Annotated in this window: 41 protein-coding genes; 24 read left to right on the forward strand and 17 right to left on the reverse strand. The window is 69.5% G+C overall.

Going from position 1 to position 42,192, the window contains the following annotated elements; translation table 11 throughout:
• Positions 1-3: 3 nt before the first annotated feature.
• Positions 4-675 (reverse strand): hemolysin III family protein, encoded by a 672-nt coding sequence (locus tag KBI44_08065; GenBank protein ID MBP9144422.1) that lies wholly within the window; start codon positions 673-675, stop codon positions 4-6.
• Between the two features lie 76 nt (positions 676-751).
• Here KBI44_08065 and KBI44_08070 point away from each other — a divergent pair, with 76 nt between their 5' ends.
• Genes KBI44_08070 through KBI44_08080 form a run of 3 tightly spaced genes read left to right on the forward strand, consistent with a single transcriptional unit; the run spans position 752 to position 3,343 of the window.
• Complete coding sequence (locus KBI44_08070) at positions 752-1,456, forward strand: lysoplasmalogenase (GenBank protein MBP9144423.1); 705 nt, start codon at positions 752-754, stop codon at positions 1,454-1,456.
• Complete coding sequence (locus KBI44_08075) at positions 1,453-2,610, forward strand: bifunctional chorismate mutase/prephenate dehydratase (GenBank protein ID MBP9144424.1); 1,158 nt, start codon at positions 1,453-1,455, stop codon at positions 2,608-2,610. Before KBI44_08070 ends, KBI44_08075 begins: the two co-directional genes overlap by 4 nt.
• Positions 2,611-2,632: 22 nt before the next feature.
• A complete protein-coding gene (locus KBI44_08080) occupies positions 2,633-3,343 on the forward strand; it encodes a hypothetical protein (GenBank protein ID MBP9144425.1) in 711 nt (236 codons plus the stop codon).
• Here the strand turns inward: KBI44_08080 and smc are convergent.
• The 7 genes from smc to xrtH form a co-directional block, all read right to left on the reverse strand.
• Complete coding sequence (gene smc, locus KBI44_08085) at positions 3,340-6,903, reverse strand: chromosome segregation protein SMC (GenBank protein MBP9144426.1); 3,564 nt, start codon at positions 6,901-6,903, stop codon at positions 3,340-3,342. The genes KBI44_08080 and smc overlap by 4 nt on opposite strands.
• Before the next feature lie 84 nt (positions 6,904-6,987).
• Complete coding sequence (locus tag KBI44_08090) at positions 6,988-7,872, reverse strand: metal ABC transporter permease (protein ID MBP9144427.1); 885 nt, start codon at positions 7,870-7,872, stop codon at positions 6,988-6,990.
• Between the two features lie 10 nt (positions 7,873-7,882).
• Positions 7,883-8,815, reverse strand: a complete 933-nt coding sequence (locus KBI44_08095) for a zinc ABC transporter substrate-binding protein (protein MBP9144428.1) — start codon at positions 8,813-8,815, stop codon at positions 7,883-7,885.
• A gap of 14 nt (positions 8,816-8,829) precedes the next feature.
• Positions 8,830-10,338 carry a hypothetical protein gene (locus KBI44_08100; protein ID MBP9144429.1) on the reverse strand — a complete coding sequence of 503 codons (1,509 nt, stop codon included), beginning with the start codon at positions 10,336-10,338 and terminating at the stop codon, positions 8,830-8,832.
• A gap of 100 nt (positions 10,339-10,438) precedes the next feature.
• Positions 10,439-10,816 carry a hypothetical protein gene (locus KBI44_08105; GenBank protein ID MBP9144430.1) on the reverse strand — a complete coding sequence of 126 codons (378 nt, stop codon included), beginning with the start codon at positions 10,814-10,816 and terminating at the stop codon, positions 10,439-10,441.
• A 4-nt stretch (positions 10,817-10,820) separates the two neighbouring features.
• On the reverse strand, positions 10,821-11,414 hold the full coding sequence (locus KBI44_08110) for a hypothetical protein (protein MBP9144431.1): 594 nt from the start codon (positions 11,412-11,414) through the stop codon (positions 10,821-10,823).
• 48 nt (positions 11,415-11,462) lie between these two features.
• On the reverse strand, positions 11,463-12,035 hold the full coding sequence (gene xrtH / locus KBI44_08115; protein ID MBP9144432.1) for an exosortase H: 573 nt from the start codon (positions 12,033-12,035) through the stop codon (positions 11,463-11,465).
• A gap of 206 nt (positions 12,036-12,241) precedes the next feature.
• On the opposite strand from xrtH, the gene pyrR reads away from it, so the two are divergent.
• Genes pyrR through KBI44_08140 form a run of 5 tightly spaced genes read left to right on the forward strand, consistent with a single transcriptional unit; the run spans position 12,242 to position 16,974 of the window.
• Positions 12,242-12,754, forward strand: coding sequence for a bifunctional pyr operon transcriptional regulator/uracil phosphoribosyltransferase PyrR (pyrR, locus tag KBI44_08120; GenBank protein MBP9144433.1), 513 nt, complete (start codon positions 12,242-12,244; stop codon positions 12,752-12,754).
• Positions 12,751-13,770 carry an aspartate carbamoyltransferase catalytic subunit gene (locus KBI44_08125; protein MBP9144434.1) on the forward strand — a complete coding sequence of 340 codons (1,020 nt, stop codon included), beginning with the start codon at positions 12,751-12,753 and terminating at the stop codon, positions 13,768-13,770. Before pyrR ends, KBI44_08125 begins: the two co-directional genes overlap by 4 nt.
• 11 nt (positions 13,771-13,781) lie before the next feature.
• Complete coding sequence (locus tag KBI44_08130; protein MBP9144435.1) at positions 13,782-15,110, forward strand: dihydroorotase; 1,329 nt, start codon at positions 13,782-13,784, stop codon at positions 15,108-15,110.
• Positions 15,111-15,121: 11 nt separating this feature from the next.
• The gene (locus KBI44_08135; GenBank protein ID MBP9144436.1) at positions 15,122-15,943 is read left to right on the forward strand and encodes an inositol monophosphatase; all 822 of its coding nucleotides are present in this window, start codon (positions 15,122-15,124) and stop codon (positions 15,941-15,943) included.
• Complete coding sequence (locus KBI44_08140; GenBank protein MBP9144437.1) at positions 15,940-16,974, forward strand: M23 family metallopeptidase; 1,035 nt, start codon at positions 15,940-15,942, stop codon at positions 16,972-16,974. The genes KBI44_08135 and KBI44_08140 overlap by 4 nt, the downstream gene beginning before the upstream one ends.
• A gap of 46 nt (positions 16,975-17,020) precedes the next feature.
• On the opposite strand, the gene KBI44_08145 is transcribed toward KBI44_08140, so the two are convergent.
• Positions 17,021-17,368: a hypothetical protein gene (locus tag KBI44_08145; GenBank protein ID MBP9144438.1), complete on the reverse strand. Its 348-nt coding sequence runs from the start codon at positions 17,366-17,368 to the stop codon at positions 17,021-17,023.
• Positions 17,369-17,532: 164 nt separating this feature from the next.
• Here KBI44_08145 and KBI44_08150 point away from each other — a divergent pair, with 164 nt between their 5' ends.
• Positions 17,533-18,573 carry a hypothetical protein gene (locus KBI44_08150; GenBank protein ID MBP9144439.1) on the forward strand — a complete coding sequence of 347 codons (1,041 nt, stop codon included), beginning with the start codon at positions 17,533-17,535 and terminating at the stop codon, positions 18,571-18,573.
• Positions 18,492-19,520 carry a CPBP family intramembrane metalloprotease gene (locus KBI44_08155; GenBank protein ID MBP9144440.1) on the forward strand — a complete coding sequence of 343 codons (1,029 nt, stop codon included), beginning with the start codon at positions 18,492-18,494 and terminating at the stop codon, positions 19,518-19,520. Before KBI44_08150 ends, KBI44_08155 begins: the two co-directional genes overlap by 82 nt.
• A 30-nt stretch (positions 19,521-19,550) precedes the next feature.
• Here KBI44_08155 and KBI44_08160 read toward each other — a convergent pair whose 3' ends face one another.
• The 3 genes from KBI44_08160 to KBI44_08170 are packed head-to-tail and all read right to left on the reverse strand — an operon-like array spanning position 19,551 to position 22,732.
• Positions 19,551-20,486 carry a hypothetical protein gene (locus tag KBI44_08160; GenBank protein ID MBP9144441.1) on the reverse strand — a complete coding sequence of 312 codons (936 nt, stop codon included), beginning with the start codon at positions 20,484-20,486 and terminating at the stop codon, positions 19,551-19,553.
• 6 nt (positions 20,487-20,492) lie between these two features.
• Positions 20,493-21,662, reverse strand: a complete 1,170-nt coding sequence (locus KBI44_08165; protein ID MBP9144442.1) for an alcohol dehydrogenase catalytic domain-containing protein — start codon at positions 21,660-21,662, stop codon at positions 20,493-20,495.
• Entirely contained in the window at positions 21,659-22,732 is a 1,074-nt protein-coding gene (locus tag KBI44_08170) for a zinc-binding dehydrogenase (GenBank protein MBP9144443.1), read from the reverse strand. The genes KBI44_08165 and KBI44_08170 overlap by 4 nt, the downstream gene beginning before the upstream one ends.
• Positions 22,733-22,753: 21 nt before the next feature.
• Between KBI44_08170 and KBI44_08175 the strand changes: the two genes are divergently transcribed.
• The 6 genes from KBI44_08175 (at position 22,754) to KBI44_08200 (ending at position 29,092) form a co-directional block, all read left to right on the forward strand.
• A complete protein-coding gene (locus KBI44_08175; GenBank protein ID MBP9144444.1) occupies positions 22,754-23,539 on the forward strand; it encodes a PilZ domain-containing protein in 786 nt (261 codons plus the stop codon).
• 53 nt (positions 23,540-23,592) lie between these two features.
• Complete coding sequence (locus tag KBI44_08180) at positions 23,593-24,030, forward strand: BrxA/BrxB family bacilliredoxin (GenBank protein MBP9144445.1); 438 nt, start codon at positions 23,593-23,595, stop codon at positions 24,028-24,030.
• Positions 24,031-24,065: 35 nt separating this feature from the next.
• Positions 24,066-24,347 (forward strand): hypothetical protein, encoded by a 282-nt coding sequence (locus tag KBI44_08185; GenBank protein ID MBP9144446.1) that lies wholly within the window; start codon positions 24,066-24,068, stop codon positions 24,345-24,347.
• 26 nt (positions 24,348-24,373) lie between these two features.
• The gene (gene pruA, locus KBI44_08190; GenBank protein ID MBP9144447.1) at positions 24,374-26,002 is read left to right on the forward strand and encodes an L-glutamate gamma-semialdehyde dehydrogenase; all 1,629 of its coding nucleotides are present in this window, start codon (positions 24,374-24,376) and stop codon (positions 26,000-26,002) included.
• Between the two features lie 11 nt (positions 26,003-26,013).
• On the forward strand, positions 26,014-26,811 hold the full coding sequence (locus tag KBI44_08195) for a hypothetical protein (GenBank protein MBP9144448.1): 798 nt from the start codon (positions 26,014-26,016) through the stop codon (positions 26,809-26,811).
• A gap of 97 nt (positions 26,812-26,908) precedes the next feature.
• Complete coding sequence (locus KBI44_08200) at positions 26,909-29,092, forward strand: TonB-dependent receptor (protein MBP9144449.1); 2,184 nt, start codon at positions 26,909-26,911, stop codon at positions 29,090-29,092.
• On the opposite strand, the gene KBI44_08205 is transcribed toward KBI44_08200, so the two are convergent.
• Positions 29,089-30,534: an amino acid permease gene (locus tag KBI44_08205; protein MBP9144450.1), complete on the reverse strand. Its 1,446-nt coding sequence runs from the start codon at positions 30,532-30,534 to the stop codon at positions 29,089-29,091. The two genes, KBI44_08200 and KBI44_08205, sit on opposite strands and share 4 nt — an antisense overlap.
• 66 nt (positions 30,535-30,600) lie before the next feature.
• Between KBI44_08205 and KBI44_08210 the strand changes: the two genes are divergently transcribed.
• Genes KBI44_08210 through KBI44_08225 form a run of 4 tightly spaced genes read left to right on the forward strand, consistent with a single transcriptional unit; the run spans position 30,601 to position 36,086 of the window.
• A complete protein-coding gene (locus KBI44_08210) occupies positions 30,601-31,812 on the forward strand; it encodes a M20 family metallopeptidase (protein MBP9144451.1) in 1,212 nt (403 codons plus the stop codon).
• Positions 31,809-33,170, forward strand: a complete 1,362-nt coding sequence (locus tag KBI44_08215; GenBank protein ID MBP9144452.1) for a YfcC family protein — start codon at positions 31,809-31,811, stop codon at positions 33,168-33,170. Before KBI44_08210 ends, KBI44_08215 begins: the two co-directional genes overlap by 4 nt.
• A gap of 4 nt (positions 33,171-33,174) precedes the next feature.
• Positions 33,175-34,497 (forward strand): aminotransferase class III-fold pyridoxal phosphate-dependent enzyme, encoded by a 1,323-nt coding sequence (locus KBI44_08220; GenBank protein MBP9144453.1) that lies wholly within the window; start codon positions 33,175-33,177, stop codon positions 34,495-34,497.
• On the forward strand, positions 34,494-36,086 hold the full coding sequence (locus tag KBI44_08225; GenBank protein ID MBP9144454.1) for an aldehyde dehydrogenase family protein: 1,593 nt from the start codon (positions 34,494-34,496) through the stop codon (positions 36,084-36,086). The genes KBI44_08220 and KBI44_08225 overlap by 4 nt, the downstream gene beginning before the upstream one ends.
• A gap of 9 nt (positions 36,087-36,095) precedes the next feature.
• Here KBI44_08225 and KBI44_08230 read toward each other — a convergent pair whose 3' ends face one another.
• On the reverse strand, positions 36,096-36,362 hold the full coding sequence (locus KBI44_08230; protein MBP9144455.1) for a hypothetical protein: 267 nt from the start codon (positions 36,360-36,362) through the stop codon (positions 36,096-36,098).
• Positions 36,363-36,674: 312 nt separating this feature from the next.
• On the opposite strand from KBI44_08230, the gene KBI44_08235 reads away from it, so the two are divergent.
• On the forward strand, positions 36,675-37,397 hold the full coding sequence (locus KBI44_08235) for a YebC/PmpR family DNA-binding transcriptional regulator (protein MBP9144456.1): 723 nt from the start codon (positions 36,675-36,677) through the stop codon (positions 37,395-37,397).
• A 20-nt stretch (positions 37,398-37,417) separates the two neighbouring features.
• Here the strand turns inward: KBI44_08235 and KBI44_08240 are convergent, their stop codons facing one another.
• Together KBI44_08240 and KBI44_08245 are read right to left on the reverse strand one after the other, a co-directional pair.
• Positions 37,418-38,014 carry a hypothetical protein gene (locus tag KBI44_08240; GenBank protein ID MBP9144457.1) on the reverse strand — a complete coding sequence of 199 codons (597 nt, stop codon included), beginning with the start codon at positions 38,012-38,014 and terminating at the stop codon, positions 37,418-37,420.
• Complete coding sequence (locus KBI44_08245; GenBank protein ID MBP9144458.1) at positions 38,014-38,907, reverse strand: alpha/beta fold hydrolase; 894 nt, start codon at positions 38,905-38,907, stop codon at positions 38,014-38,016. The genes KBI44_08240 and KBI44_08245 overlap by 1 nt, the downstream gene beginning before the upstream one ends.
• Positions 38,908-38,968: 61 nt before the next feature.
• Here KBI44_08245 and KBI44_08250 point away from each other — a divergent pair, with 61 nt between their 5' ends.
• Genes KBI44_08250 through KBI44_08260 form a run of 3 tightly spaced genes read left to right on the forward strand, consistent with a single transcriptional unit; the run spans position 38,969 to position 41,816 of the window.
• The gene (locus KBI44_08250; protein ID MBP9144459.1) at positions 38,969-39,664 is read left to right on the forward strand and encodes a hypothetical protein; all 696 of its coding nucleotides are present in this window, start codon (positions 38,969-38,971) and stop codon (positions 39,662-39,664) included.
• An 8-nt stretch (positions 39,665-39,672) separates the two neighbouring features.
• Positions 39,673-40,410, forward strand: a complete 738-nt coding sequence (locus tag KBI44_08255; GenBank protein ID MBP9144460.1) for a glycosyltransferase family 2 protein — start codon at positions 39,673-39,675, stop codon at positions 40,408-40,410.
• Positions 40,407-41,816 (forward strand): hypothetical protein, encoded by a 1,410-nt coding sequence (locus KBI44_08260; GenBank protein ID MBP9144461.1) that lies wholly within the window; start codon positions 40,407-40,409, stop codon positions 41,814-41,816. The genes KBI44_08255 and KBI44_08260 overlap by 4 nt, the downstream gene beginning before the upstream one ends.
• A 16-nt stretch (positions 41,817-41,832) precedes the next feature.
• Here the strand turns inward: KBI44_08260 and KBI44_08265 are convergent.
• A partial coding sequence (locus KBI44_08265) for a hypothetical protein (GenBank protein ID MBP9144462.1) occupies positions 41,833-42,192 on the reverse strand: 360 nt, incomplete at its 5' end.

A 42,192-nucleotide genomic window follows, 5' to 3' on the forward strand; every position in this document is an offset into this window, starting at 1 on the left:
GGATCAGAGTGCCGCGGACGCCGGCGCGGGAATGACGTAGTGCAGGATGGCGAAGTAGTGGCAGACGCTGCCGGCCAGCACGAACAGGTGCCAGATGAAGTGGTGGTAGCGCAGGCTCTTCCAGGCGAAGAAGACCAGCCCGAGCGTGTAGCAGAGGCCGCCGGCCACGAGCAGGGTCACGCCGCCCATGGGCAGGCGCTCGACCAGCGGCTGGAAGGCGATGAGGCAGGACCAGCCCATTCCGACGTAGAGCAGCACCGAGACGATCGGCGCGCGTCCGAGGGCCACTGCCTTCCAGAGAATGCCGCCGATCGCGCCGCTCCAGACCCAGGCAAAGAGCGACCAGCCCCACGGTCCCAGCAGTGGCCCGAGGGTGAACGGCGTGTAGGTGCCGGCAATCAAGAGGTAGATCGAGGAGTGGTCGATGACGCGCAGCACCTTCTTGGCGCGCACGATCGGGATGGAATGGTAGAGCGTCGATGCCAGGTAGAGCAGGATCAGCGTGGCTCCGAAAACCCACGCTGCCGTGAGGTCCAGCGGGCTGCCGTGGAGGGCGGCGCGGGGAATCAGCACGGCGAGCCCGACGATCGCCAGCACGACGCCGATGCCGTGCGAGACGCTGTGCGCCACCTCTTCGGCAACGCTGTAGACCGGCAGCTTTGCGTCGTTCGCCATGGGTCATTCTACTCCCCCTGCCTTTCGACCCGTCTGTGTGCCCGTCTCCGGCGCCCTGGCGCGATACGATGCGCCGGTGAAGACGCCTCGAGTCCCGCCCGTGTGGGCTGCCGGCTGCATCCTCGCGTTGGTCGCGGGAGCGGGACACCTGCTCGCCGAGAGCGCCGGCGTGACCCTCTGGGCGCTCCTCGCCAAGCCGATCCCGGTGCTCCTCCTCCTCGCCTGGGTCGCGCTTGCCGGCGACTCGCCGCTCCGGTGGCCCTTGGCGGGCGGCCTCGCCCTGTCGGCAGTGGGGGATGTGCTGATCCAGCGGCCCGGCGGGTTCCTCGCCGGCCTCGCCTTCTTCCTCGCCGCCCACCTCGCTTACACGAGCGGATTCTGGCGCGCCAGCCCGAAGCTCCACACGGCGCGCGCGCTGCCGTTCCTGCTCTTCGGCAGCCTGATGGGCTACTGGATCACCCCGGGCACCGCCGGCATGGCGATTCCGGTCGGCGCCTACATTCTGACGATCAGCGCGATGATGTGGCGCGCTGCGGCGCTCAACGGCGCACCGCGGCTCGAGCCGCTCGTCGGCCGCCTGGCGACCGCCGGCGCGATTCTCTTCGCGGCGAGTGACAGCCTGATCGCGATCCATCGCTTTGTCGCGCCGATCGCGTGGTCCGACCCGCCGATCATGATCCTCTACTGGCTCGGCCAGACGGGGATCGCCGCGTCCGCGGTCGTCGCCGGCCGCGCCCCGACGGCGGGCGCCGCGCGCCCGGCGGTCGGAGGCGCGCGATGACCCGGGACGTCCCTCCGCAGAACCAGAACGAGCGCCCCGCCGACCTGCAGGCGCTGCGCGAGGCGCTCGAACGGATCGACCACCGCCTGCTGCGTCTGCTGCGCGAACGAATGGATCTGGTCGAAGGTGTCGCCGAGGCAAAGCTGGGCAGCGCCTGGCCGTTCCGGGATCCGGCCCGCGAAGACCGTCTGCTCCTGCGCTTGCGACAGAGTGCGGTGGAGGAGGGGCTCGACCCGCACGAGGTCGAGCGGCTCTATCGCGTCATTCTCGACATGTCGGTCGCCCACCAGCAGGCGTTCGTGCGCGCCCTCGAAACGACGCCGCTCCGGGTCACCTATCAGGGGGCGGAGGGCTCGTACAGCCATCTCGCGGCGCAGCGCCAGTACTCCGGGCGGCCCGGTGGCGTGCTGCTCACCGGCTGCGAGACCTTCCGGCGCGCCGCGGAGGCGGTGCTCTCGGGCGAGGCCGACCTGGCGCTCCTGCCGATCGAGAATACGACTGCCGGCAGCATCAACGAGACCTACGATCTCCTCGGCGAGGGCGGCCTCACGATTACCGGCGAGGTCATCGCCGCGATCGAGCACTGCCTGCTGGGGCTGCCCGGCTCGACGGTCGAGGAGCTCTCCGCGGCGCTCTCGCATCCGCAGGCGCTCTGGCAGTGCGAGGGGTTTTTTCGCGCCCATCCACATATCCGGGCACAGGCGGAGTTCGACACCGCGGGCGCGGCGCGCAAGGTGAAGGAGTCGGGGGACCGGGCGCTCGCGGCCATAGCGAGTTTCGCGGCGGCTTCGACCTATGGACTCGAAGTGCTCGTGCGCGGCATCCAGACCCAGGCCGGAAACGCCACCCGCTTCGTCGAGATGGGGCTGCACGCCGTGCCGGTGGCGGAGACGGCGCGGGTGAAGAGCTCGCTGCTGCTGGTTCTCTCCGATCGGCCCGGAGCCCTGGGCGAGGTCCTGCAGGAGCTCGCACGCCGGGGTCTCAATCTCACCAAGCTCGAATCCCGCCCGATTCCAGGCAACCCGTGGTCGTACCGTTTCTACCTCGACGTCGACGGCCACGCCTCAGCGACCGTCTTCCAGGAGGCACTGGCGGCGCTTGGCGCCCTGACGACCGATCTTCGCCTCCTCGGCACCTATCCGGCCGCCGGGTGAGCCAGAAAGCGGATTCCCAGTCATGAAACCGACCGAGCTCCTGGCCCGCGCCCCCACCGGCGACGGGGACGAGATGACCCTGACCCGGCGCGACGGCGCCTACTACCTGAATCTGAAATCGAGCGGCGAGCTGATGACCAGCCGGGCCCACGGCTCGGAGAAGGCGCTCGCCACGCTCGCCATTGCCGCGATGCCGAAGACCCCCCGTCCCCGCGTCCTGGTCGGTGGCCTGGGCTTCGGCTACACGCTGCGCGCAGCGCTCGACGCGCTGCCGCCTGACGCCGAGGTGGTGGTCGCGGAGCTCTTCGACCTGGTGCTCACCGCGAACCGCGGCGAGGTCGGCGAGCTCGCCGGCCGGCCGCTCGACGACCCGCGGGTCTCGGTGCGCATGGGCGACGTCCGCGACGCGCTCGGCGACGCGACCTTCGAGGCCATCCTGCTCGATGTCGACAACGGCCCCGAGGCGTTCACGCTGGCCGCCAATTCGCGGCTCTACTCCGGGAAAGGACTGGCCCGGCTGGCGCGAAGTCTCGTTCCGCGCGGCATTCTCGGCATCTGGTCGAATGCGGAAGGTCCCCCGAGCGAACCGGTCCTGCGCCGGTTCGAAACCTCCGGCTTCTTCACCCCGTGGGTAGAGCGGACGCGTTCCCGCGAGCGCGGTCGCGGCGCCCATCACACCATCGTCCTCGCACGGCGCCTGCCGCCGGAGCGGGCGGAGGCCTCTGCGGACTAAGCCGAAACGGCGGCTGCTTCGGGGTGGACCTCTTCGAGGGCCACTGTCACCAGCTTCGACACGCCGCGCTCTTCCATGGTTACGCCGTAGAGCGTGCTCGCGACCTCCATGGTGAGCTTGTTGTGGGTGATGACGATGCACTGCGTCTCCTTGGCGAGCTCGCGCAGCATGCCGACGAATCGCAGCGTGTTGATGTCGTCGAGCGGTGCGTCGACCTCGTCGAGGATGCAGAACGGCGAAGGCTTGGTGCGGAAGAGCGCGAAGAGCAGCGCAATCGCAGTCAGCGCTTTCTCGCCGCCGGAGAGCAGCATCAGGTTCTGCAAGCGCTTGCCGGGCGGTCGCGCCACGATCTCGATGCCGCTCTCCATGAGGTCTTCTTCGTCGAGCAGGCGCATCTCGGCTTCGCCGCCGCGGAACAGATCGACGAAGGTCTTCGAGAACTGGGCGTTCACCTGGGCGAACGCCTCCTTGAAGCGCTCGCTCGAGGTCTGGTTGATCTCCTTGATGGTGTGACGCAGCGACTCGACCGAGGCGGCGACGTCGGCGCGCTGCACCGAGAGGAACTTGTGGCGCTCCTCCTCGCCGCTGTACTCGTCGGCGGCAAGGACGTTCACCGGGCCGATGGCCTCGATCTGCTCCTTGATCCGCGCCAGATCGACCTCCATCTCGGCGAGGTTCGGCGGCAGCTCGCCCGGAATCTCGGGCAACGGCTCGCCGAAATGCTCGGCATGCTCGGCGCCAAGATGGGTGGCGTCGTGCTCGAGGCCGACCAGGGCGATGCGGAGATTCTCCACCTCGCCGCGGGCCTGGTCATGCTCGCGGCGAACGGCGGCGAGCGCTTCCTGGCGCGCCCGCGCGCCCTGGCGCTCGCCGTCGAGGCTCTCGCCATCGCGCCGCAGCAGCTCCTCGCCGCCAGCGCGCAGGTCGAGCGCTTCCTGGAGCTCGCGCTCCGCCTGCTGCATGGCGGCCTCGAGCTCGCTCTTCCTCGCCGCGAGCGTGGCGGACTCTTTCATCCACTCCTCGATCTGGCGCTCCGCGGCGGCGATCTCGCGCGCCAGCCGGGAGCTCTCGCGGTCCATCGACTGCAGCCGCTCGGTGAGCACGTCGAGCTGTCCGCGCCGGCCGGCACCGAGGGCGCGCTGGGTCTCGCGCTCCTTGCGAGCCGCTTCGACCTCCTTCTGGAGCTCGTCGAACTGGAGCTCCTGGGCGGCGTGTCGCGCCTCGAGACCCTCGAGGTCACCGCCGAGGCCGAGCTGAACCTCGCCGAGGCGGGCGAGCTCGGAGGCGAGGCGCGCCTGCTCGCGCTGCAGCCCCTCTTCGGCTTCGGTCAGGCGCTGATGCCGCCCGGCGAGGTCGTCGCGGCGGGAGCGCACGCCGGCCTGCTCCTGCTTGAGCGCACCGGCCGCCTCCTGCGCGCGGTGGATGGTCTCGGCGACGGCGGCTCGCGCCGCGACGAGCTCCTGAATCTCGCTCTGGGCGGCGAGGATGCGCTCCTCGAGCCCCGGCAGGAGGTCGGCGAGATCGGTCAGCTCGCTGGCGCGGGCAAGGAACCCGGGCTGCTGCTCGTCGCTCTGGAGGTGGATCAGGCCGCCCTGCATCCAGAGCCGGTCGCGGGTCAGGAACGAGACCCCCGGGTGACGGCGGGCGAGCCGCTCGGCGTCCTCCGGAGTGGCGACGAGGTAGGCCGGCGGGAGAGCCTGGGCGACCTCCGGTTCGAGGCCGAGGGCGTCGCCGAGCGACGCGACGATCGCCGGATCGTCCGGCCACGGCCAGGCCCCGCCACCGGCGATGGCCTCACCATCCTCGGCGGAGAGCGGGGTGAGGAGCGTCCCCGAGGCATGGGCGCTGTCGGCGAGCAGGGTCGCGACCTCGCGCGCCGGCAGCTCACCCGAGAGCACGACCGCGTCGATCAGGTCGCCGAGGTAGAGGTCGAGGCTGCGCTCCCAGCCGCGCATTACGTGAATGCGGGTGCCGAGCGTCGCGGGCTCGGAGATGCCGAGCGCCGCGAGATGTTCGGCGAGCGCCCGGCCTTTCTCCCGATCGCCTTCGGCGAGCTCGGCAAGGAAGCGCTGGCGCTCCGTTCGTCCGGTGCGTTCGTGTTCGAGCGTGCGCAGGACGTCGGCGGCGGTGGCCTCCCGGGCCAGGAGCTCGGCGAGAGTTTCGCGCGCCGCCGTGAGCTCGAGGTGGCGCTCTCCCAGCAGGGCCTCGATTTCGGCCAGACGGGCGTTGGCCGTGGCCAGGCCGCGGCTCGCCTCGGTGATCTCCTGCGAGCGCAGCGCGAGCTCGTCGAAGAGATGGCGCTGGCGGAAGCTGCTCTTTTCCGACTCGATCTGCTCGCGATGGATCCGGTTGCGCAGCGCCGTGAGCTCGCCCAGCGAGGCGAGGAGCTCCTGGCGCGCCGCCTCGAGGCGCGCTTCGGCGGCCGCCGCGACCGATTCGACCTCGCGCAGCCGGGCGCCGTCCGCCTGGACGAGGGCCGCCGCCTGATCGTGCTCGACGATCAACCGGGCGCGACTGGCGGTGAGCTCGCCGACCGTGCGGCCGTGGGCTTCGAGATCCTCCCGCCGCTTGCCGGAAACCGCCTGTCCGGCGGCGACCCGGGCGTCGATCTCGGCGATCGTCCGCCGGGTGCCGGAGAGGAACTGCTGGCGCCCTGCGATGGTCGCGCCGAGCTCGGCCTGGCGGCGCGACTTGTCGGAGAGCTCCGTGGCGAGCCGGTCGATCTTCTCGCGCAACTCGGCGAGCTCGGCCTCCTGGCGGTGGATGTTGGCGGCGAGGTCGGTCTCCCTCGTCTGTGACTCGCCGAGGGCGATGCGGCGCTCCGCGAGCTCGCTCGCGAGGCGCGACCAGCGCCCGCCGAGGACCGCACGGTGGAGCGTCTTCCACTCCGCCTGGCGCTCCTGGAATCGGCGCGCGGCCCCTGCCTGGCGCTTGAGCGAGCGCAGGTTGCGCTCGATCTCGCTCACGATGTCGTCGAGTCGCAGGAGGTTCGCCGTCGCCTCTTCGAGCTTCAGCTCGGCGATCTTCTTGCGCGCCTTGTAGCGGGTGATCCCGGCCGCCTCTTCGATCAGCTTGCGGCGCTCCTGGGGCTTCCCCGAGAGGATGAGGCCGATCTTCCCCTGCTCGATGACCGAGTAGGCTCGGATGCCCAGTCCGGTGTCCATCAGCAGGTCCTTGATCTCCTTGAGGCGGACCGTCTTGCCGTTCAGGCGATACTGCGACTCACCCGTGCGGAAGACGCGGCGGGAGATCGTCACCCTCCCGTCCTCCCCCAGGGCGCCGCCGGCGAAGCTCGCGTCGGCCAGGAAAGAGAGCGTGACTTCGCCCATGCCGAGAGGCTTCCTCTTCTCGGAGCCATTGAAAATGACGTCTTCCATGGTGTCGCCGCGCATCGATTTGGCGCTCTGCTCGCCGAGAACCCAGGTGATGGCGTCCGAGAGATTCGACTTCCCGCAGCCGTTCGGACCGACGATGCCGGTGATCCCGCCCGCGAACAGGACGTGCACGGGGTCGACGAAGGACTTGAAACCAGAGACATCGAGGCGTTCGAGCTTGAGCATTCCAGATTCCCCAGGGAAGGGAGCGAACCTAGCAGAGCCAGCGGCAGTTCCACAACCTGTGGGGGTATCCTATGGCAAGCGCAGCTAGATATGGGTGGAACCCGCCTCCCCGGGCCGGTCGGATCGGCTGGAGGCCGCCTCTCTGAGATGCCGGATCCAGGCGATCGCTCCGGAACCCGCCAGCAGGAGGCCGAAGATGCAGACGATGGTCGGTCCGGTGGGCAGGTCCATGCTTTCCCATTGCGTCGAGAGCAGGAGGCCGGAGAGGCCGGCGGCGAGCGCCACCCCCCAGCCGATCGCCAGGCGCGTCGCGATCCGCGAGGAGAGCAGCGCGCCGCAGACCGCCGGCACGATGAGATACGAGAACACAAGATAGACGCCGGCGAGACGGACGAAGCTGGTGACGACCAACCCGAAAGTGGCGTAGAAGAGGAAGTCCCAGAGTCGCACGCTCATTCCCTGGCGCTCCGCCTCGAGCTCGTCGAAGGACACCAGGTGGAATTTGCGGCGCAGAGCGAAGTGGAAAGCGCCGACTGCCGCGAAGAGAACGAGGGTGCTGAGCACCGCCTCGCGCGAGACCAGCAGGAGATTGCCGACCAGGAGGTTCTTGATCTCCTCGTCTCCTGCGGCCGTCCGCGAGAGCACCAGGGTCGAGGCCGCTGCCGCGACGATGTAGAGGACGCCGATGATCGCCTCCTGCGGCACCCGGGCATGGCGGAAGCGGGTGAGCGAGAAGAGCGCCGCGCCGGCCAGGGTGAAGGCCGTTGCCAACACATGGGGAAGATGCCCGTGGTCGGGATCGGCGCCGAAGAGGATCGCCGTCGCGATGCCGAGCGCCGCGATCTGCGCCAGCGCGAGATCGACGAAGATGATCCCCCGGCCGACGACGTGGAGTCCGAAATAGACGAGGAGCGCGGGCAGCAGGATCAGGGCGACGAGTGGCCAGAACCAGAGTGTCAGAAGGTCCATGGCTGGGTCCTCAAGGCTGCTTCGCCAGCGCCTGCGCGATGCGTTTCACGTTGGTGTCGATCAGTTCGACGTAGGTCTCCGTCCCCGGGATGCCGCCGGGAAACTGGCAGACCTCGACCACCTGCGCGCCGTTGTGTGCCGCGACCGACTCGGCAGTCTTGCGCGGCTGGTAGGGCTCGAGCAGCAGCACGCGGATGTTCTGCGCCTGCATTTTCGCTATGACCTGGGCCAGGTGGGGAGGCGAGGGCGGGATGCCGGGCTTGGGTTCGAGAAAGGTACTCGCATCGAGTCCGAACCGGTGGCTGAAGTAGCGCCAGGTCGGGTGATAGGTGACGATGGGGCGCCCCTTGAACGGCGCCAGGATCTCCGTCCATTCGCGGATCTTGGCGTCGAGCGCGGCGGTCGAGGTCGCGAGGTTCGTCTGGAAGCTCTGCGCGCCGGCCGCATCCAGTGCCGTGAAGACCCGCGCCAGGTGCGCGGCGACGACCTTGGCGTTCTCCGGGTCGAGCATGAAATGAGGATTGCCGGCGAGGTGGGTGTCGCCCTGCGAGCGGTCCGCCGACTGCGGAATGTCGAGGAGCTTTATGCCCTGCGAAGCCACGACGCGGCCCGGCGCGCCGGCGAGGATGCGCGGATTGCGCGCCCCGTCGAGCAGGGGAGCGAGCCATCCGATCTCGAGCTCGGCGCCGCCTTCGATCAGCACGTCGGCGCGATGCATCGCCACGATCTGACTCGGCCGGGCGTCGACGAAATGCGGGTCTTCGGTCGGTTTGGCGATCGTGGTGACAGTCACCCGGGCGCCGCCGATCTCTTTCGCGAGCGCGCCGTACTCGGAGGTCGTGGCGACGACCTTGAGCTCGGCAAGGCCTGCGGCGGGCGTGAGGAGCGTGGCCGCCAGGCAGACGGCGCTGGCGAAGAGCGGGTTTCTCGTGCCGATGTTCATGGTAGCCCTCATGCTCAGAACTTGTGCGCGGCGTGGGCGCCGAGCAGGAACTCGAGCTGCAGCCAGAGCGAATGTTCGTCGCGCTCGAGCGCGTCGCCCTGGTCGAAGTTGTACTGCAGACGGAGCTTCGAGTACTCGGTCGGGAACCAGGTCCAGACCGGCGAGAGGCGCAGGCGGCTCTCGAGCGCCGGATCGCCGGGATCTCCGGTATCGCCGCCCACCCGGTCGAGGCGCAGACCGACCACCTGGCCGGGCCGGTAGCCCCAGTTGGCCTGCAGATAGCCGCCCCAGTCCTCGAAGTCGGTAGCCGCGAGGCCGGAATCGGGTGCGGCATCGGCCGCGAGATCGCGGTACATCAGCTCGCCCTGGACCTTGAAGAACGGAAAGCCCTTGAACGCCGTCGGCGACTTCCACTTCCAGAAGCCGTCGATACCGTAGATGCTCGTCTTTCCCGACTCGCCGGTTCCGTTCGGCCCCAGCGCCGCGGAGGCGCCAAGGAGAAGGGTCTGGGTGTCGGTGAGATCGAACGAGGCGGTGTAGCGCGGCGCGAAGAGCAGGTCGCCCGCCGAGGTGACCTCGCGAAGGACGACCTCTCTCCCGAAGAGGGTCTCGCCGGGCACGCTGCGGAAGCTGGTCAGGGTCTCACCCTGGCTGTTCTGGATGCCGAGGAACGCTTCGGAGTAGAAAGCGGTCGGCAGCAGCCAGGAGACCCGTGCGCCCACCGATCGCAGGCCGTCGCCGCCGAAGAAGCGGCCGTTGACCAGGGGCTGGTCGACGAAGTCCCAGCTGTGCGGATGGCTCGTGTTGAGCCGCCCGAACTCGGTGAAGAACTGACCCGCCTTGAGCTGAAGCCCACCGGGCAGGGCCGTGGTCGTCGCGTAGACCTCTTCGAGCTCGACGACTGTCTCGCCCTCGGGGGAGATCTGCAGGATCACGTTCGCCTGGCCTCGGAAGTACGGATCGACCGCACCCTCGAGGACCATCTCGACGTTCTGCACGGTGAAGCCGCGCTGGACCGGGTCGTGGCCACCCGTCTGGAGCGCCTCGACGTCGCTCGCCGTGGAGGCGCCGGCGGCGAAGATGCCGTCCAGCGAGAGGTTGAGGTAGTTCTTGCCGGCGGCGCCCGAGAGGAGCGTCAACGGCGCGGGAACCGGCGTCGACTCCGCTGCGCCGCCGCCGGTAGCCACTCCGGCGATCGCTTCGGCCGGCGCTGGGGAGGGCTTTGCCGTCCCCGAGGCCTCGAATGGGAGGGGAGGGGCGAGAGTGGCGAGGCGGGCTTCGAGATCGGCCATGCGCCGCTCGTAGTCGGATCGCAGCGCAGCGATCTCCCGGCGGAGCTCGGTGACGGCGTCGTCGCTCGCGGTGGCCGTCGCGGGTGCCGGGGCCGCTGCGATCGATGGGTTGGCGGCCGGTGCTTCTCCCGGGGCCGCGCCGGGCATCGACTGCGCGACGGCGCCTGCGACGACGGCCGCGGGCGCCAGGGCGGCGAGGATCGCCGCCAGAATGGACTTTCTTGCGTGCATTGGAGACTCCTCTGCGCGTGCCCAGGGGGCTCCGCGCGGTTGAACGGTTGAGTTCCATGGCGCCGGCGCGACGCGCCGGAGCGGGGGAGCTGAGAACCGTTCAGGCGGCCGGAGGGCCGCGGGGCGAGGCGGAGGAGGGAAGGCTGTGCGGCGGCGGAGCGATGGTGGGCGAGGCCTCGGACGGGCGGTCTCCCGCCGGGCCGATCTGTCCTGCCGGATCCGGATGCACGCCGCGGGACTGCGCCTGCAGCGCGCAGGTGGCGCAGGCGGGTTCGCGCAACTCGTCGGAGTGGTCGAAATGGTGCGGGATTCCGGGGTGACTGGCCGCCTGGTCGACGATCTCGCCGGCCTCGATGTCCCGATGGTGATTCGCCAGATTGTGGAGCTCGAGCGCGCCGCTCGAGGCGAGCAGCGCGCACAGGAGGACGAGAGCCTGTCGGAGGCCTGCGGCGATGGACCTGCTGGCGCGTCCCGTCATCGGTTCAGGTGCGGCGCAGATGGTGCTGAAAGTCCTGGAAGTAGAAGCCCGTCCAGAGGATGAACGGCAGCGCGAGCTTGATCGGCAGGTCGAGCAGATGCTTTCCGAAACCCCAGAGATTCTGGGCGAAGGCGCCGTAGTGCTCATTGCTCCAGGCGCCGAGCTGGGTCGAGTAGACGAACTTCACGTAGAAGAAGAGTACCAGTATGTGAAAGCAGACGGAGACGAGCAGTGCCCAGCCGAGGTTCTCGAACCGCCGCCGCTTCTCGACCGCCGGGACAGCGAGGAAGAGCGCGACGGTGAGGATGAGGTTGAAGTGCAGGTCGGTGAGGCGGAACTTGTAGACGAAGGCCTGCTTGCCCGACATGTCGCTGCGGGTGACGAGGACCTGGTGGGTCTCCTGAATGTAGAGGCGGGTGACGCCGGGAAACTCGGTCAGACGCGCGAGCTGCTCCCCGGCCACGGAGAGGAATCGGTTGTAGAACGGGGTGAGCAGCAGCCAGACCACCGCCGCCGGGAGAATCCAGAACAGGAGACTCCGCACGAGACGGCCCGTCCAGGATGGGCTCCGGTCTCCGCTGCTGGTGGGGCCAGGCATGGTCGGATTCTCTTGAGGGCTGTCGAGGAGGAGAGGGGGCCCGCCGGGTTAGGCCGACGGCGCATCGCTCGCGGCCGCGGGGTCGCCAGGGTGCAGCTCCGCGAAGCGATTCGCCCACAGTATCCAGAGCAGCACCCCGGAGAGGATGACGACGGTCTGCCAGATCACCGTGTGGGAGCTGTCGAAGAGCCGCGGAAAATAGACTCCGGTGAGAAACAGTGCGACCACCCGGACGAGGTTCACCAGCTGGATCGCGACGAAGCCCAGAACCACGCCCAGAAGGCGCGATCGCCAGCTCGCCGGAAAGGCGAGCACGGCGGCGAAGTAGATCAACATCGCCTCGACGCCGTTGCAGCCGTTGCGGATGTTGACCGCGAACCGGTCGTTGCGAATGATCGTGCCGCTCATCGTGGTCTGCTGACCCAGCAGGTTGAGGGTCGCTCCACCGGCCCGGGCGATCGCGCCGGTGAACGGCTCGATGACGCGGTCGTTGACCGGATTCCAGGAGATCAGGGTGAAAGTCGTCCCGAGAATCAGCACGAAGAGGATCAGGAAGCCGAGCTCCCGCCGATAGCGGCTCCAGGCGGAGGCTGCTGGCGGGGGCTTTTGGGGAGCGCGCATGCAGGGGTCGCCCCCGGAAGCGAGGGGTAGCCAGCCTATGACGCGGCGCGTCGACTGTCCAGGTTTGCAGGAGACGCCGAAACGCTGACGGTTCGCCGTGGTTCGATTGACAACCCCGGCGAGCGGGCCATACCATCAGGCCCGGCCCCCCCGGTATCCGATCCTTGTCCCTCGTCACCAAAGCGACCATACTCGACGCCACCGAGATGCGTCGCATCGTCCGTCGAATGGCGGGCGAGCTCATCGAGTCCGAAGGCGACCTCGACAATCTGATGCTCGTCGGGATTCGGACCCGGGGCGTGCCGCTCGCTGACCAGCTGGCGGCGGACATCTTCCAGCTCGAAGGCAAGCGCGTGGCGATCGGCACCCTCGACATCACGCTCTACCGCGACGATCTGTCGCTGGTCGCTCCGAAACCGGTGGTGCGGGAGAGCCATTTCCCCGTGCCGATCGCGGACCGCACGCTCGTTCTGTGCGACGACGTGCTCTACACCGGCCGAACCGTGCGCGCGGCGCTCGACGCGCTGCTCGACTACGGACGGCCCAAGGCGGTCCGCCTCGCGGTGCTGATCGACCGCGGCTGGCGGGAGTTCCCGATCCATGCCGACGTCGTCGGGCGCAAGGTCCCGACCTCCGCGACCGAAGTGATCAAGGTCAGCTTCGAGGCCACCGACGCGGAGTCGAAGGTGCAGATTCTGGACCGCAAGCCGGGCTCATGACGGTGCCCGTCGATCGGCCCGGCGATCAGGCGAGCGGTCGGCCGGCCGAGCGGCCCTCCGACCGTTCCGCGCCTGCCGAGTCGATAGCCTGGCGACGCAAGGATCTGCTCGGTATCGCCGAGCTCTCGGTCGAAGAGATCGAGCTCATCCTGTCGACCGCCGAGTCGTTCGCCGAGGTCGCCCGCCGGCCGGTGAAGAAGGTCCCGACGCTGCGCGGCAAGACGGTGGTGAATCTCTTCTTCGAGCCTTCGACCCGCACCCGCGTCTCCTTCGAGATCGCCGCCCAGCGGCTCTCGGCGGACGTGGTCAACTTCAGCACCGCCGGTTCGTCGCAGTCGAAGGGGGAGACCCTGCGCGACACGACGCACAACATCGCCTCGATGTTCCCCGATTTCGTCGTCGTACGCCACGCCCACCATGGCGTGCCGGCGATGCTCGCCCGCGAGCTCGCCTGCGGGGTCGTGAACGCCGGCGACGGTTCGCACGAGCATCCCACCCAGGCTCTGCTCGACGCCCTGACGATCCGGCGGCGCAAGGGACGGATCGCCGGCCTGACGGTGGCGCTGGTGGGGGACATCGCCCACAGCCGGGTGGCGCGGTCGAACATCCACCTCCTGACCCGCCTCGGGGCGCATGTCCGGGTGGCGGGCCCGCGCACCATGCTCCCGGCGGCGATCGCTTCGATGGGCGTCGAGGTCTGCTACACGATCGAAGAGGCGGTCGCCGGCGCCGACGCGATCGTGATGCTCCGCCTGCAGCTCGAACGCCAGAGGAGCGTCCTCTTTCCGAGCCTCGGCGAATACGCGGCGCTCTTCGGGCTCAATCCGGCGCGCCTGGCGCTCGCGAACCCGGAGGCGATCGTGCTGCACCCTGGCCCGATGAACCGTGGCGTCGAGATCACCAGCGAAGTGGCTGACGGACCGCACTCGGCGATCCTGGAGCAGGTCGGCCAGGGGGTCGCGGTGCGGATGGCGGTGCTCTACCTCCTCGCTGGTGCGCAGAGGCCCACAGCATGAAGTCCGGCGGTGTGAGGCCCGTCCTGCTCACCGGTGGGCGGCTGATCGACCCCGCGCAGGGGATCGACGGCGCGCTCGACCTGTTGCTCACGGACGGTGTCGTGGGTGCCATCGGCGCTCCGGGAAGCCTCCTCGAGCGCGCGGCTGGGGCCGCCGGCGCGCGCGCCGGCGAAGCGCTCGAAGTGATCGAGCTCGCGGGAAAGGTCGTCTGTCCCGGACTGATCGACATCCATGTCCATTTCCGGGAGCCTGGTCAGGAGTCCAAGGAGACCGTCGCCACCGGCGCTGCTGCCGCCGTCGCGGGCGGCTTCGCCCGGGTCGCCTGCATGGCGAACACCCTGCCGGCCAACGACAGCGGCTGGGTGACCGGGCTCATCGTCCGTGCCGCCGAGCTCGCGGCGCTCGCCCGTGTGCATCCGATCGGCGCCATCAGCAAGGGCCTCGAGGGCAAGGAGCTCGCGCCGATGGGCGCCATGGTCGCGGCGGGTGCGGTCGCGGTCTCGGACGACGGCCGTCCGGTCTCGAACGCAGAGCTCATGCGCCGGGCGCTCGAGTATTCACGGCATTTCGGGATTCCGGTGATCCAGCACGCTCAGGACATGGATCTGACCGGCGACGGCGTGATGCACGAAGGGGTGTGGTCGGCGCGCTCCGGAATGCCCGGCATTCCGGGGCTGGCCGAAGACGTGATGGTGGCGCGCGATCTCCTGCTGGTCGAGGAGACGGGTGGCCGCTACCATCTGGCGCACATGTCCACCGCTCGCGCCGCCGGACTGGTGCGCGAAGCGAAGCGCCGCGGCCTGCCGGTCACCTGCGAGGTGACGCCGCATCACCTACTGCTCACCGACCAGTCCGTGGTCGAGGCCGGGTTCGACGCTCAGTTCAAGATGAATCCGCCACTGCGCGCCGATCGCGACCGCGAGGCCCTGCTGGCCGCGATCGCCGATGGCACCGTGGACGCCATCGCGAGCGACCACGCGCCCCACACCTCGGACGAGAAGTGTTTCGAATTCGAGCTGGCGCCGTTCGGAATTCTCGGCCTCGAGACGACTCTGTCGGTCTGCCTCGAGCACCTGGTGCGGCCAGGGCATCTGGCGCTCGGCAAGCTCGTCGAGCTGCTCACCAGCGGACCGGCGCGTGTCCTCGGCCTGCCGGGGGGGACGCTCGCTCCCGGGTCGCCGGCGGACGTGACGGTCATCGATCTCGAGCGCAAGTCGACCATCGAGCCGCGGAGCTTCCGCAGCAAGTCGCGCAACACGCCGTTCGGCGGCTGGCCGGTCACCGGCGGCGCCGTGATGACGATCGTCGGCGGCAGAGTCGTCTTTCGGGTGGCGCCGTGAACCACCGCGAGCTGCTCGAAGGCGCCCTGGCGGCCGCGGAGCTCGGTGCCGACGTACTCAAGCGCCACTTCCGCAGCGGGGGTCTCGAGGTGCACTCGAAGGCCCTGAACGACTTCGTGACCCAGGCCGACCACGAGAGCGAGGCCGCGGTGGTGGCGGAGCTCCTGGGCCGTTTTCCGGATCACCGGATTCTCGCCGAAGAGGGGAGTCTGAACGCTGCGGCTTCGGCCGGCGCCACCGGCGCCAGTGACTACGAGTGGATCATCGATCCGCTCGACGGAACGACGAACTTCCTGCAGGGACTCCCCATCTGGGCGGTGTCGATCGCTTGCCGGCGCGGCGACGAGATTCTGGCCGGTGTGGTGCTCGATCCCCAGGGCGGTAACTGCTTCACCGCCGTGCGCGGCGGGGGGGCGTTCTGGAACGGGAGGCGCATGCGGGTTTCGGACCGTCCGGCGCTCTCCGGCGCGTTTCTGGCGACCGGCTATCCGTTCCGCGCCAAGGCGGCGCTCGATCTCTACCTCGGCCTCTTTCGCGGCGTCTTCACCGAAGCGCGGGCGATCCGCCGCTGCGGCTCGGCGGCGCTCGACCTGGCCTATGTCGCCGCCGGCGTCTACGACGGCTTTTTCGAGTTCCGCCTCGCGCCCTGGGACATCGCCGCCGGCGCCTTGCTGATCGAGCAGGCGGGCGGCGTGCTCTCCGACCTCGACGGCGGCGCGGACTTCCTGCGCTCGGGCAACGTCCTCGCCGGAAATCCGGGGGTCCACGCCGGCCTGCTGGCGATCGCGAAGGGCCACGCTTCGGAGGCGGAGCTCGACCGCCTCGTGCCTTGAGCCTGCGCGACTCCGCAGAAATCCATCTGCATCCGCGCAATGCGCGGGGACGGATCCGGACAGTTCGTTTCAGCCCCCGGGGGAAGCGTTTCGGGCTCGCCCTCCTCGTCGCCTATCTGCTCTTCCTCGCCGGTGGACTCTTCCTCGCGCCGCGCACGATCTCGAACCAACTGCTGCAGCGCGACTACCGGGTGCGCGTCGTGCGCCGCCAGCAGCTCGGCGAGCGTCTGCAGGCGCTGGTGGAGCGATTCGCCGAGCTCGGGCGCCAGGGGCGCGCGCTGCGCTCCCGGGTCGAACGCATCGAACGCGTCTACGGGCTTCCCGAGCGGCCGGAGGGCGATCTGGAGAGGCTCCCGTCGGGGCCGGCCGAGCTGCCCGCGACCATCTTCGGCAGCGTGCTCGCGCAGGGCAACCGCCTCGAAGCCGCTCTGCGCTCCGACCTCGACCGTGCCGATCGCGCTCTTTCGGACCTCGAAGCGTTCGAGCGCGAGCGGCGGCAGTGGGTCGACCAGGTCCCGGCGCGCTCTCCCCTGCGCGGCGAGGACGTCGTGTTGACGAGCGCCTTCGGCAGCCGGCGCAGCCCCTATACCCGGGCCATGGAGTTTCACTCGGGCATCGATCTCGCCGCGCCCGCCGGCACGCCGATCCTCGCACCGGTCGCCGGCGTGGTGGTCTGGGCTGGAGCCGTCGAGGCCGATCGCCGGAACGACTGGTGGCGGCTCGGTCAGACGGTCGTGATCGCGAGCGGCGACGCTTTCCGCACCATCTTCGGACACTGCGAGCAGATCCTCGTCCGGCGCGGTGAGCGCGTGTCGGCGGGTGAGCCGATCGCCACCGTCGGCGAGACGGGTTGGACGACGGCGCCGCATCTGCACTACGAGATCCGGCGCCGGACCGCGAGCGGCTGGACCGCCGTCGATCCCCGCGACTATCTGCTCGACCGTCCGCTCGAGGAGTCGGACCGCCCGCCCTCGGCGCGCGGCGCGAACGCCATGGAGGCCCAGCCCCTGCCGCCCCAGTTCCTGCGCTGAGGTAGGAGATCGGTCAGACCGCCCACCGCGTCCTTCGGTCGTGCCCTCAGGAGTCTTCGGCGTCCCAGTGGAAACGGTGCATCAACCGGTGGAGGATCGGAGCGAAGACGATACCGGCCACGATGAGCACAGCGAGGCCGGAGTAGAGAGCATAGAGGCCGGCGAAGATCTTTCCTCCGGCGGTCTGCGGCAGGTTCACCGGGCCCATTCCGCCGAGGATCATCGCTGCGTTCAGGAATGCGTCGACCCATCCGAGCTGCTCGAACCAGGCGTAGCCCGCCATACCGAGGCCGAGGGATCCGCCAATGAAGCCGATGGCGGCCAGAAAGTGGCGCAGCAGGCGGAGGCGATACGCCGGCCTGGGAAGGAGCGGACGATCCCTGTGCTCGTACAAGCGCCCTCCTCGCAGCCCAGCCTGCGGGCTCCCCTCCGGTCGGCTTCCGCGAACACCGAGTGTAATGGAGATCGCGGGGCTTTTGCGACGGCAAAGTCCTCTACAATCCCGGTATGGCCGCAGTCCATACCGGAGAACGGACTCCGTCGGCAGCGCCGCCATCCTTGCCGGTCACTTTCTACCTCGCGGACGAGCCGGATGTCGCCGGGATCTCGCGCCTGGATCCCGACGTCGACCTGGACGCTTTCCGTCCGGGGGAGCTCTCCTGGGTGGCGCAAACCTACCTTCGCCTGCGGAACGCGGGCTTCCCGGTCGCGCTGCAGTCGACGCCGCCGGAGCGTGGTCTGGTCGTCTTTCACGCCAAGCACAAACACGCCCTGGCCCGGCAGGCGAGCGGCCGGCGCGGCCTGATCTTCGTCGCGATTCGGGCCGACAACAGCTCGCCGCTCCTCGCCGACTTCGAGGTCCTGCAGTCGGGCCGTTTCGCCGACGACCGCAACCGCTTCTGGATTCCGTTCTGGCCGCAGCCCGGGCTGGTGCCTCGCGATCCTGCGCGCGGAACGACACTCCAGCGCGTCGCCTACATGGGGCGGATCGAGAACCTCCACCCGGAGTTTCGCGGGGAGGGCTGGCGCCAGGCGCTCGCGGCCCTCGGCCTGGAGTGGGTCCTGCGCGAAGTCCGGTTCGCGAAGGGTGCAGGCGCGCGCCCGGGCGGGTCGAGTCGCAACGGCAAGAGCAGTTGCGAGGAGACGCGCATCGACTGGGAGGACTACCGCACGCTGGACGCCGTGATCGCGGTGCGCCCGTTCGAGCCTCACCTGTACTTCGCCAAGCCGGCGAGCAAGCTGATCAACGCCTGGCGTGCAGGAGTCCCCGCGCTGGTCGGTCCGGAGTTCGCCAGTCGCGAGATCCGTCGCACCGACGACGACTTTCTCGAGGTCGCCGACGCGGGCGCGGCGCTCGCGGCGCTGCGGCGACTGCGCGACGATCCGGAGCTCTACTCGCGGATCGTCGCCGCGGGCCATCGGCGCGCTCCCGAGTTCTCCTTCGCCGCGCTCACCGCGCAGTGGGCCCGACTGCTCTTCGAGACCCTGCCGCAGCGCGTCGCCGTAGGCGGACTGCCGTGGAGCCATCGTCTCCCGCTGTCTTTGCGGATTCCGCTGCGCCGGGCCGTGCGTCTGCTCCGGGCCGCGAGGAAGCGCTGAGCCGGCTGCGCCTTCGCCCGCTGCTGGCGTGGGTAATCATCCCGCTCGGAGGACTGGTTCTGGCCGCGCTCGCTGCGCCCTTCATCTACTCCGCCCTGCTGGAGCTCCTGCCGAAGGCGGACGTTCCCTTCTCGCGGGTCTACAACCGGGCTGCGATGCTGATCGCGGCGCTGCTGCTCCTGCTGCTCCGCGATCCGCTCGGCTGGCGTGGGCTGCCGGGGCTCCTCGTCGCGCGATCTGGCAGTGGAGCGGTCTGCCAGATCGTCGCTGGATTCCTCGCGGCGCTCCTGGGGGTGGGGATCGCGGTCGGAGCCGCCCTCGTCATGGGTTGGCTCGCGCTGGCGGGTTCTTCTTACGAGTTCGTCGCCGGCAGAACCGCGACGGCACTGGTCGGTGGGCTCGTCGTGGCGTTCCTTGAAGAGTCGTTCTTTCGCGGGCTGATGTTCGTCTCCCTGGCGGCAAGCCTCGGGACGCTGCGCGCAGCGATCGCGAGCAGCGGCGCCTATGCGCTGGTCCACCTGCTGGTTTCGGATCCGGCGCTCGGACGGCAGGGCTACTCGGTCGGCGCCGGTCTCGCGTACCTAGGAAATGCGGTCGCCCGGCAGATCGAGCCGGCCTCCCTGCTGCCTCTGTGCGGACTCTTCCTGTGCGGACTGGTCCTGGCGCTATCCGTCCGCCGCAGTGGGGCGCTCTTTCTCGCCATCGGCCTGCACGCCGGCTGGGTATTCTCGTTTCAGGTTCTGCGCCACGCCACGCGGCCCCTCGGCGCGATTCCGGGTCACTCCTACCTCGCGACGCACCACTATCTCGTCGGGACCACCTGGGCCTGGGTCGGCATCTTCCTGGGGGGGATCTTCGTGCTCAGCTGGTGGTTCTGGGCAGAACGGCGACCCGTCGCAGAGCTGCTCGGCGCGGGCCTACCCAGGATCGCCCGAAAAGGGGTCTGATCGCAGCCGTCGCCGGCTGGCGGTCGATCCTCAGTCGGCGTCGAGTTCGAGCAGCTCCCGGTCGATACGATCCAGCACGGCGGGATCCGACGCAAGATCGAACTTTCGCGCGAAGTGGTAGTTCCCGGAGGCCAGGAGAGGCAGGTCGGCCATGGTGAGCGTCCGCGGAGAACCGCGCACGGCTCCGGAGTAGTCGATGTATCGCAGATCGTCGTTCGCCAGCGCGAAGCGCCGGCTGCCGACGAGGATCGTCGGGAGCAGCGACTCTTCGGGCGCCACCGTGCCGCGATAGTGGCGAAGGACGTCCGGTCGCGCGGCGAGAAACTGCTTCAGGTAGAGCACCGCCTTTCGTCGCAGCGTCCACCAGCTTCTGCCGCCGAGGCAGCGCAACCCGCCGGTGAAGGGCGTGCGCAGCAGCCGCACGCCGACCAGCGGCCCGTAGTCGAGATAGAAATGGAGCGGCGTGATCCTGGTGATCCAGCGCAGCGCCTGAAGCAGCCGCTCGCTACCGTCGGGCCAGCGCCGGAAGCGGTGCCAGTAGCGGGCGCGTGCCTTTCGTCGCGACCATGGGCTGTCCGTCCGCAGGACGTCCCACCAGCGCACGAAGCCGTCCACCTTCGACTCTTCGAGGATGGCCTCGATCCGGCGCACCGGGGTCACGGGATAGTCCTGCGCCGTCAGGTTGATCAACCAGTCGTAGGCTACGTGGCGCTCTTCCAGCCAGGCGATGACGTCGAGATAGGGTTGAACCTGGCAGGAAAAAGTTCCGCGAAGCTGGCGGCCCGAGGCGGGGAGGAGGTGAAGGTCGGGAATGACCTCGAACGCCGTGGTCTCGAGCTCCAGCGCGTCTTGGTCGTGGCGCAGGACGATCGGCCCACTGCTCGCCTGACGCAACGTCCGGACGAGCCGCAGGATCTGCTCCGGGTCACGGTGGCTCTGGATGAACCAGCAGACGGTGACCGGCATGCGGGCCTACGCCGGCCGGATGACGACCTTGAGGGCGCGTCGCTCCATCATGGCGCGCAGGGCCGATTCGACCCCGTCCAGCGACTCGTCGTAAGACAGGAGAAGCCGATAGTCGGAGCGCGCCGCGGCGAGCCGGTCGATCGCCGACCGGAAACTGCGCGGCGTATGGTGGTAGCTCCCCAGGAGAGAGAGCTCGTCGTAGTGAATGGGAAAGGTCGAGAGCTCGATGCGGTCGGCCGGGGCGCAACCGCCGAAGAAGAGGGTCGTGCCTCCGGGCAGGGTTGCGCCGAGAGCGGTCGTCCAGCCGCTCACCGTGCCGGTGGCGTCGATGGCGATCTCGAACTCCCGGTCGATCGACGAGTGCTCGTCGTTCCACGACCGCTCGATGTGGATGCCCGCCTCGGCGCCGAGCTTCAGGGCGACCTCGAGGCGCAGGGCGTGGGGGTCGGCCGCTGTGACGCGATGCCCGAGCTCGCAGAGCACCGCGACGAAAAGCAGGCCGAGCGGACCGGCTCCCTGCACCAGGATCTTCCGCGGCCGGAGCTCCGCTGCGCCGGCCGTGGCGAGGCCCAGACGCACGAGGCCGTGCTCGACGCAGGCGAGCGGCTCGGAAAGGGCGGCAAGCTCCGGCGCCAGGTTGGCAGGGCGCAGATAGGTCGAGCGTTCGACGAACCGCGCCGGCACCAGGAGGTAGTCGGCATAGGCGCCGTTCAGGTAGGCGAGATCGGGACAGAGGTTCTCGCGGCCGGCACGGCAGGCCGGGCAGGTCCCGCAGGAGGCGGAGTTCGCGACCACCACCGCGTCGCCCTCGCGCAGGTGCGCGCTGCCCTGGCCTCCGGCTCTCGGCTTCGGCGAGGAGCCTGCGGGAGAGAGCGGCCCCCGGCTGCCCGCCGCGACGATCGTGCCCGTCATCTCGTGTCCGAAGGGCCCGGGGACTTCGAGCATCCGCGGATGACCCCCGCGCCCGAAAACCTTGAGGTCGGTGCCGCAGGTCGTCGCCGCCTCGATCGCGACGAGGATTTCGCCGGGACCGGGTCGCGGCACTTTCACCTCCCTGAGCTCGACCTCCTCGGGGCCGAGGAGAAAGATGGCTCGCGCCCGGGCGGGCAGCTCTCCGCCGGCGCGGGTCGCGGCCGGGGAAGGGATCGCCAGCGTCGTGGTGCGGGGCGCCGTCACGGATGGAAGGCTACCTTGAGAGCCTCTTGCCGGCGGGCGGCGCTCCAACCCTCGTCGAACTCGGCGAGCGCCAGGCGGTGGCTGACCAGGCAGGCGGGGCGCAGTCTGCCCGAGCACAGGAGCTCCCAGACCTCGGACTGTTCGGCTAGGCTCCCGGAGTAGGCGCCCACCAGGCGTTTCTCGAGCTTGAAGAGGTCGTTGAGCGGAAAACCGGCGGTCTCTCCCGCCCGGCCGTGGGCAAAGAGCACGGCCGTGCCTCCTGGCCGCAGCGCCGCCAGAGCGGCCTCGGTGAGCGCGCTGCCGCCGACACAGTCGAAAACCGCGTCGGCACCCCGGCCGTCCTCGCTCTGAGCGCTCGCCGCGGCGAGCAGCGCCTCTCCGGGGGGGACCGCCTCGTCGGCGCCTAGGCCCCGGGCGAGATGGCGCCGGTCCTCGCGCGGGTCGACGACCACGATCCGGACGGGCGCGCCGAGCGCCCGCAGAACGAGCAGGTGAAGCAGGCCCATGCTGCCGCCGCCCAGGATCACCGCGAGCCGCGTCCATTCTCCGGGCGCCGCTTCGCGAGCTCGGGGTCCCCCGGCGAGCGGGGCGAGGATGGGGCTGCGTCGCAGGCTCCGCAGAACGCAGGCGGCCGGCTCGAGGAAGATGGCGTCGAGGTCGTCCAGGGCATCGGGGAGCCGTCGCGCCGTCGTCGCGAGGGCGCGACGGCGGACCAGGATCTGCCCGGCGAAACCGCCGGGCTCGAGGAGGTTCTCCCGGAAGGCCGCGCACTGCGTCGCAGCACCGCTCGCGCAGTCGTAGCACACCCCGCAGGCCGCATGATGCGGCACGACGAGACGGTCGGCCGGCGCGAACGCCGTGACTCCCGGGCCGACGGCCTCGACCTCGCCGACGACTTCGTGCCCGAGCACGGTGCCGGGCGCCGGTGCGCCCGTCGCCAGTTTGAACAGGTCCGTGCCGCAGAGGCCGCTCCAGCGCAGGCGCAGGACGAGCTCCCCGGCGGCCGGCACGGGGTCGGGGAGCTCCTGGAGGCGAGGCCTGCCGAAGGGGTCGATCGTCACCGCTTGCATCGGGGGGTATCATTCCACCACATGGAACGCCGTATCCACCGCCGGTTTCCCCGGCGCATCGAATTGCGCTACTGGCGCTCCGGCGAGGTCCAGGGGCACACGGCCTATTCGACGAACATCTCGAAGAGCGGGCTCTTCCTGAGCAGCTCCAGTCCGTTGGCCTCCGGCGAGCGCGTGCGGCTGGAGGTCATCGACCGCGAATGCGGGTTCATCGCCGAAGGGCGGGTGACCCGGATTCATCGCGTGCCGCTGGCCCTCCGGCATGTCGATCAGCAGGGCGTGGGGGTGCGCTTCCTCCTGCCGGAGGAGCTCGTCGAGGACCTCGTTCCGCTGGCGCGCCAGTCCGGTCCGACCACCCAGGGGGGCAGGGAGGTCGGTTTCACCTCGCCGACCTCCGTCGAGTGGGACGCCGCCAGCGTCAGTGCCGAGGCCGCCACCCAGGATGAGCCGGAGCCGGAGCCGGTGCCGTTGCCGGCGATGGACGCCGGCCGCGACAAGATCGTGCCGATCACCTTCGCGGACGCGTCGGCGTTCCTTTCGACCTACCACCGCGACATCAGCGCCGGCGGGCTGTTCATCTCGACGCCGACCCCGATGGACCTGCAGGAGGCGGTGTGGATCGAGATGCAACTGCCGATTCCCGGCGAGCGGCCGAAGTTGTTCGCCGCGCGAGTCGTCCAGCGCTTCGATCCGCTCGCCGCGGTCGGGGGCGGACGGAACCTGATCTCGGGGATGGCGGTGCAGTTCGTCGAGCCCGAAAAGGTCCTCACGGAGCTCAAACCGTTCCTCGCCGTCCTGAGGAGATAAGCTTGCGGTCCGGCACGGTCCCCGGGACCGCCGGCCTTCCAGGAGAATTCGAAATGCCCTATAGCCCCTTGCTGATCCGGCCGATGCGCGAAGAGCTGACGAGCGCCGGCTTTGCCGAGCTCCGAACCGTCGAAGAGGTGCAGGGCCTCCTCGACGAGAAACAGGGAACGACGCTGGTGGTGGTCAACTCGGTCTGCGGCTGCGCCGCCGGCGGGGCGCGGCCGGGTGCCCGCCTGGCGATCCAGGAGTCGCCGCGTCCCGACCGGCTCGCGACGGTCTTCGCCGGACAGGATCTCGAGGCCACCGCCCGCGTGCGCGCCTACTTCGGCGAGATTCCGCCTTCCTCACCCTCGATGGGCCTGTTCAAGGACGGCGAGCTCGTCTGGTTCCTGCCCCGCCACCGGATCGAAGGCCGCGATGCCCTCGCGGTCGCTGCGGACCTGCGTGCGGCGTTCGCAGCCCATTGCTCAGCGGTCCCGGTCGCGGACTGAGCTCCCGGCGCACCCGGACTCCGGCCGAACCGATCATGGGCACCTTCCACCACGACAAGCACGCACTGCACGGCATCACCGTCATCGTCGAGACCCACGGCCCCGAGCTCTTCATCGGTCGCTGCGACGACATCGTCGCCGAGGGGGTCCTTCTGCGCGACGCCGATGTCCATCGCGAAGGGGATCCGGCCGCGGCGGGCAAGAGTCGCGCCGACTTCCTCGATCACGCCCGGCGCTTCGGCGCCTGGCCGAAACTCTCGCGCATTCTCGTGCCGGCAGAGAGCGTGCGCGAGATCCGTCGCCTCGGCGAAATCTGAACAGAACTTCGACAGGAGTCCGAATCATGAACGGAATCGTCCGCGTCCCGGCGCCGGTCAACGAACCGGTTCACTCTTACGCTCCGGGCAGTCCCGAGAGGGCCTCGCTCAAACTTCGCCTGGCAAAGATGATGGGCGAGGAGATCGAGATTCCGCTGATCATTGGCGGCCAGACGGTGCGCACCGGGAAGGTCGGCCGCTGCGTCTCGCCGCACGACCATGCGCACACTCTGGCGACCTACCATCAGGCCGGCCGCAAGGAGATCGAGCTGGCGATCGCCGCTGCCGGTGAGGCCTGGCGGGAGTGGTCGGAGACCTCGTGGGAGGCGCGCTCCGCCGTGCTGCTCAAAGCGGCGGATCTGCTGGCGGGGCCGTGGCGGGATACGGTCAACGCCGCGACGATGCTCGGCCAGTCGAAGACGGTCTTCCAGGCCGAGATCGACGCAGCCTGCGAGCTGGTCGACTTCTGGCGTTTCAATGCCCACTTCGCGCAGGAGATCTACGCCCAGCAACCGGTCTCGACGCGCGGCTTCTGGAACATGGTCGACTACCGGCCGCTCGAGGGCTTCGTCTTCGCGGTGACGCCGTTCAACTTCACCGCCATCGGTGGCAACCTCTCGACGTCGCCGGCGCTGATGGGCAACACGGTGCTCTGGAAGCCGGCCTCGACATCGATCCTTTCGAACTACTACATCATGCAGATCCTGATCGAGGCGGGGCTGCCGCCCGGGGTGGTGAACTTCGTACCCGGACGCGGCGGAGAGGTCGGCGATCCGGTCTTCGCCAGCCCGGCGTTCGCCGGCCTGCACTTCACCGGCTCGACCGGGACCTTCCACGGCATGTGGAACACGATCGCCACCAACCTCCCGCAGTACAAGTCCTATCCGCGCATCGTCGGCGAGACCGGCGGCAAGGACTTCGTCTTCGCGCACCCTTCCGCCGACGTTGATGCGCTCGCGGTGGCGCTGGTGCGCGGCTCCTTCGAGTACCAGGGACAGAAGTGCTCGGCGGCGTCCCGCGGCTACATTCCGAAGTCGCTCTGGCCGGCGGTCAAGGAGCGCCTGGTGGCGGAGGTCGAAGCGATCCGCATGGGTTCACCGCTCGACTTCCGCAACTTCATGGCCGCGGTCATCGACGAAGCCTCCTACGACAACACCCTGGGCTACATCGACTTCGCCCGCAAGTCGAACGAGGCGCAGATCGTCGTCGGCGGCAGTGGCGACAAGTCGACCGGCTACTTCGTCGAGCCGACCGTCGTCCTGACCTCGAATCCGCACTTCAAGCTGATGGAGGAGGAGATCTTCGCGCCGGTGCTCACGCTCTTCGTTTATGACGACCGGGACTTCGATGCGACGCTGGCGCTCTGCGACACGACGAGCCCCTACGCGCTCACCGGCGCGATCTTCGCCCGCGACCGCGCGGTCATCGGGCGCATGGCGACCGCTTTGCGGCATGCGGCGGGCAACTTCTACATCAACGACAAGCCGACCGGCGCCGTCGTCGGGCAGCAGCCGTTCGGCGGCGCGCGCGCCTCCGGTACGAACGACAAGGCCGGCGCCGCCGCCAACCTGATGCGTTGGACCTCGCAACGGACGATCAAGGAGACCTTCGTCTCGCCCCGCGAGGTCGGCTACCCCCACATGGGGGAGGAGTAGGCCTCGGCCGGATGCGCTGCCGCGTCGCGAGCCTCGCGATAGCCGGAGTCCTCGCCGTCGTCGGCGCGCTCGCCGACCCTCCGGCCGCCCTGGCGGCCCGAAGGGCCGGCGCGGAGAAGCCGCGGCACATTCCGATGCGCGAGGCTCCGGTGACGATCACTTCACCCCTGGCGAACGCTACCCTGCGCGCGGGTGAGGCGGTCGTTTTCAGCTGGAAAGCGCTGCCCGAGCTCCGACGCTACGCAGGCATCGAGGAATGGGAGGCTTTCCTCTCTCTCGATGGCGGCGTGACCTACCCGGTGCGGCTGACTCCCCACCTCGATCTCGATCGCCGGAGCGTCGTCATCGAGCTCCCGGACCTCGCGACCGAAAGCGCTCGATTCCTGTTGCGTTTCGGCGACGAGCGCGTCGAGCACGAGTTCGCCTTCCCGGAACGCTTCGAGATCGTGCCGTCGCGCACGAGCCGTTTTCCTCCCTGGGGAGTGGCACACGGCCGCGGCGAGCCGGCGCGCCTCAGCGACCCGAACGATGCGGGTGTGGTGATCTGGGTCGAAGGGAGCCGACGCGGCGAAGCCACCCGGACTGTGATCGCGGGGCGCACCGAAACGGAGATCGAGGCGGTCGAGCCTCTGCGCTGGATCGCCCTCCGCCACGCCACGGCCGCCCCTGCCTCCCCGCAGATCGCCGCGGCGGAGCCATCCAATCCTCTCTTTGCCGGTCCTTTCGCTTCGACGTCCACGCATCCTTTCGCGGTGCCACGCGGCGCCGCGATAGCGCCTCGCCGCAGGACCTGCCGCCAGAACGAATGAGCTGCGGCGCACTCGAGGTGCGCCGCTCGCGACCTTCGTGCGGACTCCGCAGTGCGGATCCGTGTCCGAATCCCTCTACCTGGAGCAGGAGCACTGCATGTTCAGAGCTTCGCGTACGCTGTTCCTTTTCGGCGCTTGCGCGCTACTTTCCGGCCCCCTGCTGGCCGCTTTCGAGGTCCGGCTCTCCCTTCCCGGCGGTGGCGCGGCCGCCGGATTCTCGGTCTCGGTCGTCGGCCAGCCGGTCACCGTCATCACGGACATCGAGGGGCGATTGAGACTCGATCCAGCGCCCGCCTTGCCGTTCACCCTCGTTGCAACCTCGCCCTCCGGAGAGACTTCGGCACCCTTCGAGGTCTCCGACCTGGCGGCAGGGGAGATCGAGCTGCCCGACGTCTTGCGCGAGAGCGTGACCGTGATCTCGGGCGTCGCGCCGTCGCTCGACCTGCTGCCGGGAAGTGTCGCCACCGTGCTGACGCGCGAGGAGCTCGAGCAGCGCGCACCGCAGAGGCTCTACCAGGCCCTCGAGTCGATCGCCGGCGCATCCAAGCTCGGCGACGGAGCCGACTCGGTACCGGCGCTGCGCAATCTCGGTCGCGGCCGCACGCTGATCCTGATCGACGGCGCCCGGGTCACCGCTGAAAGGCGCGCGGGCCCTTCTGCGACCTTTGTCGATCCGGCGAGTCTCGGCTCCGTGGAGGTCGTGCGCGGTCCCGGTTCGGTGATCTACGGCTCGGATGCCTTCGGCGGCGTGTTGAACGCGGTGACGCGGGATCCAGAAATGGACCGGGCGCACACTTCCTACGGCGCGGAGGGTTCGTTCGAGTCGAGCGACGAACTGTCGGGTTTCGTCGCCGGATCGACGCCCGTGGGCAGCGGTGCGCTGCTCGTCGAAGGACACTACCGGGATGCCGGCAACTTCGCTGCGGGCGGTGGCGAGGAGATCGACAACTCGAGCTACACCTCGTTCGGGGGGGCGCTGCGCTATGTCGTTCCGACCAGTACGGGGCGTTGGCGCCTCGGTCTCGCGCTCGACCGCGTCGACGACATGGGCAAGGCTGCGATCGATTCGCAGCAGATCCGAGCCTACTATCCGGACGAGGACTCGGATCGCTTGACCGCGTCATGGCTCGGAGCGGTGGGCTCCTGGGACGCGGTGGAAGCGGCGGCCTTCTACGGTACCTACGACACCGTTCTGGACCGCGACCGCGCTCCTACGGCGACGTCGAACCGGCGTATCGACCGAGCGGATACGCGGGCGAAGGACGCCTCGGCGCGCCTCGTCGCCGGGCGATCGCTCGCCGGCGGGCGTTTTCAGGGCGGACTCGATCTCGCCACGCGCTTCGACCTCGAGTCGGTCTTCTCGCAGATCCGCTATGCGGACGACGCGACGACCGTCTCGCGGGTCGACCGCTTCCCGGCGATCGACGACGCGCAGAAGGCCGACAGCGGCCTCTTCGCCACCTGGACGCGGCCGGTCACCGAGCGGATTTCGCTCGGTCTGGGGGCGCGCGGAGACTATGTCGAGTCCGAGAACCGAGGCGGTTTCTTCGGGGACCATTCGACCGCGGAGACCGCCTTCTCGGGCAACGTCGCACTCTCTTTCGGTCCGTTCGCGGGCTGGACCTCGACGGCTCAGGTGGCGCGCGGATTTCGCACGCCCACGCTGTCGGATCTCTACTTTCGTGGACCGTCGGGTCGCGGTTTCGTGACCGGCAATCCCGATCTTGAGGCGGAAGAGAGCCTGCAGTTCGATCTCGGAACGCGCTGGCGAAAGGGCCGGACGGCAATCGGTCTCTTTGCCTATCGCTACGAAATCGACAACCTGATCGAGCGCTATGCGGTCGGCGACAATTTCCAGTTCCGCAACCGAGGCCGGGGTACGATCGAGGGCGTCGAAGCCGAAATGCAGACGGCGTTTGCCGAGATCTGGAGCCTCGAAGCCGGCCTCGCCGTCTCCGACGGCGGCACGGATGGCAACGCGGAGATCGACGACATCGCTCCCCCGAACGGTTGGCTCACGCTGCGGTGCTCCTCTGGGCGCGCCTTCGCTTTCGGGCGGGTGGCCACCTTTCTCGAACAGGACGAGCCCGGCCCGACCGAACTGGCGCGCCCGGGATACACCCTGTTCGATGTCGGCGGGGGCTACCGCTTCACCGATGCGATCGAGCTCAGGCTGCTGGTGCGAAACGCCGGCGACAAGCGTTACTACGGCGCCGCGGACAACGCCGCGGATCGCGCCACCGGACGGATCGTCTCGGTCGCCCTGTCAGGCCGCATCTAGTCGCGCCGCGGGCTCGAGCGCCGCAGCCAGACGTAAGCCGGCAGACCGAGCGCCACGAGCCCGAGTCCGAGCAGCGACTCGACCGGGCGCTCGACGACGGTGTTCACGAGCAGCACCGCCATCGCTGCGAGAAAGGCGATCGGGACATACGGATATCCCCAGACCCGGTAGGGGCGCGGCGCCTCCGGCCGGGTCCTGCGGAGCACGAAGACGGCGGCGCCCGCCATCACGTGGAAGAGCACCGTGACCAGCACGGCATAGGTGTAGAGCTGGCTGTAGCTGCCCGAGAGGGTGAGGACGACCGCCCAGAGGCTCTGCGCCCAGAGGCTGCGCGCCGGGACATGGGTGACCGGGTCGATGCGCGCCAGCGAGCGGAAGAAGAGGCCGTCTTCCGCCATCGGATGGTAGATGCGCGAGCTGTAGAGAATGGTCGCCGCCAGGCAACCGAAGGTCGACACGACCACCGCCGCCGCGAGCCACTGCCCGGCGAGCGGTCCGAGGAGAGCCGTCGCCGCGGCTTCGCCGATGCGCGACTCGCCGGCCATGCGCTCGACCGGCATGGCGCGCAGGTAAACGAAGTTGATCAGCAGGTAGAGCGCGGTGATGATCGCCGTGCCGCCGATCAGCCCGAGCGGCAGCGAGCGCCCGGGGTTCTTCATCTCGCCGGCGGAGAAGGTGAGTCCGTACCAGCCGTCGTAGGTCCAGAGGGCGGCGATCATCGCCAGCCCGAACGCCGCGAGGAGTCCTCCGCCGGACATCGCGGTGGCGAGCGGCGCGGTGATCCCCAGGGCGCTCTTCGCCGGCACCCAGAACCCGAGCACGGCCACCGCCACGATGGCTCCGATCTTCAGCACGGTCATGAGGTTCTGCACGGCGGCGCCCTGCTTCAGGCCGAAGTGATTGACCGCCGTCAGGAAGAGGATCGCCGCCACCGCGACGACCTGCACTCCCGAGAGTGTCCAGGTCCAGGCGCCGAACGACTGCGACGCCAGGACGTTGGTGGTGGAGGCGAACGGAAAGAAGGCGCCTGAATACTCGCCGAAACCGATGGCGATCGCCGCCATGCCGCCGGACATCATCACCAGGAAGCAGCCCCAGCCGTAGAGGAACCCGGTGAGCGGACCGTAGGCCTCCTTGAGGAAGACGTAGATCCCGCCGGCGCGCGGGAACATGGCGCCGAGCTCGGCGTAGGTGAGGGCACCGGTGAGCGACAGCAGGCCCCCGGCGAGCCAGACCAGGAGGAGCATCCCGCCGTGCGGCAGCACCTTGGCGATGTCCGAAGAGACGAGGAAGATGCCGGTGCCGATGACGCTGCCGACCGTCAGCAGGACACCGTCCCAGACTCCGAGTCCGCGCACCAGTTCGGCGCGCGAGTTCGCGGGCGGGTCGACATGCGGTCGCGCGCCCGTATCGACGTGCGGTGTAGCCCTATTTTCGGACATTGCCGCGCATCCTACTCGCGCTCGCCGCGAAGCCCAAGCCGGGCTTGCGTTACACTTTCCGAAACCATGTCCGACTCCGACCTGTTGCAGAAGATCGACGGCGAAATCGAGCGCCTGTCCCCGGTCGGGCTGGCGGCCGAGCTCATCCGCATCCCGAGCCATCCCGGAATCGAGCGCCAGGAGGAGAAGGTGGTTCTGGCGCTGGGGCGATTCCTCGGCGAGCGCGATCTCGGCGTGCAGCTCGAGGAGGTCCTGCCTGGGCGCCCGAACCTGATGGTCAGCGTCCAGGGCGAGCGTCCGGGTCCTCACCTGCTGCTCTGCGGGCACACCGACACGGTGCCGCTCAACTCCGGCGACCCGGGATTCGGCCTCTCGGGCGAGATTCGCGAAGGGCGGCTCCTCGGGCGCGGCTCGGTGGACATGAAGGGCGCCGTCGCCGCGATGGCGACAGCGGTGGTCGCGTTGTCGCGCCATCTTCCGGCGGGCCGCGTCTCCTTCTCTGCCGTCATCGACGAGGAGATGGAGAGCCTCGGCGCCGAGCAGCTCGTCGATACCAGCTTCCGGGCCGACGGCGCCGTCGTCGGCGAGCCGACCTCGAACCGGATCGCCCTCGGGCACAAGGGGCTCGAATGGTTGGAGGTCCACTTCCAGGGGCGCTCTGCGCACGGCGGCACGCCGGAGATGGGGGTCAACGCAGTCTCGGCCGCGGGGATGTTCGTCGCCCTGGTCGAGAACGAGCTCAAGCCGCGCCTGCTGGCGAGGCGGCATCCGATCCTGGGCCCGCCGACGCTCAACTTCGGGACGATTCGCGGCGGCGACCAGCCGTCCACGGTGGCCGCTACCTGCCTGCTGACCCTCGATCGGCGCACGGTGCCGGGAGAGAACTTCCAGAGCATCGTGGCCGAGCTGACCGACCTGCTGGAGCGGATCGAGCGCGTCTTCCCCGGGCTGCATACCGTCGTGCGCCGCGTGCAAGGTGGGATGGGCAACCTCCTCCACGTCGCGCTGGTCACCTCGCCCGACTCCCCGCTCGCGCTCGCGGCGCAGACGGCGCGCCGCCAGGTCTGCGGTGAGGTCGGCGAGCTCACCACCTTCCCGGCCTGGACCGACGGCGCCCTGCTCTCCGGCTACGCGGGAATTCCGACGATCATTCTCGGTCCGGGCGACATCTCTCTCGCGCACTCCCCGCGCGAGTCGGCCCCGGTCGCCGAGATCGAAGAAGCCGCCCGCCTCTACGCCCACCTGGCGCTCGCCTTCTGCGCCGGAGCGGGGGTGTGAAGCTCAGGGTTCCGCATACTTTCGTCCTGCTCTTTGCGCTCGTCGCGCTGGCGGCGATCGCTACGCATCTGCTGCCGGCGGGGGAGTATCAGCGCACCGAAGTCGGGGGACGGCAGCTGGTCGATCCCGACTCCTACCGGCCGATCGCGGCCCGGCCGGCGACGCTGGGTGACGTCTTCCTCGCCTGGCCGCGCGGTCTCGCGGCGACCGCCTCGATCGTCTTTTACATCTTCATCATCGGGGGGGCGTTCGGCGTCCTGCAGGCCACGGGCGCCCTCGACGCCCTGATCGCCGGTGTCGTCGCGGCGGCACGCGGGCGCGGCGAGGTCATCCTGCCGGCGCTCATGCTGCTGTTCGCGATCGGCGGCGGCACGATCGGCATGGCCGAGGAGACGTTGCCGTTCCTGCCCGGGCTGGTGCTGCTCGCCAAGCGGCTCGGCTACGACGAGGTGGTCGGCGGCGCGATCGCGCTGGTCGGCGCCGGAGCCGGTTTCGCCGGCGCCTTCATGAATCCGTTCACCGTCGGGGTGGGCCAGGCGATCGCCGGCTTGCCGCTCTTCTCGGGGATGGGCTATCGATTGATCGTCTGGTTCGTCCTGACGACCGTGACCATCGTCTACGTCGCGTGGTACGCGGGCCGGCATCGCGTGGCGCTGCCGGCGAATCCAGGACCGCCGGCGTCCGCCGGAGAGCCGCCGGCGTTCCGGCTGGCGAACCGGCAGGCCGGAGTGCTGGCGATCCTGTTCGCGGCGTTCGTCCTGCTCGCGGTCGGATGCCTGCGCTGGGAGTGGGGTTTGCTCGAGCTCTCGGCGCTGTTCGTGGCTGTCGGAGTTGCCGGCGGGCTGGTCGGCGGATTGGGGAGCGACGGCACGGCAGAGGAATTCCTGAAGGGCGCCTCCGCTTTCGCCGGCGCGGCGCTCGTGGTGGGTCTGGCGCGCGGCGTGCTGGTCATCTTCGACGCCGCGCGCGTCACCGACGGGATCCTGCATGCGATGGCCCAGGCGGTGCGCGGCCTCCCGGAGGGCGCGACCGTCGCGGGCATCTACTTCGTGCAGATCGTCCTGTCGTACCTCGTGCCGTCCGGAAGTGGTCAGGCGGCCCTCTCCCTGCCGATCCTGACGCCGCTCGCCGACCTCACCGGCGTGACCCGGCAGACGAGCGTCCTCGCCTATCAGTTCGGCGACGGCTTCTCGAATATCTTCACGCCGACTCAAGGTTACTTCATGGCCGGGCTGGCGCTCATCGGTGTGCCGTGGACCCGGTGGGTGAAGTTCCTCTGGCCGCTGCAGGTGATCTGGCTCGTCCTCGGGCTCGTCTTCCTGCTCATCGCCCAGGCCATGCGCTGGGGTCCGTTCTAGCTCCATGCCGCATCGATTCCCGGAGAGCGCGGTTTTCTACCGCAAGTTGCGCCACGATTTTCCGCTGGCAGTGCGCGCCGAAGGTTCGTGGATCGAAGACGAGACAGGCCGTCGCTGGCTCGACGCTTCGGGGGGAGCGGTGGTCGCGAACCTCGGGCACGCCGGCCCGCTCGCCGGCGAGATCGCCGACGCCGTCGCCGCCGAGATCCGCACCCTCGGCTACATCAACGGCACCCAGTTCACTCACCGCGCGGTCGAGGCGCTGTCGGCCGAGCTCGTCGCTCTCACCCCCGGCGATCTCGACTTCGCCTACTTTCTCGCCAGCGGGTCGGAGGCGGTCGAGGCGGCGGTGAAGCTCGCGCGCCAGGTGCAGGTCGAGTCCGGCCGACCGGAGAAGTGGAAGGTCATCTCGCGCGTGCCGTCGTACCACGGCAACACCCTCGCCGCCCTCGCCCTCTCGGGGCGCGAGCACTACCGGACGATCTACGGCCCGCTCCTCCTCGACCTGCCGCGGATCCCGGCGCCCGACCTCTATCGTGAGCCGGAGGGGCCCGGCGCGACCGGCGAGGCGCTCGAAGCCGAGATCCAGCGCCAGGGAGCCGACTCCATCGCCGCCTTCATCGCCGAGCCGATCGGCGGCTCGTCCTCCGGAGCGACCGTCCCGACGCGCGAGTACTGGCGCCGTGTGGCCGAGCTCTGCCGCCGCCACGACATCCTCCTCATCGCCGACGAGGTGCTCTGCGGCATGGGGCGGACCGGGCGCCTCTTCGCCTGCGAGCACTTCGAGCTGGTGCCCGACATTCTCGTGCTCGGCAAGGGCCTGAATGCCGGGGCTCTGCCGCTCTCGGCAGTGGTGGCGCGGCGCGGCCTGGTGGAACGCCTGGCGGCGGGAAGCGGCGCGTTCAATCACGCCCAGACCTACTCGCACCATCCGGCGCTCTGCGCGGCGGGTCTCGCCACGTTGCGCGCCCTCGTGCAGGAGCGCCTCGTCGAACGGGTCGCCCGGCTCGAAGCTCCGCTCTTCGGCGCTCTCGAGCGGCTGCGCGGACACGTGGCGGTCGGCGACATCCGCGGCCGGGGCTTCCTCGCGGCGGTCGAGTTCGTTGCCGACCGTGCGACGAAGCGGCCTTTCGAGCGCTCCCTGCGCTTCGCCGAGCGCCTCACCGAACGGGCGTTCGCGAACGGACTGATCGTCTGGCCGAACGTCGGCAACGCCGACGGCCAAAGCGGCGATCTCATCATCGTCGCGCCGCCGTTCACCGCGACCGAAGAGGACCTCGAAGAGATCGTTCGCCGACTCGATGGGACCCTGAAGGAGATGACATGAGCGAATCCCGCCGGATCACCTACACCTCGACCGCCACCGATCCCGAGTTCCGTGCCAGCTTCGATCGTGAGCTCGCTCGTGTCCGCGGGCGCTTTCCGCTCGCGCTCGGTGGCAACGTCGGCGAGGGGCCGGTCGAAGGGCTGCCCGCGCATCCTGTGGTGTCGCCGATCGACACCCGCCTCGTCGTCGCCAGGGTCGCGATCGCGACCCCGGGGGAGGTCGAGGCCGCGGTGGGTTTCGCGCGCTCCGCCTTTCCCCGCTGGCGGGCGCTCGCGTGGCAGCGCCGGGCCGAGGTCGTCCGCGACGCCGCGGAGCGGATTGCGGCGAGGAATCTCGAGCTCGCGGCCTGGATGGTCTACGAGGTCGGCAAGACCCGTCTCGAGGCGATGGCGGAGGTGGAGGAGTCGGCCGACCTGCTGCGCTACTACGCCGAGCGCATGGAGTCCCGGCACGGCTACCGGCGGCCGCTCGCCCGGATGAGCCCGGCGGAGACGACGGAGAGCGTCCTCCTGCCCTACGGCGTCTGGGCGGTCGTCTCGCCGTGGAACTTCCCCTCGGCGCTCGCCGCAGGGATGATCGCCGGGGCTCTCCTCGGTGGCAACACGGTGGTCTTCAAGCCGGCGCTCGACGCGCCGGTCTCGGGGGAGCTCCTCTGCCAGGCGTTCTGGGACGCCGGTCTGCCGCGCGATGCCCTGCAGCTCGTGCACGGTCCGGGTGCCACGGTCGGCGCGGCGCTCCTCGCCGACGAGAGGATCGCCGGCGTGGCTTTCACCGGTTCGTCGGCGGTCGGCATGAGAATCGTGCGCGCCGCGACGGAAGGGGATGCCGGACCGCGTCCGGTGGTGGTCGAGATGGGCGGCAAGAACGCCTGCCTGGTGACTGCGACGGCCGACCTCGACGCCGCCGCGGAGGGCGTCGCCCGTTCGGCCTTCGGCTTCGGCGGACAGAAGTGCAGCGCCTGCTCCCGCGTCTACGTCGAGCGCGCGGTGGCCCAGCCGTTTCTCGATCGGCTGATTCGGCGCACGGAGGCGATGAAGGTCGGGGACCCGGCAGCGGGCGACCCGGCGCTCGGGCCGGTCATTCGACAGAGCGCGCTCGAGAGCTACCGCCGCTATGTCGAGGAGATCGTCGCGAGCGGAGGCGAGATCGTGAGCGGCGGGCAGGTTCTGAGCTCCGGGGATCTCGCCTGCGGTTTCTATGCTCAGCCGACGATTGGCCGCCTTCCTTCACCGGACCATCTGCTTTTTTCCGAGGAGATGTTCCTGCCGATCCTGCTCTTTCAGGAGGTGGAGGACCTCGCCGAAGGGATCGCACGCGCCAATGCCGTGCCCTACGGGCTCACCGCCGGTCTCTTCACCACCGACGAGCACGAAAAGCAGTACTTTCTCGAGCGCATCGAAGCGGGCGTGCTCTACGTCAACCGCAGAAGCGGCGCGACTACCGGCGCCTGGCCCGGGATCAACCCGTTCGGCGGCTGGAAGGCGAGCGGAGCGCCCGGTCCCGCGGCGCTCGGCCCCGACTACCTGTTGAACTTCCTGCGCGAACAGAGCCGCACGGTGAACGGCTTCGGCGACTCGCCGCCGGCGTAGGCCGACGGCTTACTGAGCCATCGCTCCCGAGAAGGCGCCGTACATGCTCAGGGAGCTGCCGATCACAGCGACCACCGCGCAGACCAGCCAGCGCAGGAAGGGCGTCTTGCAGGCCGGCCAGTTCTTGGCGATGTAGACCAGGATCACGAACGGGATGAGCAGGCTGCACAGGCCCCAGGCGAGGCTGGTCTTGAATGCCAGGATCAGGATCTGGATGGTGAAGATCAACGCTCCGATGCCGCCCACGACCGAGAGAATCATTCCCAACGTAGCCATTCTTGCTTCCTCCCTGAAACGAACCGGCCTCCGCCTGCGGCGCGGCGGCGCGCCGGAGTACCCCTCCGGCGTCGTCCCCTGGCCGAGCTTCGGCCTCCATATTCCGGCGTCTGGCAGTAAGTACGTGAAGGGCCGAAAAAGGGGGACAAGAGCCGGGTCTCCCCGGCCCGGCTTTACCGGGGAGCGCCGCTCGGGCTAGAGTTGGGGCTCCTGTAGTCCCGGCGCCGCGCCGTTCTCCGCCGCCCCACGGCATGCTCGGACCGGCCCGCCGGCCCCCTTCACGTTCACGTTGCCGACTTTTCGCGAGAGACCATGGGACGCATATTCGAGACCCGCAAGCATGTGATGTTCGCCCGCTGGGACAGGATGGCCAAGGCGTTCGCGCGCATCGGCAAAGAGATTGCGATCGCCGTCAAGGCCGGGGGGCCGAACCTCGAGTACAACCCCCTGCTCCGGCGGGTGCTCCAGAACGCCCGCGCCGTGAACATGCCGAAGGACAAGGTCGAGTCGGCGATCAAGAAGGCTTCCGGCCAGGGCGCCGTCGACTATGCGGAGGTGCTCTACGAGGGCTACGCTCCGCACGGTGTCGCGGTGCTGATCGAAACCGCGACCGACAACACCTCGCGCACCGTGCCCAATCTGCGCACCGCCTTCAACAAGGGGGGCGGCAACCTCGGCAACACCGGCAGCGTCGCCTTTCAGTTCAAGCGCGTGGGCGTCTTCCGCCTCCACCCCGAGAAGCTCGACCAGGAGGCGCTCGAGCTCGAGCTCATCGACCACGGCCTCGAGGAGATGGGCGAGTCGGTCTCCGACAAGGGCGAGCCGCAGCTCGTCATCCGCTGCGCCTTCAACGATTTCGGCACCCTGCAGAAGGCGCTCGAGGACCGGGGAATCGTGCCGATTTCGGCGGAGTCGGAGTACATCCCGAACACCACCGTCGAGCTCTCCGAGAAGGAAGCGAACGAGGTCCTGAAGCTCGTCGACGTCCTCGAGCAGGACGACGACGTCCAGCGCGTCTTCCACAACCTCGCCTGACGGCGTCCCCTTCGGCTGCCCTAGTTTCGGGGCAGGGGAAACATCCGGTCCAGCAGTTCGGTGAGCATCGGGCCCAGCAGTTTCTTCTCGGACAACCCCGGCGCTTCACCGAACGCCGCACCTTCGGCGACCGTTTTGCCCGTCTCGGCCGAAAAGGCCCGGATTTCCAGCCGGCCGCGCACGGTGTCGGCGCCGCTTGCGCTCCGAGCGTACTTCTCGCCGGGCGCGAGCGGCCGCTCGTCGGGGTCCCGAGCTCCTTTGGAGCGGACCTTCTCCAGCTCGCGCACGCGAATCTCGAGCAGGGTCTGGGCGCCGAGCCGCGCTGCGAGGGGCGCACGGCTCTCGGCGTCGAGCGCGCTCGCGCCGAGCGCCGCGAGCGCCGTCCGGGTCGCGGCGGCGCCGCGGAACACCGGTCTCTTGCGCCGCAGGGTCTCGCCTTCGACCCGGCGGTCGAGCCAGGCGCAGTCGACGTTCGCGGGGCAGATGGAGGGCAGCACCGCCACCACGCCGGCCGTTTCGAGAAAGTCGCGGTTGGCGCCGCCTTCGATCCGGAAGTCCGCGGTGAGCGTTGCCGCGCCGACGAGCCAAAGCAGCCATCCGAGGGTCCGGATCCGCATCAGCCGCCGAGCTCCGGCAGCAGGTGGGGGCGCCAGAGTGCCTCCGCCATTTCCGGGCGAAAGAAGCCGAAGTGCCCGATGCGGCGGAGGCCGAGCTCGGCCGGGGAGAACCGCTTCATGGTGCGCGGCGCGCCGGCGTAGAAGCTGTGCAGGGACTCCGTGTTGCGCTCGGACATGAAGTCGTCGTCGGTGAAGGAGAAGGAGACGATGGGCGTCGTGATCCCTTCGTAGAGGCTGCGAGCGAGCTCGCCTTCGACGCCGACCGCGTACTCCGGGTGCAGGCACCAGCGACGCCACTGCGCCATGACGCCCTTCGGAAGGTCGCCGACCATTTTCAGCCGCTTGCCTGGAAAGTAGCCGAAGAGTGCCATCGAGGCCGGCACGACGCCGTACCAGAGGATCCCGGCGAAGCGCCGCAGGCGCGGCGAATTCTCCCGCCAGTAGCCGCTGCCGGTAGCGACGGTGAGGATACGGGCGACCGCCTCTCGGTTCGGGACGAACGGCAGGATCTGGCCGCCGAGGCTATGCCCGAGCCAGAAGAGCGGCTCGCCCGGGGCCTCGCGCAGGGCGAGCTCGACCATCGCGGCGCAGTCCTCGCGTGCCCAGTCGAGCAGGCCGACGCGGAAGCCGCGCAGGGTTCGCCGGTGTTCCGGAGGACGCGAGAGTCCCATGCCCCGGTAGTCGAAAGTGACGGCGAGGTAGCCCTCGCCGGCGAGCCACTTGGCGAGCGGGGCATAGAAGGCCTGGGCGACGCCCATGGCGGGGACGAGGAGTACCGCGCCGCGGCAGCCGGCCCCGGTCCGCACCCCCGGACGGGGGCGGAAGATCCGCGCCACGATGCGCTGCCCGCCGGGCAGGTCGACCGCGCGGCTCTCGAACGGCTCGCGTTCCATGTCCGGGAGAGTAAGGCGTCGGCAGTTTCCTCGCAAGCCAGAGCGAGTTAGAGTCCGCCGAATGTTCCTCGGCCACTATGCCGTCGGTCTGGCGGCGAAGCGGGCGACGCCCGCACTCTCTCTCGGCCTCCTCTTCGGCGCTGCGCAGCTCGCGGATCTCCTCTGGCCGAACCTGCTCCTCGCGGGCGTCGAGAAGCTCGAGATCGTGCCCGGTGCGACGGCGGTGAATCCGCTGCGCTTCGTCTCCTATCCCTGGTCACACAGCCTCGTGGCGCTCGGCGCCTGGGGTGTCCTGCTCGCGACCCTCGCCGTGCTGCTGCGGCGCGGCCGGGGGCGCGACGCCGCGATCGTGGTCGGGGTGGTGGTCAGTCATTGGGTGCTCGACGTCGTCTCGCATCTGCCCGACATGCCGTTGACGATCACCGGCGAGACCCGTCTCGGCCTCGGGCTCTGGCGCTCCCTCCCCTGGACTCTCGCGGTCGAGCTGCTGCTGCTCGGCGCTGGAGCCGCCGTCTATCTCAGGTCGACGCGGGCGCGGGACCGCGTCGGCTCGATCGGCCTCGGAGCCCTGCTCGCTCTGCTGGTGGCGATCTACGCCGGCAGCCTCTTCGGCCCGCTGCCACCATCGCCCGAGGCCGTCGCCTGGAGCGCCCAGGCGCTCTGGCTGCTGGTCCTCTTCGGCTGGTGGGTCGACCGTCACCGCGTTCCCGCCGGGCCTGCGGCCGGGGGCCCGGCCAACGGCCTTCGGGCTCCCTAGCAACAACGATGGCGGAGCACGTCGGGCCAAGCCTCTGCGTCGTGATGCCGGTCTTCAACGAAGAGGCGGCAGTTGAGCAGGTCTTCGCCGAGTGGCTCCCTGCGCTGCGCAGGCTCGGCGTCGAGTTCCGGGTGCTCGCAGTGAACGACGGCAGCACCGATTCGACGCCCGAGCTCCTGCGCGCCCTCGCGGGCGCGAACCCGGAGCTCGTGGTCCACGATCGCCCCAACGCCGGCCACGGCCAGAGCTGCGCCCACGGCTACCGGATCGCGCTGCAGATGGGGGCGGACTGGATCCTGCAGCTCGATTCGGATGGGCAGTGCGACGCCCGGTTCCTGCCCGCGCTCTGGCAGGCGAGCGCCAGCCATCCGGTCGTCTTCGGCCACCGACTCCGGCGGGACGACGGCTGGGCGCGCTGGTGCATTTCGCGGAGCGTCAGTCTGGTCGGCCTCCTGGCAGCCGGCACCTGGGTCGCGGACGCCAACGTCCCCTACCGCCTGATGCGGCGCGACGCTCTCGAGCGCGCGCTGGCGGACCTGCCGGCGGACTTCCGGCTGGTCAATGTTCTGCTGGCGCTGCGCCTCCAGCGCGACGGCGGCATTCGGTGGATTCCGATCCGCTTCCGGCGACGCTTCGGCGGCTCGCCGTCGCTCGCGGCGAGCGCTTTCGCGCGCCAGGGGCTGCTGCTCTTCCGGCAACTGCGCCGGGCGTTCGGCCCACGCGCGCGACGGTGCGGAGTGGCATGATTCCGCTCTACGGCATCTCGATCCTCTACCTCTACCTGCCGCTGCTGATCTTCAGCTGGGGCTGGCTGCGGCCGGAAGTCGCGGCGGCGGTGACCGCGCTTCTCGCCGGTTGCGCATGGCACTTCCGCGCCGAGCTCCGGTCGCGGTTCGAGCTCTGCCGCCGGAGCCTGGTCGGGACACTGCTCGTCGCGGTCGGCTGGACCGTCTGCGTCGGCGCCGGCGGACTCGGTTATCCGAACGGCGACGACTGGCGCAAACACAACGCCGTTCTCAAGGATCTGACGCTGAAAACCTGGCCGGTCGTCTACGACTACCCGGTGGCAGGAATCGAAGGCGACCGCCATGCCCTCGTCTTCTACTTCGCCTACCATCTCCCGGCGGCGGTGGTGGGGAAGGTCGCCGGCTGGAAGGCCGCGAACTACGCGATCTTCCTCTGGACGCTCCTGGGGACCTTTCTGGTCCTCCTCTGGGTGGAGCGCCTGGTCGGCGGCCGCCCGGGGGTGGCTGCACTCCTCTTCGTCTTCGCGAGCGGCATGGACGCCCTGGGAATTCTGCTGCGCGGCCAGCGCCTCTTCGCCCCCACCGAGCACCTCGAGGTCTGGGCGTCGGTCTGGCAACTCTCCTCCGATACCACGCTGCTCTTCTGGGTCCCGCACCAGGCGCTCGGTGGCTGGCTGGCGACCGCCCTCCTGATCGACGGCGCCGTGCGGGCGAGGCGGTCGTCCTCGGCGCTCCTCGAGAGCTTCGGGGCGCTGCTCTGGTCGCCGCTCGCCTGCATCGGCCTGCTGCCGTTCGCGGCGCTGCGGCTCCTGCGGCAACCGCTCGAATGGCTGCGGGCGTGGCCCACCTGGACCGCCTTTCCGCTGCTCGGCGGGCTGCTTCTTGCCTTCTACGCAGCGCTGCGCATCTCGATCTTGCCCGCCTTCGTCGGGGGGGAGATCTTCGGGCCACTGGCGGGCAACTATCTTCTCTTCACGACTCTCGAGTTCGGCCTCTTCTTCTGGGTCTGCCGCGGCGCAGCGAGCGGGGAGTGGCGCCTGCTCTGGTGGATCGCCGGCGTGAGCCTGGCGCTCATCCCGTTCGGTCGCATCGGCTACTACAACGACTTCGTCATGCGGGTGTCGATCCCGGCGCTGTTCGCACTCTGGCTCATGGTGGCGAAGGGTCTGCTCGGAGGCGACCTGCCCAAGCGGCGCCGGTGGTTGCTTGCCGGCATGGTCCTGGTCGGGGCGCTGACCGCGGGATCGGAGTTCACCCGCTCCTTCAAACTCTTTCGCGTCCGGATCGCCAAGGAGAACCGTGTGCGGGAAGTCCCGCGCGTGCACGCCCTGCCCGAGCTCAACGTCCTCTATCTGGGCGATCCCGAAGCGCCCTTCTTTCGCTACCTCGCACGCCGGCAACCCTGACCGCCCGGGCGCGAGATCAGATTGCCCGCCGCGCGAAGGCGGGAATCTCCGCCCAGGTACCCTCCTCGACCGTCTTGCCCGCGGCGAACCAGGTGTCGAACTCCTCGCCGTCGACGAACCGGTTCTGGAAGCCGGCGCCGCTCGCGAGATCTGCCGGATTCCATGGACGGGCGGCCTGCTCTCGATGCTTGCGCAGACACTGCTCGCGGTCGAAGCGGTGCAGGTGGGCGAGGTAGAGACCGGCTTCGGGTAGGGCCTGCGCGGCGTTGCGAAGGCGATGGAATCCGAGGCCATAGCGCAGCGGAACGCGGGTCACGAGTGTCTTGTCGTACCAGGGGTCGGCGCGCCATCGCGACCGGCTGGCGAGCAGGGGGCC

The organism is Thermoanaerobaculia bacterium (genome assembly GCA_018057705.1).
Lineage (GTDB): Bacteria > Acidobacteriota > Thermoanaerobaculia > Multivoradales > JAGPDF01 > JAGPDF01.

Coding starts and splice junctions, on each gene's coding strand:
- KBI44_08065 (MBP9144422.1), bottom strand. CDS start 675: ATGGCGAACGACGCAAAGCTGCCGGTCTACAGCGTTGCCGAAGAGGTG.
- KBI44_08075 (MBP9144424.1), top strand. CDS start 1,453: ATGACCCGGGACGTCCCTCCGCAGAACCAGAACGAGCGCCCCGCCGAC.
- KBI44_08080 (MBP9144425.1), top strand. CDS start 2,633: ATGAAACCGACCGAGCTCCTGGCCCGCGCCCCCACCGGCGACGGGGAC.
- smc (MBP9144426.1), bottom strand. CDS start 6,903: ATGCTCAAGCTCGAACGCCTCGATGTCTCTGGTTTCAAGTCCTTCGTC.
- KBI44_08090 (MBP9144427.1), bottom strand. CDS start 7,872: ATGGACCTTCTGACACTCTGGTTCTGGCCACTCGTCGCCCTGATCCTG.
- KBI44_08095 (MBP9144428.1), bottom strand. CDS start 8,815: ATGAACATCGGCACGAGAAACCCGCTCTTCGCCAGCGCCGTCTGCCTG.
- KBI44_08100 (MBP9144429.1), bottom strand. CDS start 10,338: ATGCACGCAAGAAAGTCCATTCTGGCGGCGATCCTCGCCGCCCTGGCG.
- KBI44_08105 (MBP9144430.1), bottom strand. CDS start 10,816: ATGACGGGACGCGCCAGCAGGTCCATCGCCGCAGGCCTCCGACAGGCT.
- KBI44_08110 (MBP9144431.1), bottom strand. CDS start 11,414: ATGCCTGGCCCCACCAGCAGCGGAGACCGGAGCCCATCCTGGACGGGC.
- xrtH (MBP9144432.1), bottom strand. CDS start 12,035: ATGCGCGCTCCCCAAAAGCCCCCGCCAGCAGCCTCCGCCTGGAGCCGC.
- pyrR (MBP9144433.1), top strand. CDS start 12,242: ATGCGTCGCATCGTCCGTCGAATGGCGGGCGAGCTCATCGAGTCCGAA.
- KBI44_08125 (MBP9144434.1), top strand. CDS start 12,751: ATGACGGTGCCCGTCGATCGGCCCGGCGATCAGGCGAGCGGTCGGCCG.
- KBI44_08160 (MBP9144441.1), bottom strand. CDS start 20,486: ATGCCGGTCACCGTCTGCTGGTTCATCCAGAGCCACCGTGACCCGGAG.
- KBI44_08170 (MBP9144443.1), bottom strand. CDS start 22,732: ATGCAAGCGGTGACGATCGACCCCTTCGGCAGGCCTCGCCTCCAGGAG.
- KBI44_08175 (MBP9144444.1), top strand. CDS start 22,754: ATGGAACGCCGTATCCACCGCCGGTTTCCCCGGCGCATCGAATTGCGC.
- KBI44_08180 (MBP9144445.1), top strand. CDS start 23,593: ATGCCCTATAGCCCCTTGCTGATCCGGCCGATGCGCGAAGAGCTGACG.
- KBI44_08185 (MBP9144446.1), top strand. CDS start 24,066: ATGGGCACCTTCCACCACGACAAGCACGCACTGCACGGCATCACCGTC.
- pruA (MBP9144447.1), top strand. CDS start 24,374: ATGAACGGAATCGTCCGCGTCCCGGCGCCGGTCAACGAACCGGTTCAC.
- KBI44_08195 (MBP9144448.1), top strand. CDS start 26,014: ATGCGCTGCCGCGTCGCGAGCCTCGCGATAGCCGGAGTCCTCGCCGTC.
- KBI44_08200 (MBP9144449.1), top strand. CDS start 26,909: ATGTTCAGAGCTTCGCGTACGCTGTTCCTTTTCGGCGCTTGCGCGCTA.
- KBI44_08205 (MBP9144450.1), bottom strand. CDS start 30,534: ATGTCCGAAAATAGGGCTACACCGCACGTCGATACGGGCGCGCGACCG.
- KBI44_08210 (MBP9144451.1), top strand. CDS start 30,601: ATGTCCGACTCCGACCTGTTGCAGAAGATCGACGGCGAAATCGAGCGC.
- KBI44_08220 (MBP9144453.1), top strand. CDS start 33,175: ATGCCGCATCGATTCCCGGAGAGCGCGGTTTTCTACCGCAAGTTGCGC.
- KBI44_08225 (MBP9144454.1), top strand. CDS start 34,494: ATGAGCGAATCCCGCCGGATCACCTACACCTCGACCGCCACCGATCCC.
- KBI44_08230 (MBP9144455.1), bottom strand. CDS start 36,362: ATGGCTACGTTGGGAATGATTCTCTCGGTCGTGGGCGGCATCGGAGCG.
- KBI44_08235 (MBP9144456.1), top strand. CDS start 36,675: ATGGGACGCATATTCGAGACCCGCAAGCATGTGATGTTCGCCCGCTGG.
- KBI44_08240 (MBP9144457.1), bottom strand. CDS start 38,014: ATGCGGATCCGGACCCTCGGATGGCTGCTTTGGCTCGTCGGCGCGGCA.
- KBI44_08245 (MBP9144458.1), bottom strand. CDS start 38,907: ATGGAACGCGAGCCGTTCGAGAGCCGCGCGGTCGACCTGCCCGGCGGG.
- KBI44_08250 (MBP9144459.1), top strand. CDS start 38,969: ATGTTCCTCGGCCACTATGCCGTCGGTCTGGCGGCGAAGCGGGCGACG.
- KBI44_08255 (MBP9144460.1), top strand. CDS start 39,673: ATGGCGGAGCACGTCGGGCCAAGCCTCTGCGTCGTGATGCCGGTCTTC.
- KBI44_08260 (MBP9144461.1), top strand. CDS start 40,407: ATGATTCCGCTCTACGGCATCTCGATCCTCTACCTCTACCTGCCGCTG.